Annotated in this window: 58 protein-coding genes and 2 riboswitches; of the genes, 33 read left to right on the forward strand and 25 right to left on the reverse strand. The window is 62.5% G+C overall.

All coding sequences use genetic code 11. The features are described 5' to 3' along the window. Positions 1-232 precede the first annotated feature (232 nt). The 5 genes from purC to ACN6KF_RS10905 all read left to right on the forward strand — a co-directional run bounded on the left by purC (position 233) and on the right by ACN6KF_RS10905 (position 3,070). Positions 233-997, forward strand: coding sequence for a phosphoribosylaminoimidazolesuccinocarboxamide synthase (purC, locus tag ACN6KF_RS10885; protein ID WP_434956862.1), 765 nt, complete (start codon positions 233-235; stop codon positions 995-997). Between the two features lie 17 nt (positions 998-1,014). Continuing rightward, positions 1,015-1,557, forward strand: a complete 543-nt coding sequence (locus tag ACN6KF_RS10890; protein ID WP_434956863.1) for a hypothetical protein — start codon at positions 1,015-1,017, stop codon at positions 1,555-1,557. An 85-nt stretch (positions 1,558-1,642) separates the two neighbouring features. Beyond that, positions 1,643-2,209, forward strand: a complete 567-nt coding sequence (locus ACN6KF_RS10895; protein ID WP_434956864.1) for an RNA 2'-phosphotransferase — start codon at positions 1,643-1,645, stop codon at positions 2,207-2,209. Positions 2,210-2,273: 64 nt separating this feature from the next. Beyond that, the gene (gene purS, locus ACN6KF_RS10900) at positions 2,274-2,513 is read left to right on the forward strand and encodes a phosphoribosylformylglycinamidine synthase subunit PurS (protein WP_149254815.1); all 240 of its coding nucleotides are present in this window, start codon (positions 2,274-2,276) and stop codon (positions 2,511-2,513) included. Beyond that, positions 2,513-3,070 carry a hypothetical protein gene (locus ACN6KF_RS10905; protein WP_434956865.1) on the forward strand — a complete coding sequence of 186 codons (558 nt, stop codon included), beginning with the start codon at positions 2,513-2,515 and terminating at the stop codon, positions 3,068-3,070. Before purS ends, ACN6KF_RS10905 begins: the two co-directional genes overlap by 1 nt. 34 nt (positions 3,071-3,104) lie before the next feature. Here ACN6KF_RS10905 and ACN6KF_RS10910 read toward each other — a convergent pair whose 3' ends face one another. Further along, on the reverse strand, positions 3,105-3,452 hold the full coding sequence (locus ACN6KF_RS10910; protein ID WP_434956866.1) for a DMT family transporter: 348 nt from the start codon (positions 3,450-3,452) through the stop codon (positions 3,105-3,107). A 197-nt stretch (positions 3,453-3,649) separates the two neighbouring features. Here ACN6KF_RS10910 and gcvA point away from each other — a divergent pair, with 197 nt between their 5' ends. The 3 genes from gcvA (at position 3,650) to ACN6KF_RS10925 (ending at position 6,446) form a co-directional block, all read left to right on the forward strand. Next, positions 3,650-4,600: a transcriptional regulator GcvA gene (gene gcvA, locus ACN6KF_RS10915; RefSeq protein ID WP_434956867.1), complete on the forward strand. Its 951-nt coding sequence runs from the start codon at positions 3,650-3,652 to the stop codon at positions 4,598-4,600. A 136-nt stretch (positions 4,601-4,736) separates the two neighbouring features. Then, positions 4,737-5,432 carry a phosphoribosylformylglycinamidine synthase subunit PurQ gene (gene purQ, locus ACN6KF_RS10920; protein ID WP_434956868.1) on the forward strand — a complete coding sequence of 232 codons (696 nt, stop codon included), beginning with the start codon at positions 4,737-4,739 and terminating at the stop codon, positions 5,430-5,432. Between the two features lie 30 nt (positions 5,433-5,462). Continuing rightward, complete coding sequence (locus tag ACN6KF_RS10925; RefSeq protein WP_434956869.1) at positions 5,463-6,446, forward strand: asparaginase; 984 nt, start codon at positions 5,463-5,465, stop codon at positions 6,444-6,446. Between the two features lie 168 nt (positions 6,447-6,614). On the opposite strand, the gene ACN6KF_RS10930 is transcribed toward ACN6KF_RS10925, so the two are convergent. Together ACN6KF_RS10930 and ACN6KF_RS10935 are read right to left on the reverse strand one after the other, a co-directional pair. Next, positions 6,615-6,905 carry a hypothetical protein gene (locus ACN6KF_RS10930; RefSeq protein WP_434956870.1) on the reverse strand — a complete coding sequence of 97 codons (291 nt, stop codon included), beginning with the start codon at positions 6,903-6,905 and terminating at the stop codon, positions 6,615-6,617. 244 nt (positions 6,906-7,149) lie between these two features. Then, complete coding sequence (locus ACN6KF_RS10935) at positions 7,150-7,392, reverse strand: hypothetical protein (protein WP_434956871.1); 243 nt, start codon at positions 7,390-7,392, stop codon at positions 7,150-7,152. 470 nt (positions 7,393-7,862) lie between these two features. Between ACN6KF_RS10935 and ACN6KF_RS10940 the strand changes: the two genes are divergently transcribed. After that, on the forward strand, positions 7,863-8,327 hold the full coding sequence (locus ACN6KF_RS10940; RefSeq protein WP_434956872.1) for a hypothetical protein: 465 nt from the start codon (positions 7,863-7,865) through the stop codon (positions 8,325-8,327). A 106-nt stretch (positions 8,328-8,433) separates the two neighbouring features. On the opposite strand, the gene ACN6KF_RS10945 is transcribed toward ACN6KF_RS10940, so the two are convergent. Then, positions 8,434-8,670, reverse strand: a complete 237-nt coding sequence (locus ACN6KF_RS10945) for an Lrp/AsnC ligand binding domain-containing protein (RefSeq protein ID WP_068294951.1) — start codon at positions 8,668-8,670, stop codon at positions 8,434-8,436. A 237-nt stretch (positions 8,671-8,907) separates the two neighbouring features. Between ACN6KF_RS10945 and purL the strand changes: the two genes are divergently transcribed. The 4 genes from purL to ACN6KF_RS10965 all read left to right on the forward strand — a co-directional run bounded on the left by purL (position 8,908) and on the right by ACN6KF_RS10965 (position 12,232). After that, entirely contained in the window at positions 8,908-11,130 is a 2,223-nt protein-coding gene (gene purL, locus ACN6KF_RS10950) for a phosphoribosylformylglycinamidine synthase subunit PurL (protein ID WP_434956873.1), read from the forward strand. Positions 11,131-11,158: 28 nt separating this feature from the next. Next, complete coding sequence (locus ACN6KF_RS10955) at positions 11,159-11,389, forward strand: BolA/IbaG family iron-sulfur metabolism protein (protein ID WP_105862715.1); 231 nt, start codon at positions 11,159-11,161, stop codon at positions 11,387-11,389. Between the two features lie 104 nt (positions 11,390-11,493). Continuing rightward, positions 11,494-11,835 (forward strand): Grx4 family monothiol glutaredoxin, encoded by a 342-nt coding sequence (gene grxD, locus ACN6KF_RS10960; RefSeq protein WP_434956874.1) that lies wholly within the window; start codon positions 11,494-11,496, stop codon positions 11,833-11,835. 91 nt (positions 11,836-11,926) lie between these two features. Then, positions 11,927-12,232, forward strand: coding sequence for a putative quinol monooxygenase (locus ACN6KF_RS10965; RefSeq protein WP_434956875.1), 306 nt, complete (start codon positions 11,927-11,929; stop codon positions 12,230-12,232). 39 nt (positions 12,233-12,271) lie between these two features. On the opposite strand, the gene ACN6KF_RS10970 is transcribed toward ACN6KF_RS10965, so the two are convergent. Continuing rightward, on the reverse strand, positions 12,272-13,180 hold the full coding sequence (locus tag ACN6KF_RS10970) for a DMT family transporter (RefSeq protein ID WP_434956876.1): 909 nt from the start codon (positions 13,178-13,180) through the stop codon (positions 12,272-12,274). 87 nt (positions 13,181-13,267) lie between these two features. Here ACN6KF_RS10970 and ACN6KF_RS10975 point away from each other — a divergent pair, with 87 nt between their 5' ends. Beyond that, on the forward strand, positions 13,268-14,194 hold the full coding sequence (locus tag ACN6KF_RS10975; protein ID WP_434956877.1) for a LysR family transcriptional regulator: 927 nt from the start codon (positions 13,268-13,270) through the stop codon (positions 14,192-14,194). Positions 14,195-14,208: 14 nt separating this feature from the next. On the opposite strand, the gene ACN6KF_RS10980 is transcribed toward ACN6KF_RS10975, so the two are convergent. Next, positions 14,209-14,847, reverse strand: coding sequence for a glutathione S-transferase family protein (locus ACN6KF_RS10980; protein WP_434956878.1), 639 nt, complete (start codon positions 14,845-14,847; stop codon positions 14,209-14,211). A 296-nt stretch (positions 14,848-15,143) separates the two neighbouring features. After that, entirely contained in the window at positions 15,144-15,761 is a 618-nt protein-coding gene (gene rpsD / locus ACN6KF_RS10985; protein WP_149254801.1) for a 30S ribosomal protein S4, read from the reverse strand. 264 nt (positions 15,762-16,025) lie between these two features. Here rpsD and ACN6KF_RS10990 point away from each other — a divergent pair, with 264 nt between their 5' ends. Genes ACN6KF_RS10990 through ACN6KF_RS11000 form a run of 3 tightly spaced genes read left to right on the forward strand, consistent with a single transcriptional unit; the run spans position 16,026 to position 18,122 of the window. Continuing rightward, complete coding sequence (locus tag ACN6KF_RS10990; protein WP_434956879.1) at positions 16,026-16,388, forward strand: hypothetical protein; 363 nt, start codon at positions 16,026-16,028, stop codon at positions 16,386-16,388. Between the two features lie 15 nt (positions 16,389-16,403). Then, positions 16,404-17,420 (forward strand): serine hydrolase domain-containing protein, encoded by a 1,017-nt coding sequence (locus ACN6KF_RS10995; RefSeq protein ID WP_434956880.1) that lies wholly within the window; start codon positions 16,404-16,406, stop codon positions 17,418-17,420. A gap of 36 nt (positions 17,421-17,456) precedes the next feature. Continuing rightward, positions 17,457-18,122 (forward strand): DUF930 domain-containing protein, encoded by a 666-nt coding sequence (locus tag ACN6KF_RS11000; RefSeq protein WP_434956881.1) that lies wholly within the window; start codon positions 17,457-17,459, stop codon positions 18,120-18,122. 28 nt (positions 18,123-18,150) lie between these two features. Here the strand turns inward: ACN6KF_RS11000 and ACN6KF_RS11005 are convergent, their stop codons facing one another. The 8 genes from ACN6KF_RS11005 to ACN6KF_RS11040 all read right to left on the reverse strand — a co-directional run bounded on the left by ACN6KF_RS11005 (position 18,151) and on the right by ACN6KF_RS11040 (position 23,253). Beyond that, positions 18,151-18,471 (reverse strand): hypothetical protein, encoded by a 321-nt coding sequence (locus tag ACN6KF_RS11005; RefSeq protein WP_434956882.1) that lies wholly within the window; start codon positions 18,469-18,471, stop codon positions 18,151-18,153. Between the two features lie 66 nt (positions 18,472-18,537). After that, positions 18,538-19,242, reverse strand: a complete 705-nt coding sequence (locus ACN6KF_RS11010; RefSeq protein WP_434956883.1) for a hypothetical protein — start codon at positions 19,240-19,242, stop codon at positions 18,538-18,540. Between the two features lie 43 nt (positions 19,243-19,285). Continuing rightward, on the reverse strand, positions 19,286-19,849 hold the full coding sequence (locus tag ACN6KF_RS11015; RefSeq protein WP_434956884.1) for a DUF4337 family protein: 564 nt from the start codon (positions 19,847-19,849) through the stop codon (positions 19,286-19,288). A 293-nt stretch (positions 19,850-20,142) separates the two neighbouring features. Next, positions 20,143-20,388: a GlsB/YeaQ/YmgE family stress response membrane protein gene (locus tag ACN6KF_RS11020; protein ID WP_434956885.1), complete on the reverse strand. Its 246-nt coding sequence runs from the start codon at positions 20,386-20,388 to the stop codon at positions 20,143-20,145. Positions 20,389-20,416: 28 nt separating this feature from the next. Beyond that, positions 20,417-20,671: a PsiF family protein gene (locus ACN6KF_RS11025; protein ID WP_434956886.1), complete on the reverse strand. Its 255-nt coding sequence runs from the start codon at positions 20,669-20,671 to the stop codon at positions 20,417-20,419. A gap of 184 nt (positions 20,672-20,855) precedes the next feature. Beyond that, positions 20,856-21,677 (reverse strand): glutamate racemase, encoded by an 822-nt coding sequence (gene murI, locus ACN6KF_RS11030; protein WP_434956887.1) that lies wholly within the window; start codon positions 21,675-21,677, stop codon positions 20,856-20,858. Positions 21,678-21,908: 231 nt separating this feature from the next. After that, positions 21,909-22,406 carry a CYTH domain-containing protein gene (locus ACN6KF_RS11035; RefSeq protein WP_434956888.1) on the reverse strand — a complete coding sequence of 166 codons (498 nt, stop codon included), beginning with the start codon at positions 22,404-22,406 and terminating at the stop codon, positions 21,909-21,911. 73 nt (positions 22,407-22,479) lie between these two features. After that, positions 22,480-23,253, reverse strand: a complete 774-nt coding sequence (locus tag ACN6KF_RS11040; RefSeq protein ID WP_434956889.1) for an RNA methyltransferase — start codon at positions 23,251-23,253, stop codon at positions 22,480-22,482. Positions 23,254-23,479: 226 nt separating this feature from the next. Here ACN6KF_RS11040 and ACN6KF_RS11045 point away from each other — a divergent pair, with 226 nt between their 5' ends. From ACN6KF_RS11045 to ACN6KF_RS11085, 9 genes are all read left to right on the forward strand, one after another. Beyond that, entirely contained in the window at positions 23,480-23,728 is a 249-nt protein-coding gene (locus ACN6KF_RS11045) for a hypothetical protein (RefSeq protein ID WP_434956890.1), read from the forward strand. Between the two features lie 440 nt (positions 23,729-24,168). After that, a complete protein-coding gene (locus tag ACN6KF_RS11050; protein WP_434956891.1) occupies positions 24,169-26,409 on the forward strand; it encodes an NADP-dependent isocitrate dehydrogenase in 2,241 nt (746 codons plus the stop codon). Positions 26,410-26,559: 150 nt separating this feature from the next. Next, on the forward strand, positions 26,560-27,204 hold the full coding sequence (locus ACN6KF_RS11055) for a glutathione S-transferase family protein (protein ID WP_434956892.1): 645 nt from the start codon (positions 26,560-26,562) through the stop codon (positions 27,202-27,204). Positions 27,205-27,414: 210 nt separating this feature from the next. Beyond that, complete coding sequence (locus tag ACN6KF_RS11060) at positions 27,415-28,626, forward strand: NADP-dependent isocitrate dehydrogenase (protein WP_434956893.1); 1,212 nt, start codon at positions 27,415-27,417, stop codon at positions 28,624-28,626. A gap of 96 nt (positions 28,627-28,722) precedes the next feature. Next, positions 28,723-29,190 (forward strand): RidA family protein, encoded by a 468-nt coding sequence (locus ACN6KF_RS11065; protein WP_434956894.1) that lies wholly within the window; start codon positions 28,723-28,725, stop codon positions 29,188-29,190. 201 nt (positions 29,191-29,391) lie between these two features. Beyond that, positions 29,392-30,630 (forward strand): GNAT family N-acetyltransferase, encoded by a 1,239-nt coding sequence (locus ACN6KF_RS11070; RefSeq protein WP_434956895.1) that lies wholly within the window; start codon positions 29,392-29,394, stop codon positions 30,628-30,630. 4 nt (positions 30,631-30,634) lie between these two features. Then, positions 30,635-31,048 (forward strand): HIT family protein, encoded by a 414-nt coding sequence (locus tag ACN6KF_RS11075; RefSeq protein WP_434956896.1) that lies wholly within the window; start codon positions 30,635-30,637, stop codon positions 31,046-31,048. Positions 31,049-31,291: 243 nt separating this feature from the next. After that, positions 31,292-31,855, forward strand: a complete 564-nt coding sequence (locus tag ACN6KF_RS11080) for a hypothetical protein (protein ID WP_434956897.1) — start codon at positions 31,292-31,294, stop codon at positions 31,853-31,855. Between the two features lie 365 nt (positions 31,856-32,220). Next, positions 32,221-33,687 carry a DEAD/DEAH box helicase gene (locus ACN6KF_RS11085; RefSeq protein WP_434956898.1) on the forward strand — a complete coding sequence of 489 codons (1,467 nt, stop codon included), beginning with the start codon at positions 32,221-32,223 and terminating at the stop codon, positions 33,685-33,687. 71 nt (positions 33,688-33,758) lie between these two features. Here ACN6KF_RS11085 and mce read toward each other — a convergent pair whose 3' ends face one another. Continuing rightward, positions 33,759-34,163, reverse strand: coding sequence for a methylmalonyl-CoA epimerase (mce, locus tag ACN6KF_RS11090; protein ID WP_434956899.1), 405 nt, complete (start codon positions 34,161-34,163; stop codon positions 33,759-33,761). After that, positions 34,160-35,287 (reverse strand): anhydro-N-acetylmuramic acid kinase, encoded by a 1,128-nt coding sequence (locus tag ACN6KF_RS11095; protein WP_434956900.1) that lies wholly within the window; start codon positions 35,285-35,287, stop codon positions 34,160-34,162. Before ACN6KF_RS11095 ends, mce begins: the two co-directional genes overlap by 4 nt. A gap of 99 nt (positions 35,288-35,386) precedes the next feature. Here ACN6KF_RS11095 and tyrS point away from each other — a divergent pair, with 99 nt between their 5' ends. Beyond that, entirely contained in the window at positions 35,387-36,628 is a 1,242-nt protein-coding gene (tyrS, locus tag ACN6KF_RS11100) for a tyrosine--tRNA ligase (protein WP_434956901.1), read from the forward strand. Positions 36,629-36,734: 106 nt separating this feature from the next. Here the strand turns inward: tyrS and pssA are convergent, their stop codons facing one another. Continuing rightward, positions 36,735-37,559: a CDP-diacylglycerol--serine O-phosphatidyltransferase gene (gene pssA, locus ACN6KF_RS11105; RefSeq protein WP_434956902.1), complete on the reverse strand. Its 825-nt coding sequence runs from the start codon at positions 37,557-37,559 to the stop codon at positions 36,735-36,737. A gap of 2 nt (positions 37,560-37,561) precedes the next feature. Beyond that, positions 37,562-38,260 carry a phosphatidylserine decarboxylase gene (locus tag ACN6KF_RS11110; protein ID WP_434956903.1) on the reverse strand — a complete coding sequence of 233 codons (699 nt, stop codon included), beginning with the start codon at positions 38,258-38,260 and terminating at the stop codon, positions 37,562-37,564. A 151-nt stretch (positions 38,261-38,411) separates the two neighbouring features. On the opposite strand from ACN6KF_RS11110, the gene ACN6KF_RS11115 reads away from it, so the two are divergent. The 4 genes from ACN6KF_RS11115 (at position 38,412) to ACN6KF_RS11130 (ending at position 41,651) form a co-directional block, all read left to right on the forward strand. Next, on the forward strand, positions 38,412-39,212 hold the full coding sequence (locus ACN6KF_RS11115; protein ID WP_434956904.1) for an ABC transporter ATP-binding protein: 801 nt from the start codon (positions 38,412-38,414) through the stop codon (positions 39,210-39,212). A 129-nt stretch (positions 39,213-39,341) separates the two neighbouring features. After that, positions 39,342-40,118 carry a transporter substrate-binding domain-containing protein gene (locus ACN6KF_RS11120; RefSeq protein WP_434956905.1) on the forward strand — a complete coding sequence of 259 codons (777 nt, stop codon included), beginning with the start codon at positions 39,342-39,344 and terminating at the stop codon, positions 40,116-40,118. Positions 40,119-40,239: 121 nt separating this feature from the next. Then, positions 40,240-40,920 carry an ABC transporter permease gene (locus tag ACN6KF_RS11125; protein ID WP_434959652.1) on the forward strand — a complete coding sequence of 227 codons (681 nt, stop codon included), beginning with the start codon at positions 40,240-40,242 and terminating at the stop codon, positions 40,918-40,920. 2 nt (positions 40,921-40,922) lie between these two features. Then, positions 40,923-41,651, forward strand: a complete 729-nt coding sequence (locus ACN6KF_RS11130; RefSeq protein WP_434956906.1) for an ABC transporter permease subunit — start codon at positions 40,923-40,925, stop codon at positions 41,649-41,651. Positions 41,652-41,742: 91 nt separating this feature from the next. Here the strand turns inward: ACN6KF_RS11130 and ACN6KF_RS11135 are convergent, their stop codons facing one another. The 4 genes from ACN6KF_RS11135 to recA form a co-directional block, all read right to left on the reverse strand. Further along, the gene (locus ACN6KF_RS11135; RefSeq protein WP_434956907.1) at positions 41,743-42,534 is read right to left on the reverse strand and encodes an arginine deiminase family protein; all 792 of its coding nucleotides are present in this window, start codon (positions 42,532-42,534) and stop codon (positions 41,743-41,745) included. A 37-nt stretch (positions 42,535-42,571) separates the two neighbouring features. After that, positions 42,572-42,760, reverse strand: a complete 189-nt coding sequence (locus ACN6KF_RS11140) for a hypothetical protein (protein ID WP_434956908.1) — start codon at positions 42,758-42,760, stop codon at positions 42,572-42,574. A gap of 4 nt (positions 42,761-42,764) precedes the next feature. After that, positions 42,765-45,416, reverse strand: coding sequence for an alanine--tRNA ligase (gene alaS, locus ACN6KF_RS11145; RefSeq protein WP_434956909.1), 2,652 nt, complete (start codon positions 45,414-45,416; stop codon positions 42,765-42,767). 214 nt (positions 45,417-45,630) lie between these two features. Beyond that, the gene (gene recA, locus ACN6KF_RS11150) at positions 45,631-46,704 is read right to left on the reverse strand and encodes a recombinase RecA (protein WP_434956910.1); all 1,074 of its coding nucleotides are present in this window, start codon (positions 46,702-46,704) and stop codon (positions 45,631-45,633) included. A 320-nt stretch (positions 46,705-47,024) separates the two neighbouring features. Between recA and ACN6KF_RS11155 the strand changes: the two genes are divergently transcribed. Beyond that, positions 47,025-47,942, forward strand: coding sequence for an NAD(P)-dependent oxidoreductase (locus ACN6KF_RS11155; RefSeq protein WP_434956911.1), 918 nt, complete (start codon positions 47,025-47,027; stop codon positions 47,940-47,942). Between the two features lie 67 nt (positions 47,943-48,009). Here ACN6KF_RS11155 and ACN6KF_RS11160 read toward each other — a convergent pair whose 3' ends face one another. Together ACN6KF_RS11160 and ACN6KF_RS11165 are read right to left on the reverse strand one after the other, a co-directional pair. After that, positions 48,010-49,293: a porin gene (locus tag ACN6KF_RS11160; RefSeq protein WP_434956912.1), complete on the reverse strand. Its 1,284-nt coding sequence runs from the start codon at positions 49,291-49,293 to the stop codon at positions 48,010-48,012. Between the two features lie 284 nt (positions 49,294-49,577). Continuing rightward, positions 49,578-51,218: a fumarate hydratase gene (locus ACN6KF_RS11165; RefSeq protein ID WP_434956913.1), complete on the reverse strand. Its 1,641-nt coding sequence runs from the start codon at positions 51,216-51,218 to the stop codon at positions 49,578-49,580. Positions 51,219-51,628: 410 nt separating this feature from the next. Further along, a riboswitch (cobalamin riboswitch) is annotated at positions 51,629-51,826 on the forward strand. 263 nt (positions 51,827-52,089) lie between these two features. Here ACN6KF_RS11165 and metE point away from each other — a divergent pair. Further along, positions 52,090-54,453: a 5-methyltetrahydropteroyltriglutamate--homocysteine S-methyltransferase gene (metE, locus tag ACN6KF_RS11170; protein ID WP_434956914.1), complete on the forward strand. Its 2,364-nt coding sequence runs from the start codon at positions 52,090-52,092 to the stop codon at positions 54,451-54,453. A 101-nt stretch (positions 54,454-54,554) separates the two neighbouring features. After that, positions 54,555-54,875: riboswitch (cobalamin riboswitch) on the forward strand. Positions 54,876-54,890: the final 15 nt, after the last annotated feature.

A 54,890-nucleotide genomic window follows, 5' to 3' on the forward strand; every position in this document is an offset into this window, starting at 1 on the left:
GAAACTACACTCACGCCGGGCACTAGAAAATGTGCTTTGGCTCGATTCGTGAAGCTTGGTTCTGATCGGGCGCCCTGCCTGCACGAAGATTGTGCGCGGGGGCATGATCGGGTAAGTTGGCCGTGTCTCCGGTTTGCGCTCGCAAATCGAATCGCCAATTGCGCCGGCCACGGATCGCATTTCCAGGAGCCCAGGCCCTTTGACGGATTTTCTCAAACCACGGTACATCCCGATGAACCGCCGCCGCCGCATTTACGAAGGCAAGGCGAAGGTCCTCTATGAGGGTCCCGAGCCCGGCACGCTGATCCAGCACTTCAAAGACGACGCCACCGCATTCAATGCCAAGAAGCACGAGGTCATCGACGGCAAGGGCGTGCTCAACAACCGCATTTCCGAATATCTGTTCCAGAACCTCAACGATATCGGTGTGCCCACCCATTTCATCCGCCGCCTCAACATGCGCGAGCAGTTGATCCGCGAGGTGGAGATCATTCCGCTGGAGATCGTGGTCCGCAACGTCGCCGCCGGTTCCATCGCCACGCGCCTTGGCATCGAGGAAGGCACCCAGCTTCCCCGCTCGATCGTCGAATTCTACTATAAGAACGATGCCCTCAACGACCCGATGGTATCGGAAGAGCACATCACCGCTTTCGGCTGGGCCAGCCCGCCTGAGCTCGACGACATCATGGCGCTGGCCATCCGCGTCAACGACTTCCTGTCCGGCCTGTTCCTCGGCGTCGGCATCCGCTTGGTCGATTTCAAGATCGAATGCGGACGCCTGTGGGAAAACGACATCATGCGCATCGTGCTGGCGGACGAGATCTCGCCGGACTCCTGCCGCCTGTGGGACACCAAGTCGAACGACAAGCTCGACAAGGATCGCTTCCGCCGTGACATGGGCGGGCTCGTCGAAGCCTATACCGAAGTCGCCCGCCGTCTCGGCATCATGAACGAGATGGATAATGTCGTCGTCAAGGGGCCCAAGCTGGTTCAGTGATCGCCTTGAGTACAACAATGCGTAAGGGGCTCGCGCGTTACGGCGTTCGAGCCCTTTTCGCTGGCGTGGGTCTCCTGACCCTTGCCGGCTGTAGCCTGTTCGACCTGTGGGCCGGCGATCCGGCCGTGTCACTGCCGGATTCCCGTTCCTGGGTGGTGCTGCCGATGCGGGCCTTCGTCTCGCGTGAGAATATCCGCGTCGACGGGCTGCAACTCTGCACCAGAATGCGCTGTGGCTATGATGCGGCGATCGAGCGCTTTACCGTCACCGGCCCGGATGCCCTGGCGATCGAGCGTTCCCTGGCCGAGCCCAAGCGGCTTGCCGCACTGCTTGCCCAACCCGACGCCAAGACCAAGATCCCGCCCCCCAAGGTGAGCGTCGACAGTTTCGGCTCCGGCGATTGGAAGGGCATTCAGCTCGCGATGACGGGCGGCAAGAAAGCCCACCACATCAACGCCTATGCCGTCGGGCTGCACAAGGCAGGCGAGACCAGCTTCATCGTCGTCATTGCCGGCGAACCGCGCATCGCCAGGAAGCTGATCGACGAGGCGACGCAGTAGCGCCCGTAGCGCCATGCCGAAAAGTGAATGCTGCTTTTCGGCATGATACGATAATAGCGACCTGCTACGGAATCGGATACCGTCCATGGACGACAAGAAACTCAGCAAATTCATGAGCCTCGTGCTTCGCCACGCGCCTGAGACGGCCGGCCTGGTGCTCGACGCGCAGGGCTGGGTCGAGATCGACGATCTCACCAAGGCCGCCGCCGAACAGGTGGGAGCCGGCCGGCAGGACATCGAACGGGTTGTCAGGGAAAGCGACAAGCAGCGCTTCGTCATCGCCGGTACGCGCATTCGCGCCAACCAAGGCCACAGCGTCGATATCGATCTCGGCCTTGCCGCCACCGTGCCGCCTGCCGAATTGTGGCACGGCACCGCAGCCTGCAACCAGGCCGGCATTTTCGCCGCCGGCCTCCAAAAACGCTCGCGCCAGCACGTGCATCTGTCCGATGACCACGATACCGCCCGCAAGGTCGCGATAAGGCGCGCCGGCCCCTGGATCATCCTGCAGGTGGATGCCCGGGCGATGCAGGCGGAGGGGCTGCGGTTCTATCACAGCGACAACGGTGTCTGGCTGACCGAGGCCGTACCATCCCGTTTCCTCAGCGTGTTCGAGACATTTTCCCGGCCCGATCGGCAAGGCAATGATTGAACCATCGCCCGGACTGCTTTAAGCGCAAGCCAAAGATTTCTCTTCGTTGGAAGGCAGGTGCTGCATGAAGGCCCGTGTGATCGTTACGCTCAAGAACGGCGTCCTCGACCCCCAGGGCAAGGCGATCGAAGGCGCTCTTGCTTCGCTTGGCATCAAGGATGTCGCTGGTGTGCGCCAGGGCAAGGTGTTCGACATCGAACTTGGCCAGGCTGATGCCGAGACGGCGCGTGAAACGCTGAAAGCCGCATGCGAAAAGCTCCTCGCCAACACGGTGATCGAGAATTACAGCATCGACATCGCCTGATGTCATTCCGGCTGCGGCCTTGCCTGGCCCGGCTGGTTGCAGCCGCGCTGTGCCTGGCCGGAGCCGACAATGCGTGTCTCGCGGAAGAACTTGTCGAGACCGGCGGCTTCAGCCTGCGCTATGATGACACCGTCTGGGTCAGGGAGACATCCGCGCCGCCGACCTTGCTCGCCTTGCGCTGCGCCGCCCCGGCCTGCCCCCCGCACGCGGTTGCGACCTTCCTGTCCGACGAACGCCCCCTGCCGCTCCCGGGCTTTGCCGCCTTCGGTCCCGGAGCCGCGACAGGGGCCATGATCGAGCTGCGGATCGAGAGTCTCACCCCCGGCTCGCGCATTCGCGCCCGCCAGCCAGTCGAACCGATCATGTTAGGTGGCGCGACGGGCTATCGCGGCCTCTATGACATCGAAGACCGGGCTTTGGCGAAGACTGCCGCCGCCGTCGCCTTGCTGCGGCTTGATAACACCACCCTGGAAATAAGAATGAAGGCCGACCGGCTGACGCCGGCCGACCTGATCCTGTTCGATCGCCTCTTGGAGAAAATCGAGCTCAAAGACTGAGAGCGCCGGCGTTGCCGGCCCGGCCTATCGAGCTCTACACGGTCGACGCCTTGAGGCCGGCGACACCCGCGACGATGGCGAAGGCGCTGACGATCTTCATGGCCGTCAGCGGCTCACGCAGGAAGATGTAGCCGAAGATCACCGTTCCGAGCGTACCGACGGCCGTCCAGATCGGATAGGCGACACTGACCGGCAGGCTCTTGAGCGCCAGGGTCAGCAGGCCGACCCCGCCGATCACGGCGATGACGGTTATGGCCGTCGGAAGCGGACGGGTGAACCCCTCCGCATATTTCATGCTCAGGGCGAAAATCACTTCGAAGACCGCTGCTGCGGCCAGATAGAGCCAAGCCATGATGGCTATCCTTTGCAAAATTGAATTCATCTCATGTGAAACACGAGCCTTCCCCGCCGTATTAAGTGATTGACTTTCAAAACAACAAATTCGAAGTTCTCACTCGATGGATGATTTCAATTCATGCATAATAATCCTGGGCCCGACCACAGCGTGATGCCGATGCGCGTGGGAAAGATGACGCGGCCACTGGATGAAGCCTGGCGCTTCGTGTCAGCTCGGAGCCGATGATGCGCCGCTTGCCGCCCCTCGCCTCCCTGCGCACCTTCGAGGCTGCTGCACGGCAGGAAAGCTTCAAGAAGGCAGCGGCTGAACTCGGCGTCACCGCGACCGCCGTCAGCCATCAGATTCGCCAGCTCGAAGCCTATCTCGACGTCTCCCTGTTCGAACGGCAGACCCGCAGGGTTCGCCTGACCGTTGAAGGCCGCAGCCTCTATCCGGCTTTGCGCGCCGCCCTGGACGCCATGGCCGACGCTGTCGAAACCGTCAGGAAACGCCCACGCCGGCGTATTGCGACCCTCTCGGCGACCGTCGCCTTCACGGCAAAACTGCTCGTGCCGCGCGTCGCCACGCTGCGCAGCCTGCATCCTGGCTGGGATCTGCGCCTGCACGCCTCCGACGACACCGTAGACCTCAACGCCGGCGATGCGGACGCCGCCATCCGCTATGGGCTCGGCCACTATGCCGGCATGACCGCCCTCCCCTTGCTGACGGACAAATTCGCACCGGTCTGCAGTCCCCGCCTGCCCGTGTATGAACCGATCGATCTCCCCAGCGCAGCGCTCCTGCATTTCGACTGGGGCCCGATCGCCTCGACGGTGGACGTTCCCAATTGGCGTAGTTGGGCCCGGCGCGCCGGCATCGAGCACCTCGATCCAGACAGCGGCATCAGCTTCAACGACGAAAGCAGCGCCATCCAGGCTGCCATCGCCGGCCAGGGCGTTGCTCTGCTGAGCCTGTCGCTGGTCGCCGACGAACTTGCCTCGGGCGTGCTGGTGCAGCCCTTCGGCCCGATCATGGAGGGGCTGAAGTTCAGCTTCGTCTATCCGGAAGGCGCGGAGAACCGGCCGGCGGTAGCCGTGCTGAAGGACTGGGTCCTGGCCGAGTTTGCCGAGGGTACTCCTCGCTCATCCGGGCAAGACGGCAAGACTGCCGCCACACCCGGGCATTCAGGGTAGTTTCGCCCAGTTTCCGGGCTCGGCTTCCACTCTTTGCTTGACCCCGCTGCCCCTCTGGAACCATATGCGCACGCATGGCAGAGGCTGGACGCCACAGTCTCCAGGCATCATTGCCGCAACGAACAAGCAGGATCCGATGAAAGCAGCTGTCGTCATTTTTCCCGGTTCCAACCGTGAAGGGGACGTCGCCAAGGCCCTCAGGCAGGCCGGCGCACATGTCGACATGATCTGGCATGCCGACACCGAGCTGCCGGCAGGAACCGATCTGGTCGTGCTCCCCGGCGGCTTCTCCTATGGCGACTATCTGCGTTGCGGCGCCATCGCCGCCCGTGCCGCCATCATGGATGCCATCCGCCACCACGCCGAACGTGGCGGCCTCGTGCTCGGCATCTGCAACGGCTTCCAGATCATCACCGATGGCGGCCTGCTGCCCGGCGTGCTGATGCGCAATGCCGATCTCAAATTCATCTGCAAGCGTGTTCATCTCAGGGTAGAGCGCACCGATACGGCCTATACCAACATCTATCGCCAGGGGCAGGCCATCGATGTCTGCGTCGCCCATGGCGAGGGCAACTACTTCTGCAGCTCCGAGACCTTGACGCAGCTCGAAGGCGACGGCCTGGTGGCTTTCCGTTATTGCGATGCCGCCGGCAAGGTCAGCGCCGCGACCAATCCCAACGGCTCGCTCAACAATATCGCCGGGATCTATTCGGCCAATCGGCGCGTTCTCGGCATGATGCCGCATCCCGAAAACCTGATCGATCCGCTGGCCGGCGGCACGGATGGCCGCGGCCTGTTCACCAGTGTCGTCAACGCCATGGCTTCGGCCTGATCGTCGACGACGATGCAGGATTGAAGGCCAATGACGCGCAAGGTTCACTTGATCACCACGGGCGGCACGATCGCCTCCCGGCGTGACGAAAGCACCGGCGACGTTGTCGCCGGCCTCGACGGACAGGCGCTGCGCGCCATGCTGCATGATCCGCTGCCCGGGATCGAGATCGAGGTCGAGGAGTTCTGCAACCTCAACAGCTTCGCCATCGACCTGCCCATGGCCTTCGCCTTGGCCACTCGCATCAACGAGCTTCTGGCGCTGGAAGATTGCGAGGGTGTGGTCGTCACCCACGGCACCGACACCATGGAGGAGAGCGCCTATCTCGCCGACCTCCTGCTCGCCTCGGACAAGCCTCTGGTTTTTACCGGCGCCCAGCGCGCAGCCGATGAGCCCGATGCCGACGGCCCGCGCAACATTGCCAATTCCATCCGCCTCGCTGCGGCGCCCGCCGCGCGCGGGCTTGGCGCGATGATCTGTTTCGAGCAGGAATTCCACGCCGCCCGAGACGTGAGCAAGACGCATACCTCGCGCACCGACACTTTCATGTCCTGGGAACACGGCAAGCTCGGCGAGATCGACGCAGGTGCGATCTGCCTGCATCGTCGCCCGGCCCTGCGGCGCGCCTATGCACCCAGCACCATCGAGCCCAATGTCACGCTGATCCGCCTCGCCATGGGCATGGATGGCGGTTATCTCAATTATGCCGCCGATCACGGCAGCAAGGCTATCGTGCTGGAAGGGTTCGGACGCGGCAACACTCCGCCAGCCGTGACCAAGGCCGTCGCTGATGTCATCAAGCGTGGCGTTCCGGTGATCATCTGCTCGCGCTGTCCGCGTGGTCGGGTGCTGCCCGTCTATGGCAATGGCGGGGCTACCGATCTCCAGCGCGCCGGAGCCATCTTCGCCGGAGACCTCAGCGGCCATAAGGCACGTCTTCTCGCCGCCGTCCTGCTTGGCCAGGGTCTCGACATGGAAGCGCTGCGGGCGGAAATCGAGTATCTGGGCGGTTGACCGCCCCGCGTCGGGTTACCCGGCTCGTCACCAGTGCCATCTGCACCAAGGGCCATGCCCGCCATCGACCCGGTTCGAAGCGTCTATTCAATCGTTTTCAGTCCGCGAGAAATCAGACCCGAGCAGTCATGGCGGCCCCTGTTGCGCCGCCATGACTGCCGGGATGGTTCAGGCGGCTTCGCTGAGAGTCACCATCGTTTCGGTGTTGATCGGGGGATGGGGCACCAGGCTGGCTTTGCTCTCATCCGCCCACCGCGCCAATCTTACGATGCGGACCTTGTCGAGGTCGGTATCCGCAGCCTCCACCGGCTCCACGGTACTGAGCCCGGCATTGGAAACGAAGAAAGTGTGGTCCCCGAAGATTGAGATGAGTTCCTGAACGATCGGATTGGATTCGGGAATGACCCGGCTATCCATCTGGGTCAGAGCGCGTTCGATTCGCACCGATGTCAGCTTCATGGCGTCGTCCTTTCGGGTTGAGTGGCTTGTCTGTCGACGGAGTGACGTCACGGCTGTCCTGCTCACCATCGGCATTAATCGCCTCCCGCCCCTCAGGCGGTTCGAGACGTGGAAGACACTCCGGCTGCCTCATTGTCAGCCCGGCATCCATGTCCCGGCGTCAGGAACTTCGCCGACGCCCATCCTTGTCGCGAAATCTGGCCATAGTCTGCCTCAAGCATGACCATTGCGTGAAAGAGCCGCCTCAGGCGGCCGCTTCCAGGGCCTCAAGCAATTCCTCTTCGCTGATCTGTCCCTCGGTGCGCGGCGCGACGACCACTTGCTTGCCCAGCAGATGCTTTACCTTGTGCGCCACCGGCAAACAGCGCCGATCATCGCGGTGGTAGACGTGGTAGCCGTCACCCGGGTTCACGCCGACATCCAGCGCGCAGCCCTTGCTGACGAAATGCCAGACACCGTTGCCGTCCACTATTCTGACCTTGTTCATCGAAATCTCCATATCTTCAAAAAACGGGCGGCCACCCGCAGGTAACAGATGGCCCCCGGCCGCAAGCGCCCGGAGCAAACTGCCGTTCTTTACAGGGTGATCACCGGAGCTGGCGGCGCCAAAACAGGCCCATCGTCCGGACGAGCCGGATTCCGCCCTTGGGATGGCACCCTCTATGCATGGTGAATGGGGCCATTGTCCGGCGCTGCCACGTCGACGGCTTGGCCATTCGTGCCAACTGCATGCCTCGGGCGCAGTCCAGCCATGCGAGATGCGCTCGCAAGCAAAATTCCATCTCGTCCGGCCGCGCTGTTAACGTTGTCGCAGAAGTTCTGCATGAATCTGCTATCGCGTGTGCGATTTGGCACATCCTGCGCCGGTGATTCATATCAGGTCGTGCGCAGGCACACAGCGGGTTGCCAGCCCGCCACGGTGATGCAATTCTGATTTCGGTCCACTGGAGCAGGCATATGAACCCTCATTCTTCCCGTCAGCGTCTTGCTTGGGGCTTGTCCGGAGCCGTTGCGCTCTCGCTGCTGCTGGCCGCCTGCGGTCCGCGCTCCGGCGAAGCCGGCCGGCCGGACGTTTCCAACCAGCAGCCGGTCGTCACGGCGGACGGCACCCAGCAGTTTCCCGTGCCGCAGGCCGGCCGGGCAACCCTTGCCCACAAGCTGACCCAACTCGTCTCGGGCCGCATCGCGGATGCCCGCATCTCCAACGGCTGGCGCACGCCTGCCGCGGCGAAAGCCCATCCAGACGAGTATGCCGCCTGCGTCAGCGCCGATTCCGGCAGCGGCCAGCAGGTCTTCCTGATCGTCACCAATGGCGCGCGAACCGGCGACGTCATCTCCGGCTCCAAGGCGGCCGAGCGTTGCGCCGACGGCAATCGCGTCACGCAATGGGCTACCTTGCCGGAGGCCATGGGCCAGAGCTGATCGGAGCTCCTGCGTTCATTCGACTTGATAAAAAATGGCGGCCCGTGGCCGCCATTTGCATTTGTAGCGCTTTGCGCTACTTGTCTGCCCTCTGCCGCCACGTCCCTCAGAAGGCGCGATAGGTCAGGACCGTGCGCGTATTCGCGATGCCGGGGATGGACTGCACCTTCTCGCCGACGAAATGACCGATATCGACATCGTCATTCACGTAGAATTTGGCGAGCACGTCGAAGTCGCCGGCAATCGAATAGATTTCCGAGGCGATTTCAGCTTCGGCCAAGGCGCTGGCGACCTCATAGGTGCGGCCGAGCTGGCATTTGATCTCCACGAAAAAGGTCCGCATTGCCGATACTCCGAGACTGGAAACGATGATCTGCCCACAGGAAGGCCAACAAATTTGCGGTGTCAATGCGGATCGCGACGCCTGCATGCGATCAATGGTTTACATTCGGCTCGGATACCCCTATCGCCTGCCGTGAACAGAAGCGCTGGAGCGCTGCGCTGGGGCTTGCCGGCCGGAGCCATAGGCCGTCCGCCTGATCCCTGCCGAAGCGCTGCATTGACAGGAGACTGATCCGGCATGTCCGTCCACTCGGAACCCGCCATCACAGCCGAACTCATCGCCCAGCACGGGTTGAAGCCGGATGAGTATCAGCGGATCCTGGATCTGATCGGACGCGAGCCGACCTTCACCGAGCTTGGCATCTTCTCGGCGATGTGGAACGAGCACTGCTCCTACAAGTCCTCGCGCCTCCATCTCAAGAAGCTGCCCGTCACCGGCAAATGCGTGATCCAGGGCCCGGGCGAGAATGCCGGCGTGATCGACATCGGCGATGGGCTCGCCGCTGTCTTCAAGATGGAGAGCCACAACCACCCCTCCTATATCGAGCCCTATCAGGGCGCGACGACGGGCGTCGGCGGTATCCTGCGCGACGTCTTCACCATGGGCGCGCGCCCGATCGCCTGCATGAACGCTCTGTCCTTCGGTGCGCCCGATCATCCCAAGACCCAGCACCTCGTTTCCGGCGTGGTCGCGGGGGTCGGCGGCTACGGCAATTCCTTCGGCGTGCCGACGGTCGGCGGCCAGGTTCGCTTCCACACCCGCTATGACGGCAACATCCTGGTCAACGCCTTCGCGCTCGGCCTCGCCGAGCAGGACAAGATCTTCTACGCCAAGGCCACCGGCGTCGGGAACCCGATCGTTTATCTGGGCTCCAAGACCGGCCGCGACGGCATCCACGGCGCCACCATGGCCTCGGCGGAGTTCGACGACAAATCCGAGGAAAAGCGTCCCACCGTGCAGGTCGGCGATCCCTTTGCCGAGAAGCTGTTGCTCGAAGCCTGCCTGGAACTGATGGCGACCGATGCCATCATCGCAATCCAGGACATGGGCGCGGCCGGCCTCACCTGCTCGGCCGTGGAAATGGGCGCCAAGGGCGATCTCGGCATCGAGCTCCACCTCGAAAAGGTGCCGGTGCGCGAAGCCGGCATGACCGCCTATGAAATGATGCTGTCCGAGAGCCAGGAGCGCATGCTCATGGTGCTCAAGCCCGGCAAGGAAGCTCAGGCCGAGGCAATCTTCCGCAAATGGGGCCTCGATTTCGCCGTGGTTGGCAAGACGACGGACGATCTGCGCTTTCGCATCTTCCACAATGGCGATCTGAAGGCGGATTTGCCGATCAAGGAACTGGGCGACGAAGCGCCCCTCTATGACCGCCCCCACGTCCCCTCGCCCAAGCAACCGGTGCTCGAGGCCGGATCGCTCAAGACGAACCTGTCGATCGGCGAGGCGCTGCTCAGCCTGATCGGCTCTCCGGAACTGGCATCCAAGCGCTGGGTCTACGAGCAATATGACACGCTGATCCTCGGCAACTCGATCCAGACGCCTGGCGGCGATGCTGCCGTGGTGCGGGTGCTCGACGGCCCCAAGGGACTGGCGATGACTTCCGACGTGACACCGCGCTATTGCGAAGCCGATCCGGTCGAGGGCGGCAAGCAGGCCGTCGCCGAAGCCTGGCGCAACATCTCGGCCGTGGGCGGCCTGCCGCTCGCCGTGACCGACAATCTCAATTTCGGCAATCCCGAGCGCCCCGACATCATGGGCCAGTTCGTCGGCTGCCTCGACGGCATCGGACAAGCCTGCCGTGCCCTCGATTTCCCTATCGTTTCCGGCAATGTCTCGCTCTACAACGAGACCAACGGCCGCGGCATCCTGCCGACCCCGACGATCGGCGGTGTCGGCCTCGTCGACGACGTTGCCGTGACGGCCTCGATCGCCTTCAAGGCTGAGGGCGAGACCGTCATGCTGGTCGGTGTTTCAGGCACCTGGCTCGGACAGTCGATCTGGCTCGCCGAGGTTCTCAAGCGTGAGGAAGGCGCCCCGCCGCCGGTCGACCTTGCCGTCGAAAAGCGTCATGGCGACTTCATCCGGGGCCAGATCCGCGCCGGCAACCTCAAGACCTGCCATGATATTTCGGATGGCGGCCTTGCCGTCGCCGTCGCCGAGATGGCGCTGGGACGTGGCATCGGTGCGGACCTGTCGCAGGCCCCGCAGGGCAGCGAGCCGCATGCCTTCTGGTATGGCGAAGACCAGGCCCGTTATGTCGTCGCGCTTGCGAGCGAAAAGGCCGAGGCCTTCGCCAAGGCGGCAGCCGATGCCGGGGTCCCCGTCACCACGCTGGGCACAACCGGCGGCAATGCCTTGATCCTGCCCGAAGGCCGGCCCATCCTGGTTTCGGCGCTGAGCGAGCGTCACGAATCGTTCCTGCCGACGCTGATGGGCTCTACGCGCCAAGCTGCCTGACAAGTCGCCTGAAGAGGATCTATTTCCAATGCCGATGCCGGCCGCCGACATTGAAGCGATGATCAAGGAAAGTTTCCCCGATGCGAAGATCGAAATTCGCGATCTCGCCGGGGATGGCGATCACTACGCCGCGACGGTGATTTCCGAAGCATTCCGGGGCAAGTCCCGCGTCCAGCAGCACCAGATGGTCTATGCGGCGCTCAAGGGCAAGATGGGCGGCGTGCTGCACGCGCTTGCGCTCTCCACGAGCGCCCCCTGATCGATAAATTATGTTAGGTTGAGCCCTGACATTGCGCGCGAGTGTGCTTACATACTCGGCATTATCCGCGTCAGATCCAGCATTACCAAGATCGAGATTGAGCCATGAGCGATATCGCCACCTTCATCGAAAACGAGATCAAGTCCAACGACGTCGTGCTCTTCATGAAGGGCAACAAGGCGTTCCCGATGTGCGGGTTCTCCGGACAGGTCGTGCAGATCCTCGATTATCTCGGGGTCGACTACAAGGACCATGACGTGTTGCAGAATCCAGACCTGCGCAGCGGCATCAAGGACTTCTCGAATTGGCCGACGGTACCGCAGATCTACGTCAAGGGCGAATTCCTGGGCGGCTGCGACATCGCTCGCGAAATGTTCCAGTCTGGCGAGTTGGTAACCTTCCTGCAGGAAAAGAATATCCCGGTAAAGGCTCCGGCCAAGGCCTGATCGCCACTGCAAACCAGTAAGCTTGTCGCAGATACCAAGCCAGGCTGACAGCCTGGCTTTTTCGTTGGCAGGACCTGAGCCGGAGAGACCCATGAGCAAATTGCTGATCGTCGGGACGGTGCGCCTGCCGGCCGCCAATCTGTCCGCAGCGCGCCCGGCCATGAAGCGCATGGTGGAGAGCAGCCGCGCCGAAGAGGGCTGCGAAGAATATTCCTACGCCGAGGACGTCTTCGATGCCGGTCTCATCCATGTGAAGGAGATCTGGCGCGACCACGCCGCCCTGGACCGCCATTTCGCCTCACGGCACATCGCCGAATGGCGGGCGAGTTGGCCCGGCCTCGGCATCGGCGAGCGAAATCTGCGCTGCTATGAGATCGGGGCGCCCCGCGCGACGTGAGGCTCGGGCATTGGCGGTGCTCCCTTGGAGCAATACGCTCTAGCGGCCCTTCATCACGTTGACGATCACCACGCCGAGGATCGCCAGTGCGCCGCCCAGCATGCCGACGGGCGTGGGTACCTCGCCGAGCCAGAGGAAGCCGATCAGCGTGGCCGTCGGCGGCACGCCATAGAGGAAGTTGGACGCCCGCGCCGCCGAAAGGCGCTTGAGGGCAATGGCCCAGGTGACGTAGCCGATCGCGGTGGGAAAGATCACGAGATAGGCGACGGCCCAGTTCACCTCGGCCGGGGCAACCGCCATGGCCCGGATCGTGGCCGGCACCGCCGGCAGCAACGGCAGGGCGCCGATGAACAGGATCCAGGCGGTGATTGCCAGAGCAGGAAACCGTCCGAGCAAGGGCTTTTGCAACACGCTGGCAATGGCAGCGCAGACGGCGGCGCCGAAGATCATCAGCGCGTTGGGATCAAGCCTGAAGCCCGTATCCGTCGCTACGGCGATCAGGGCGACACCGGCGAAGGAGGTGGCGGTGCCGACCCAACCCCAGCGCCCGAAGCGTTCGCCGAGCGCGAAGATCGCGATCAGAGCGGTAAGCACCGGCATGGTGTTGATGATGAAGCTGGCCGGGCCGGCCGGCACGGTCTGCTCGCCGGTGTTGAGCAGCACGGCATAGACGGCAATGAACAGCACGGCCGCAATGGAGAGGCGCAGGAAATCCCGCGGCAGCGGCATGGGCGGACGCAAAGCCACCAGATAGGCCAGACCGATGGCCCCGGCCGCGACGTAGCGTGCTGCGGCAAGTTCCATCGGCGTCAAGGCGGTCAGGCAGACACGGATCAGCGCGAAGGACGAGGCCCAGGAGAGAATGGTCACCAGAATGGCACCGAAGGCGACCGCGTCGAATCCGCTCTTCTTGTTGGCTACCTCAGCCTCACAGGCCACGCTGCTCATTTTCGTCTCCCAACTCTCAATTGTATTCCTGACCTAGCCTCCTTCGACGTGCTTGAAAAGCACCTCAATCAATGATCTTGTGTGCCTATGGTTCACAGCTCACCTAACCTTCCGCCCCTCGACACGCTCGAAACCTTCGCGCGGGCGGCGCGCCTCGGCTCCTTCTCGGCCGCAGCCGAGGAGAGTGGCGTCACCCATGGCGCCGTCTCCCGCCAGGTGTCGCGCCTGGAGCGCTGGATGGGCTTACGCCTGTTCGAGCGCAAAGCCCGTGGCGTCAACCTGACGCCGGAGGGCATGCGATTCTTTGCTCGGACGGAAGAAGCCCTGGCCCTGCTCGGCAATAGCGGCGAGCGCTGGTCGCCGCGCCGCGCCAAGGCCGTTGTACGCCTGTCGGTGACGCCCTCGGTCGCTTCGCTCTGGCTGTTTCCCCGGCTTACGCGCCTGGAAGGCAGCGACATCCACCTCGAACTGGTCCTCGAACACCGGCTGGCGGATCTGGGCGAAGGCAGCGATCTGGCTGTTCGTTGCGGCAAGGGGCCCTGGGCCGGCGTGCGCGGCGTGCAGCTCTGGCAGGAAAAGGCCTTTCCGATCGCCTCCCCTGCTCTTGCCAAACGCCTGCGGCACGGCAATGACGCGCACGCCTTGCTCGAACTGCCGATCCTGCACGATTCCAACATCGAAGGATGGCGACGCTGGCTGTCGCCCGAGGGCGTGGATTATGTGCCGCGCGGCCAGGACCGCCGCTTTGAAGACTACAACCTGGTCATCGATGCCTGTTGCCAGGGGCTCGGCATCGCCCTCGCGCGGCCTCCCCTCTCCGCGGCCGCCCTGGAGGACGGGCGCCTGGTGCAGGTTTCAGACCGAACGATCGATTACCACGTGGCCTTTCATCTCATCCGGTCGGACGAGGCGCTGCGTGGCCCCGCGGCGGAACTGGCCCGGCGCTTTTTGCGTGAAGCCGGCCATGACGAGGCCGATATCGCTGCCTTTACCGCTCCGGGCCGGAAGGGCTGAGCAAGCCCTCCCGATCAATTTTCCTGTTCGCCGAAATGTCGCCGCCAGATCGGCGCAATGGCAGGCCGCTGCGCCACGGTCTCGGCGATCCGGGTCAGCTTCGGGCATTCCCTGGCGCGCCATTCATTGCCGATCGCCCAATTGCTAATGGCGGCGATGGCGAGGTCGATGGCCGAAAACCCCGACAACAGGAAGCTGCCTTCGGCACTGGCGGCCTGCTCCACAAATTGCCAGCGCTCCCGAATGCGCTGGCGCACGCGCGAACGCATCGCGGTCTCGTGCGTTTCGGGCGGAGCGAAACGCAGGGGATAATCGTAGAGTTCGATGAGAGGATAGATCTCGGCCGCCACATGAATCAGCCAACGCAGTGCATGGCGCCGGTCCGGGGCATCCCGAGCCGGCATCAACCGCGCTTCGGGGTGTTCTTCGCTCAGAGCCAGCAGAATGGCGGCCGATTGCACGATCGTGGTTCCGTCGTTGAAGCGTAGCGCCGGAATCTTCCCCAAGGGATTGATCGCCAGATATTGAGCGGTGTGCTGCTCGTCCTTGGTCAGATCGATATCGATCAGGTGAACATCCTGCCCTGCCTCGGCCAAGGCGGCCTCGACCATGAAAGAGCCGGAATCCGGTTCGCCCCAAAGCGTGTAACCCATACAGACCTCTTAGCATCGACCGGCTGCAGAGCCGGTCACCTCCCGACATTATACGGCGATGGGGGAAGACCGCCCCAATCTCTTACTTGTTGGTTCTGTGCAAACCCCTGCCGCTGTTCTTGCTTGTTTCGCCGGCTCGTCGGATCCGACCATAAGCGACTGAGCGGGCGTGTCGCATGATCTTTTTGCAATACGGCCATCCCGATTTGCGGGCCTTCCAGAGTGCACAGCCTGATCAACCAATAAAAAGGGCCGCCAAAATGGCGGCCCTTATAGAAGATCTCAGTTCGTTTCGCTTAGCGCGAATAGAATTCGACGACCAGATTCGGTTCCATCTGGACCGGATAGGGCACATCCTGCAGCGTGGGAACGCGGACATACTTCGCGGTCAGCTTGCCGTGATCGGCCTCGATGTAATCGGGAACGTCACGCTCGCCGGAAGCAACGGCCTCGAGCACCAGCACGAGCTGCTTGGAGGCTTCCTTGACCTCGACGACATCACCCGGCTTGACCTTGTAGGAGGGGATGTTGACGCGGCGGCCATTGACCTTGACGTGGCCATGGCTGACGAACTGACGGGAAGCGAACACCGTCGGCACGAACTTGGCGCGATACACCACCGCATCCAGGCGCTGCTCGAGCAGGCCGATCAGGTTGGCGGAGCTGTCGCCCTTCAAACGGCGGGCTTCTTCATAGATCTTGCGGAACTGCTTTTCCGAGATCGAGCCATAATAGCCCTTCAGCTTCTGCTTGGCGCGGAGCTGGGTGCCGAAATCGGACATCTTGCCCTTACGGCGCTGACCGTGCTGGCCAGGACCATATTCGCGGCGGTTGACGGGGCTCTTCGGGCGACCCCAGATATTTTCGCCAAGGCGGCGATCGATCTTGTACTTAGCGTTATGGCGCTTCGACATTCGCGTCCTCTATGGTTTGCGAAGTTTATGAGGAACGCGCCCTCCTCTCCCGGAAACCGGGCGACAGACAACCGGAGACCGGCCATCACGGGAGCGTAAAACATCACGCGGGACCAAAAGGCCCCGCGTGTGGCGTTCGCTTAGTCGAAAGATTGCTGCATGTCAATTCCAAGACAGGATCCAATAGCCTGTACCCTGGGCAACTCGACAGTAGCATGGCGGATGTCTAGGTTGGGCGCGCTCGGCCCATGTGAGTCTTCATTGATGAAAATCCTTTCCCTCTCCGTCGCCTTTCTGGCGGCCTCCGTAAGCTTTGCCAGTGCAGCGCCGCTTGAAACCTACACGGCCCGCCTCTCCAGCGCGGATCACTTCAACACGAACGGCGAAAGGCTCACCTCCGTCGCCGCGATCATCCGGCAGGATCGTGCCAACTTCTATCTGGGCTACCATCGCGATCGGGAAGACGAATCCGACCGTTTCTTCTCCAGCAAGGAGAACCGCGCCCGCCTGGAGAACATGCTCAATCGCGGCCGCATCAGTGCCTCCGCGGCGGATGCCGTCGTGAACGGGTCACCGCTGATCAATGTCGAGATCTACGAAGATTTCATCGTCGTGACGGTCGACTAGATCGAGCGCGGGCGGATGAGGCGTCTCCCCATCCTTGCTGCCCTCATCGCCTGCATCGTCGGTCCGTCCGCCCCGGTACAGGCCGAGCCCGGCCGGCACTGGCAGGCCGTTCCCAACGAAAGCGGCTGGACCGCTGACACGGCCAAGGCCGTTACGGCCTATGCCGGCACCTACCGCCCGACAGCGCTTGCCGTAATCCGGGACGACCGTATCGTGGCCAGCGCCGGCGATCCCAGCCGGCGCGTCAACGTTGCCTCGGTCCGCAAGAGCCTGCTGAGTGCGCTCTACGGCATTGCCATCGGCGAGAACAGGATCGCTCTCGGCGACAGCCTGGAGAAGCTCGGCATCGATGATATCCCGCCCGCTTTGACCGCCGACGAAAAGCAGGCCGATGTCCGCGACCTCTTGATGGCCCGCTCCGGCGTCTATCATCCCGCCGCCTATGAAACCGCCGATATCCGCAACAAGCGTCCGGCGCGCGGGAGCCACCCCCACGGCACGTTCTGGTTCTACAACAATTGGGATTTCAACGTCCTCGGCACGATCTATCGCCAGGCGAGCGGAGAGGACATCTTCACAAGCTTCGAAAAGCGCATCGCCCATCCGATCGGCATGGAGGATTTCTCGGCAAGGGACGGGCGATACGTCTTGTCTCCCCTCTCGCGCCATCCGGCCTATCCCTTCCGCATGAGCGCGAGGGATCTAGCCCGCTTCGGGCTGCTCTTCCTCAATCAGGGGCGCTGGAACGGCCGCCAGATCGTCCCCGCCACCTGGGTTCACCAGTCCACCGCCGCCTATTCCCCCGTCCCCAAGCGCAAGAGCGCCTATGGCTATCTATGGTGGTCTCTGCCGAGGGAGAATTGGGGCGAAGGCGCAGCCATGGCTGCAGGCTATGGCGGGCAATTCCTCGCCTATATTCCGACAAAACGCCTCGTCATGGTGCAGACCGTCGATCCGGCACAGAACCCGGCCGGCATCCATATGAGGGATTTCATGGCGCTGATGCAGCAGATCGCCACGGCCGCTCCCTGAGCGATGGCCGTCATCAGCCTTCCGCAAAATCGCGACATGTCCTTCGGCCTGCCGGCGGCGCTGCTTCTGCACGCCATTGCCTTGGCCGTGCTGTTCCTTGCTCCCCGCCCCGCACCGCTGATACCGCCCCCCGAAAACAGCATCGAGGTAGAGTTCGTCGAGGAAATCCCGAAACCGGCCCCGCCGGCGCCAGCGGCCCTCCCGCTGCCAGCCAAACCGCAGGCGCCGGCACCCTCCCTTGATGTCACTCCGCCGGGAGGGGCGACAGCTCCCAGGCCAAGCGAGGCGCCGGTGCCGCCTCCGGCGATGATCCAGGCCAGGAGAATTCTTTCCGATCTTGCTTTGGCGGATCCACGCAGCCGGCAAGCCAGGAAGATGCTGCCTCTCCTGGGCCGCAACGAGCGCATGGAGCAATTGTGCAACATCGAGGCCATGGCCCAGTTGCGGGCCTGGAATCACGATCTCGAGCCCGATCTCACGATCGCCTATGCGCTGGCTGAAACAAGGATTGCAGATGCAAGCGTAACGGCCGATGGGGCGGCATTCCGGAGCCGGAAGCAGTGGTTCGTCCTGAAATATCGCTGCACCCTCACCGCCGGCCTCACCAGGGTTTCAGCTTTCGAATTCCAGGCCGGCATAACCATACCCAGGAAAGACTGGAGCCGTTTCAACCTGCCCGAGGGCGACAAGCCGCAGGATTGAGGCCGATACGAAACGGCCTGCGATAAGCCTATGTCTCGCCACGCCGCAATTCATCGGCCAATTCATAGGTCTGCGCCGATATCGGCGCCAGTCCGGGTCCATCCAGCATCGCGTTGATGACCGCATGGGCATGATCGAGCGCACTGCCGGCGACATAGTCTCCATCGAGCCAGTCGGGCAATTCATTGAGCACATTGGTGAGGCAGGCCAGAAGCAGGGCCTCGCTGTCCGTCAGATTACTTCTGATGCGCTTGAATTCGGCGGCCACGATCGTCGGATGTTCATCGCGAGGCAGAGGCTGGAAGGTCATGGCATTCTTTCCGACATCGTCGACGTCCAGCCCACCCATGGGCATCCTGCCGCGATGGGTCTTAGCTGGAGATTAGACAGGAAGTGGCTCCGGAGCGGCGCGGCCTCAGGCCAGTATGTTGACCGCCCGGGCAGCGACCAGGGCAACCGTCAAAAGAGAGATCATCGCCTCGGCGAGCATCAAAAGCTTGGCCCTCGGGGTCAGCGGCATCGTATCCGTCGGCGAAAATGCCGTGGCATTGGTGAAAGCCACAAACAGATAGTCGACGAAGCCGGGCAGCCAGTCACGCAGATGCGGATCGTTCAGGGTCATCTGCGGAAATAGGAAGTCGGAGCGGGCTCGCTCGACCAGGCCGCAGGTCGGCGGGCCGCCGCGGTCCGTGCTCCAGAACCACAGGGCGAACACGATGATGTTGGTGACCCAGATGTTGAGCGCATCGATCAGCAGCGTCGTGCCGTTTCCGGCATGGCCTGCGATCAGCGTTTGAACCAGCAGGAACAACGCCCCGCAATTCATGATGCTGATGACCGCCGTCAAAATGAGAGCCGTCCGGCGGATCATGACGCGGAAACGATTGACCGCCTGCCAATGGTGATCGGCCACTGCGTTGCGGATACCGGCCTGCGTCCACGCCGTCGCGATAGACAGGGGAATCAGCAATATCAGTTCGACAGTCGGGGCCAGCCAGCGAGGCCCGAAGGAAAGCTGATTGATCACCAGCAATTGCAGGCACACGATGATCAGCACGGCGCCGCGCGCCAGCCAGAAATCGAGAGCCCTATGCCGGAAGACAATATGGCGTTCACGCATGGGAACCTCGGAGGGGGGAACGAGCCCGGATGGGGAAAGAACATCAGACATAGGCAAACACGGTGGCCACCATGCCCAACGCGCCAAGGGCCAGGGAGCAGAGCCAGGGCCAGCGCCGGCCGCGGGTGATGATCGACAGGGTCGCCACCGCGATGGAGACATGCAGCAGCGTGACCGCCAGGGTCAGGATATGGTGGCGACGGGCACGCCTGTCGCTGTCGCGCAGTCTTGCGTCGACATGTCCTTCGATTTCGACGGCCTGCGCCTGAATCGCCTTGGCATCGTCGTCATTGTGCTTGGCCTTGGCGAGAAAGTCGTCCTTGGTCGGCCCACCGCCCGCGGCCGCGATTTCATAGGCATTCTTCTTGATGCTCTTGGCTTGGTAGAAGGCCCATTGATCGCTCGCCTTGTTCTGCAGATAGGCCGCCTCGCTCTTGTCGTTGATGGCTTCGGCGGTCTCCAGCGACTCGAAACTGCCGATCGTGGCGGCCAGGACGGCGAGAACGGCAATCGTAACCGACACCGTGATCAGGAAGGGATTGCCGTCATGGGCCGCGCGCTCGGCATGCTCGGCGTGCTCGAGATGTTCCTGCGTTTCGTCTTCCATCGGCATATCCATCGCCATTCAACGGTCGCTCGAGCATTTACTGGCAAGGAGCGTGCCATGCCCTTGATTGGCGACGGTGGCTGCGGCCTCAGGCCTCCGCGGGCAGACAATTCGAGTAGGAGGCCTGCACGCCGTGGAGGAAACTACAAAACGCGTAAGGCAGGCGTCTCCGCTGCGCCGGGCATATCGCCAGGGACAAGCGCCCTCACCGCAAGGAAAAGGGCATACGACCCTTCGAGGATCGCATGCCCTTTCTACGGCGCCGTTCCCGGCACGATGTCCTTGGATCGGCGTCAGGCCCGCTTCAGCAGGCGCAGCACAAGAAGCAAGATGACCGCTCCGACGACCGCGAAGACGATCTCATTGACGATCGCACTGCCAATATGGATGGGAATGTAGGGCTGCACGAAGCCGCCGATGAACGAGCCGACCACGCCGACGATGAGATCGCCGATGAGGCCGAAGCCGCCACCACTGACGAGCAGGCCGGCGAGCCAGCCGGCCACGATACCCACGATCAGGAAAGTGAGCAGATGCATGGCAAACCTCCAACGATGAGGTTAAGCCTCAACCGGCTTTGCCGCCGCTCTTGATGCAGGTTTGGCGGAACTTCTTGCGATCCTTGCCGTGAAGTCCCTTGGCATCGGCCTGGGCGGAGCAGGCCTGTGACGCCGCCGACTGCGGCGCCTTCGTCTTCGCCTTTGCAGGAGCTGTCGTGGCGGCGGGCGGCGTGGCAGGCGCCGGTGTTGCGGTCTGCGCGAAAGCGCCGGTCGTAACAAATCCAGCGACGACGACGGAGGCCAACAGCGTGCTGATCTTCATGATGAGCGTTTCCAGGTTGAGCCCCCAGCCCAACCGCAGGTTGCCACCGTTCCCGCACCAACACAATGACGCTGCGGTACATCCCAAAGTATAGGGTATGGCGGCAACAGACCGCATCAGTCCAGGAAACGCCTTACAGTATCGGCTCCGCCGAAAACCAGCGTCCCCTCTTCGGCTCTATGCTCTAATGCCAACCAGGCGGCAGGGTTTCCACCGCAACCGCAGGAAGGCCACGGGCCGCAAGAACGCTCCGAAGTTCATCGGTCAGGCCGGCGCCACCGGTGAACAGGGCCAGACCGTCCTCCACCACCGTGCGCGGAGGAATTGGGCCCGCGAGATCGGCGGCGCGGCGGGCGATGGCCGGGGCGGGATCGAGCCAGGTGACCGGCCAGGGGGCGACCCGCTTCATCGCGTCCAGCACCAGCGGATAATGCGTGCAGGCCAGCACCACCACATCGGTGCGCTTGCCGTCACGATCGACGAAACAGGGGGCGATTTCACGAGCAATCGCCGCATCCTCGACGGGCTGGCCGCGCAATACGGCCTCCGCCAGGCTGGCCAGCCCCACCGCGCCGACGAGTTCCACCTCGATGGCGGCGGCGAAGGAACGGATCAGCTCGCGCGTATAGTCACGCTTGACGGTACCAGGCGTCGCGAGAATCGCCACCCGCCCCGTCTTCGTCAGCGCGGCGGCCGGCTTGATCGCGGGCACGGTGCCGACGAAGGGCACGGAGAAGCGCCGGCGGAGAATGGGCAGGACGATTGTCGAGATCGTGTTGCAGGCAATGACGACCAAAGACGGCTGATAACGCGGGATCAGCCGCTCCATTACCTCGACGACGCGTTCGACCACGACGTCCTCGGCCAGGCGTCCATAAGGGAAAACGGCATCATCGGCGACATAGACGAAGCGCGCGCCGGAAAGCGTCACTCGCAATTCGGAAAATACGGTGAGGCCACCGAGGCCGGAATCAAAGACAAGGACAGTTGGAGCGCGGTCAGACATGACCGCAGCTCCATAAACCGTGCCAGCCAGAAGGTCGACCCTCTCCAGAAGACTAACCTTCCTGGGACGCTCTTCGGAATGATCGATACCATCCGGAATCAATCGCTGCATGTCGTGTTGCCCGTACGCACTACCCAACCGGGCGCACGCCTATTCAAACCCAGATGAGTGAATGAAGCGTTTCAATCGTGATCTTTTTTTGATCCCAAAGCGGCACGTCCGGGAATTTCCTCAAAAGACATCGGCAGGCAGCGCCTCTTCACTCCAGCTCGTGAAGGGAAAACGCGCCAGATTCGAATTGCCGTAACGCCGATCCCCCGTCACTTCCTCGCCGACCCAGCCCGGCAATGAAACCGGCTGATCCTCATGCTCGAGCTCCACTTCGGCCAGCACCAAGCCGTCATTGGCTCCGGTGAACACGTCGACGGCCCAGCCCAATCCACCATGGTGGACATCGTGACGCGTCTTGGAAACGAGAGGCTCGATCGAGAAGCGCCTGATGATCTCGACGGCATCGGCCTGGGGGATCTCATACTCGAACTCGTGGCGGGTCCTCGTGCCCGGTTCGCTCTTGAGCGTGATGAAGCCCTTGTCGCCATAGATGCGGATGCGCGCCCGCAGCAGCGGCGTGCGGCAGAAATAACCCTGCCGGATGATGGCGGAACCCCGAACCTGCTGGCGCCAGTCGTCGTTGCGGACGAGAAATTTGCGTTCGATCTCGACAGCCATGAAACACCCATTCCAATGGAAATGGGCGCAGCCTAGCGCCCCCTTATGACAGGGGTTTCGCGTTCGGATTCGCTCAGTCGCGCTTGATACGCGTGCCCTGCCGGCCGCCGATGAGCGAGGCGACCGCTCCGCGCAAGGTCTGGACATCCTGTTCGGTCATCGCCAGCCGATGCCAGATGTTGCGGAAATTGCGCACCATGATTTCGCGCTTTTCAGGCGGATAGAAGAAGGAAACAGCGTCGAGTTCCTTCTCCAGATAGTCGAAGAAGGCAAGCATATGCTCGCGCGTTGCCGGCGGAGAGGTTCGGCTAGGCGCGATCGGCGCCTTGCCGCCAGAGACCAGCTTCCACCACTCATAGCCAACCAGCAGCACTGCCTGGGCGAGATTGATCGAGGTGAAGGCGGGACTGACGGGAAAGGAAATGATGGCATCGGCGAGCACCACGTCGTCGTTGGAAAGCCCCATGCGCTCCGGGCCGAACAGGATGCCACTACGCGCACCCTCCCCTGCCAAGGCCTGCATCTTCGTAGCCCCTTCGTCGGCAGCGAACACGTCCTTCATCTGGCCGCGCTCGCGCGCGGTGGTGGCGAAGACGTAATTGAGATCAGCGATCGCCTCTTCGGTGGTCTCGAACAGCCTGGCGTTGTCCAGCACGGCAGAAGCGCCGGATGACGCCTGGCGTGCGCCCTTTTTCGGCCAGCCGTCGCGCGGGGAAACCAGGCGCATCTCGCTAAGGCCGAAATTCATCATGGCTCGCGCGCACATGCCGATGTTCTCTGCAAGCTGGGGGCGAACCAGGATCACGGCGGGAGGCGTCACGGTATTGCTCGCATTCGACTGGGACATCACGACAGGGGCCTGGAAACAGGAAAAGTCCGGGCTGCATAGACCATTCGGCGGATAATGACAGCTTCTTTGCGCCGTCAGAACTAGGACGGTCCTTGTTCCCACGGATACAGGGCGGCAGCCGGCGTCCGGGTCAATGTGCCCGAACGCACCGCCGGGCCGGATCTGCGTCGCTAGGATGCCTTCATCAACAAGGGCACGAACCCGGCTTTAAAGGACCACGATTATGCGCAAGACCTTTCTCACCCTCGCCTTCGCTGCCACGGCCTTCACCGCCGCCACCGCCGCGTCCTTCGCCGATGACTGCGACAATGGCTATGCGAGCGCCTCCAATTACCCCACTTATTCCAATTCCTACCGCGTGACGCAGACCTATAGCCGCACCACCTATTACGACTGTCGGACGGTGAGCTATCGCGTCTGGGATGATTATGCGCAGAGCTACATCTATCGCACCCGCGAAGTGTGCAACTGACCTCGATAAGCCTGCCCCATCAGCCATAGACATGTTGCCGACACTCCCGTGAGCCCCGCTCCGGGAGTGTTTTGCCGTGCCGGTTCCTCAGTACTCCCGCATCCATGACATGGCGGAAGCCTGCAGGCACAAATCAGTTGCCGAAGCCCGAAGCAGGTGGCAGTTTCGACCGACAGGTTCCTTTTGATCGTGACATCGGCATGATCGGGAGGAACCTGCAAAGTCTCAAACATTTGCGGCCGGTGCGATCCATCCGCGGGTCTTTCCGGGAAACGCTGCTGAGGTCATCGAGCGGCAAGTCATCGAGGTCATCCCGTTGCTGGAAAGACACGCCCCCTGACCACCCCATTCTGCAATTCACGGAGCACTCAGCGCCGATCCATGCGTCGGCGTGAGCGCTTTTTCTTGCCCTGACTCCGACCCGCCAAGGAAGCCAGCGTATGAGCGCCACACCTCCCACCATCATCTACACGCTGACCGATGAAGCCCCGGCCCTGGCAACGGCCGCTTTCCTGCCCATCGTCCGCACCTTTGCCGCGCCCGCCGGCATCGACGTCACCACCAGCGATATTTCGGTCGCCGGCCGCATCCTGGGCGAGTTCCCGGAATTCCTGACCGACGAGCAGCGTGTTCCCGACAATCTGGCGGAACTCGGCCGGCTGACGCTGCTGCCCGACACCAACATCATCAAGCTGCCCAATATCAGCGCCTCAGTGGCGCAATTGGCGGCCGCCATTCGGGAATTGCAGGCCAAGGGCTACAAGATCCCCGACTATCCAGAGAACCCCAAATCGGACGAGGAAAAGGCGATCCGCGCCCGCTACGCCAAATGTATCGGCAGCGCGGTGAACCCGGTGCTGCGCGAGGGCAATTCGGATCGCCGCGCACCGCTGGCGGTGAAGAACTATGCGCGCAAGAACCCACACAGCATGGCTGACTGGAGCCAGGCCTCACGCACGCATGTCTCGCACATGCATGATGGGGACTTCTATCATGGTGAGAAGTCGCTGACGCTCAACAAGGCGCGCGAGGTCAAGATGGAGCTGATCACCAACAGCGGCAAGACCATCGTCCTCAAGCCCGAGATCTCGCTGCAGGATGGCGAGATCATCGATTCGATGTTCATGAGCAAGAAGGCGCTGCTGGATTTCTACGAACAACAGATCGAGGATGCGCACAAGACCGGCGTGATGTTCTCGCTCCACGTGAAGGCGACCATGATGAAGGTGTCGCACCCCATCGTATTCGGTCACTGCGTGAAGATCTTCTACCGCGACGCCTTCGCCAAGCATGGCAAGCTGTTCGACGAGCTCGGTGTCAACGTCAACAACGGCATGGTCGACCTTTACAACAAGATCGCCACCCTGCCGCAAAGCAAGCAGGACGAGATCAAGCGCGATCTGCATGCCTGCCACGAGCATCGGCCCGAACTGGCGATGGTCGACTCGGCCAGGGGCATCACCAATTTCCACTCGCCCAACGACATCATCGTGGACGCCTCCATGCCCGCCATGATCCGCAATGGCGGCAAGATGTGGGGCGCGGACGGCCGCCTGAAGGACGTCAAGGCCGTGATGCCGGAAAGCACCTTCGCCCGCATCTATCAGGAGATGATCAACTTCTGTAAATGGCACGGCGCTTTCGATCCCCGCACCATGGGCACTGTGCCGAATGTCGGCCTGATGGCGCAGCAGGCCGAGGAATATGGCTCGCACGACAAGACTTTCGAAGTCCCGGAGGACGGTGTGGCCAACATCACCGACCTTGCGACCGGCGAGGTGCTGCTGAGCGAGACTGTCGAGCAAGGCGACATCTGGCGCATGTGCCAGGTCAAGGACATGGCCATTCGCGACTGGGTCAAGCTCGCGGTCACCCGCGCCCGCAATTCGGGCATGCCGGCTTTGTTCTGGCTGGACCCGTATCGCCCGCACGAGGCGCAGTTGATCGCCAAGGTGAAGACCTATTTGCGCGACCACGACACCACCGGTCTCGACATCCAGATCATGAGCCAGGTGCGCGCCATGCGCTACACGCTGGAGCGGGTGATCCGTGGCCTGGACACGATTTCGGTCACCGGCAACATCCTGCGCGATTACCTCACCGACCTGTTCCCCATCATGGAGCTCGGCACCTCGGCCAAGATGCTGTCGATCGTACCCTTGATGGCCGGCGGCGGCATGTATGAAACGGGCGCCGGCGGCTCGGCTCCCAAGCATGTGCAGCAATTGGTGGAGGAAAACCATCTGCGTTGGGATTCGCTGGGCGAATTCCTGGCGCTGGCCGTCTCGCTGGAGGATCTCGGCATCAAGACGGGCAATGCCAAGGCCAAGCTGCTCGCCAAGACGCTGGACGCTGCGACCGGCAGGCTCCTGGACAACAGGAAGTCCCCCTCGCCTCGCACCGGCGAGTTGGACAACCGGGGCAGCCAATTCTATCTGGCGCTGTATTGGGCGCAGGAGCTCGCCGGCCAGACGGACGACCCCGCGTTGCAGGCGCAGTTCAAGCCGCTGGCCGAGACGCTGGCGCGCGACGAAACCAAGATCCTGGCCGAACTCGCGGCCGTGCAAGGCAAGCCCGCGGATATTGGTGGCTATTATCTGCCCGACCGGCAGAAATGCGAAGCCGTGATGCGTCCGAGTGCCACCCTCAACGCCGCGCTGGCGCACGTGAAACGCGCCTAGAGAGAGCAGAATCAATCGCGACCAGCTTTCTCCACAAGGCGGGGGAAGGCTGGTCGCGCCCTATCGTCCAAGAATGATGCGAAGGCGCACCCCTGGCCAAATCCGGCCGCATGGCTATGCTCCCGCCACCACCTCCAGGAGGGCAATCCCATGAGCGATGAACTCGTCTTCTACACCAATCCAATGTCGCGCGGCCGCATTGCCCGCTGGATGCTCGAGGAAACCGGCCAGCCCTATCGCACCGAGATCCTCGACTTCGGCACCAGCATGAAGTCCGTCGACTATCTCGCCCTCAACCCGATGGGCAAGGTGCCGGCCATTTCGCATCGGGGCGTGGTCGTCACCGAGGGCGGCGCCGTCTGCGCCTATCTCGCCGATGCCTTTCCGCAGGCCGAACTGGCGCCTCCATCCGGCTCGCCGCAGCGGGGCCTTTATTATCGCTGGATGTTCTTCGCGGCCGGCCCGGTCGAGGCCGCCGTGACCAACAAGGCGCTCAATATCGAGATCCCCGACGAGCGCAAGCGCATGGTCGGCTATGGCTGCTATGCCGACGTGATCGATGCGCTCGACTATGCGGTCTCCCAGAACGAGTTCATCGCAGGAGACCGCTTTTCGGCGGCGGATGTCTATTTCGGTTCGCAGATCGGCTGGGGCCTGATGTTCAAGACGATCGAACCGCGCCCGGCTCTCGCCGCCTATTGGCAGCGAATCGCCAACCGTCCCGCCGCCATCCGGGCCCGCGAAATCGACGACAGGCTGGTCGCCGAGGCCAAGCAGGCCCAGGCCTCGCCATGAAGACCGGGTTTCGCCCGGCAAACAGCCATTGTCCCTGCCTCAAGCTTTTTTGATTTGAATGAGACGCCTCAAATCGCAAAGACGCGTTGAACCGGGGAGTTAGGCCAAAGTGCGTTTTCCCCCAAACGCACTTTGCTCCGGCGAACTTCCCCCGGCCGAAAGGCGGTGCTATAGCGCCGCCGATATTTCCCAATGAATGAGGCTTGTACGATGGCGAAGATCAAGGTGGCCAATCCGGTCGTCGATATGGATGGCGACGAGATGACCCGCATCATCTGGCAGCAGATCAAGGACAAGCTGATCTTCCCCTATCTCGACCTCCAGCTTGACTATTACGACCTCAGCATCGAGAACCGGGACAAGACCCGCGACAAGGTTACCGTCGAGGCGGCCGAGGCCACCAAGCGCCACGGCGTGGCAGTGAAATGCGCCACCATCACGCCGGACGAAGCCCGTGTGAAAGAGTTCAATCTCCAGGAAATGTGGAAGTCGCCCAACGGCACCATCCGCAACATCCTCGGCGGTGTGATCTTCCGCGAGCCCATCATCTGTCGCAACGTACCGCGCCTGGTACCGGGCTGGACCCAGCCGATCGTCGTCGGCCGCCATGCCTTCGGCGACCAGTATCGCGCCACCGATTTCCGCTTCCCCGGCAAGGGTACGCTGACGATCAAGTTCGTCGGCGAGGACGGCACGGTGATCGAGAAGGAAGTGTTCAAGTCGCCGGGCGATGGCGTGGCGCTGGCCATGTACAATCTCGACGAGTCCATCCGGGAGTTTGCGCGCGCCTCTTTCAATTACGGTCTGGCCCGCAATTTCCCGGTCTACCTGTCGACCAAGAACACCATCCTCAAGATCTATGACGGGCGCTTCAAGGACATCTTCGCCGAAGTCTTCGCGAGTGAATTCAAGGCCGAATTCGACAAGCGCAAGCTCACCTATGAGCATCGCCTGATCGACGACATGGTCGCTTCGGCGCTGAAATGGTCCGGCGGCTATGTCTGGGCCTGCAAGAACTATGATGGCGACGTGCAGTCCGACATCGTGGCCCAGGGCTTCGGCTCGCTCGGCCTGATGACCTCCGTGCTGCTCAGCCCCGACGGCAAGACGGTGGAAGCCGAAGCCGCCCACGGTACGGTGACGCGCCATTACCGTGAGCACCAGAAGGGCAAGGAGACCTCGACCAACTCCATCGCCTCGATCTTCGCCTGGACGCGCGGCCTTGCCCATCGCGCCAAGCTCGACGACAATGCCGAACTCGCCAAATTCGCCGCCACGCTGGAGAAGGTCTGCGTTTCCACGGTCGAGACCGGCTTCATGACCAAGGATCTGGCCCTGCTGGTCGGCCCCGATCAGAGTTGGCTGTCGACCACCGGCTTCCTCGACAAGATCGACGAGAACCTCAAGAAGGCCATGGCCTGATTTCTGGAGCGCGGGCTTCCAGCCCGCTCTTCCTTTCATAGTCGCACTGCGTCCAAGAGCGGACGAGATGTCCGCCCTTCCCAATGAGGTCCCTCCATGTCCGCCATCGACGCCCGCCTTGCCGAACTCGGCATCACCCTGCCCACCCCGGCCGCTCCTGTCGCCAATTATGTCGGCACGGTGCGCACCGGCAATCACCTCGTGATCTCGGGCCAACTCTGCTTCAACCATGAGGGTAAGCTGGCCGCGACCGGCAAGCTCGGCACCGGCACGGTCACGGTCGAGGACGCCCGCGTCGCGGCCCGTTACTGCGCCATCAACATTCTGGCGCAGATCAAGGCCGCCGTCGGCTCCCTCGACAATGTGGTGCGCGTGGTCCGCCTCGGCGGCTTCATCGCCGCTGCTCCGGAATTCACCACCCATCCGATGGTGATGAACGGTGCCTCCGACCTGATGGTCGAGGTGTTCGGCGACAAGGGACGCCATGCCCGCTCCACCGTGGGCGTGCCCTCGCTTCCTCTCGACGCCACTGTCGAGGTGGAAGCCCTGATCGAAGTCGCCTAGAGCAAAGCGCATTCAAGCCGAACGCTTCTTTGCTTTAGTTCTTTGTTTCGGCGCGTCCTTGCATTTCCTGGCGTCTCCGCCGAATCGCAAAACGCCCTGAGGTCGAGCTTTGGCAGGGGCATGAGTTTGAACCATGCCCCTTGCATCCGGGACGATTGTGCCCAAATTCCTCTGGCAGGCGTCAGTAGAGGGAATGCGAGCTTGAGCGAACACGGCTTTACGATCAAGGCAGCTTCCTCGATCGAAGCCATTGGACGCCAGGCCTGGGATCGCTGTGCCAATCCCCTCGCCGCAACGCCCCAGCCTTGTTCTTCTAGCCGACGGCTGGGCGCCGAGGACGAAGTGGCGGCTCCAGATCCCTCGGCCGAGCATTTCAATCCCTTCATTTCCTACGATTTCCTGCACGCTCTCGAAGCAAGCGGCTGTGTCGGCGGGCGCTCGGGCTGGACGCCTCTTCATCTCTTCGTCACCCATGAAGACGGTCGCGTCGCCGGCGTCACGCCCGCTTACGGCAAGAACCACAGCCAGGGCGAATATGTCTTCGACTGGGGCTGGGCCGATGCCTATGAGCGCGCCGGCGGGCAGTATTACCCCAAACTCCAGGTCAGCATCCCCTTCACGCCGGCCACGGGCCGCCGCTTCCTCGTCGCCCCGAACGAGGATCCCGAGCTCGTCTCATCCGCCCTGGTGAGAGGCGCCAAGGCAGCCCTGTCTTCCATCGGCGGCTCCTCGATCCACGCCACCTTCATCGGCCATGGCGACTGGCAATGGCTTGGCGGCCAGGGGTTCCTGCAGCGCACCGACCAGCAGTTCCATTGGCTCAATGAGGGCTATGACGATTTCGAGGCCTTTCTGACCTCTCTTGCTTCACGCAAGCGCAAGACCATCAAGCGCGAGCGGCGCGATGCGCTCGCCAACGGCATCACCATCGAAAGGCTGACCGGAACGGCTATTACGAAGGAGGCCTGGGACGCCTTCTATGGCTTCTATATGGATACAGGCTCCCGCAAATGGGGGCGCCCCTATCTCAACCGCAAATTCTATGCCTTGATCGGCGAGACCATGGCCGAGCATGTCCTGCTGGTGATGGCCAGGCGCGAGGGACGTTACATCGCCGGAGCCATCAACTTCATCGGTTCTGACACGCTTTACGGCCGGAATTGGGGCTGTATCGAGGACCATCCCTTCCTGCATTTCGAGGTGTGCTACCATCAGGCCATCGAGTTCGCCATCGAACGCCGTCTGCGGCGCGTGGAAGCCGGGGCCCAGGGCGAGCACAAGCTCGCTCGTGGCTATCGGCCCGTGACAACCTATTCCGCCCATTATATTGCCGATCCCGGTTTCCGTCGGGCGGTCGACGACTATCTCGCGCATGAACGCGCTGAGATTGCCGCCCATCACGAAGCTCTCGACGAGGCAACGCCCTTCAGGAAAGGATAGCGGCATGACCGCTTATGATCCCGACAACATCTTCGCCAAGCTGCTGCGTGGGGAAATTCCCAACCACACGCTCTACGAGGATGATCGCACCCTCGCCTTTCTCGACATCATGCCTATCGTCGACGGCCACGCCCTGGTGATCCCCAAGAAGCCCGCCCGCAACATCTTCGATGTAGCGCCGGAGGAACTCGGCTATCTCGTTCAGGTCGCCCAGAAGGTCTCCCTGGCCGCTTGTAAAGCGTTCGGCGCGGACGGCCACACGCTGCGCCTGCATTCGGAAGTCTCGGGCGGGCAGGAAGTGCCGCATATCCATTTCCACGTCTTGCCAATGAAGACGGGTGTTCCCGTCCGTCCCCGCGCCATGGCCGATCACGCCGTCCTCGCCCAGCATGCCGCGAAGATCCGGGCTTTGCTGTAGGTCTGGAGTGCGGACTTCCAGTCCGCTCCTGGAAACATCGCGCCAACAGAGGGAGAAGAGCGGACATCGCCCCGTGAATTCACGGGGCTGAGAAGTCCGCGCTCCCAGGAAAACCCCTTCACACCACCTGACAAAACTTACCCCGGCAAAATTTCTTGCGTCTTGATTCGCCTTGGCAAGTTTTTCTTCACCATCCCGCGCAATAGTGATTCTCACTGAGGTCGCGTTGAGTTGGAGTTCGTCATGTTGGTCGCAAGTGCTGTCGATATCACTGTCGGCTGGCTTTGGCACACTGCCTATCGGGCCCGCCATCACTGGAAACTGAACCGAGAAGGTGCCTTGGTCGCCGCTGGTTTTGTGGCTTTCGTCGGCGCCATCGACGCCGCCCGCTCAATCCACGCAACACCGGCCGTATCAGCCGCCGCCGCGGCGGTGACTGTGCCAGCCCCTGTGACGGCACCGGTCATTGCCAACCTCGCTCCGGCGCCGGCTGCACCTCTGCCTGCGGCCAATGCCAATTCGATACAGGCTGCTGCCGATCCCACCGTCGCGCCGCAATTTCCGATCATTCAGGATCAGACCGGTTCGATCGACCAAGCCGATCCGATCGAGACGATTCTGCCGATGGATCCGGAAGCCCAACGTGATGATCCCATCGCACGCAAGATCAACGAGCGTTTCGGCGACGCCACCGAAGCGCCTGTGGTCAAGAAGCCCAAGCCGCGCCCGGTGAAGACCGCCGAAGCCAAGCCGGCCAAGCCCCCGGTCAAACCCGCCAAGAAGAAGCCTGAAACCGCGGCTCAGTAAGGCCCATTCAAACCCATGCAGAAGAAGGCGGGCCAATGCCCGCCTTCTTGCTTTTGTACCCTTCATCAGGCTCGTTGCGACCAAAACTGACGTAACGGAAGGATCGTCATCCCGGCTGTTTGGGCGTGCCCCCTTGCCGCGTCATCATCGTGGCCATCGCCGACCAAGCTGCAAATCTGCAGAAAAGGCCTGAGAAACAAGCGGAAATCGTGGCTTTAGCTGGCAAAACCATTGACATTTCCTGTCCTAACCCTATGGTCGCGCCGTCCGGGCCCACCCGATAGGGCCCTGTTCGTCCGTGCGGCGATGCGAGCCGCCCTCTGCCGTCCGATCGGGGCGGCCTCTGTAGGTTCGACATTTCCGCAATGAGCTTCGCTGAACTCGGTCTCTCGTCAAAGGTCCTCGCTGCTGTGGAAGCGGCCGGATACACTACCCCCACGCCCATCCAGGCCCAGGCCATTCCGCACGTGCTGCAGCGTCGCGACGTACTCGGCATCGCCCAGACGGGCACCGGCAAGACGGCGGCCTTCACCCTGCCGATGCTGACGCTGCTGGAGAAGGGCCGCGCCCGCGCCCGCATGCCGCGCACGCTGATCCTGGAGCCGACCCGCGAATTGGCGGCACAGGTCCAGGAGAATTTCGACCGCTATGGCAACAAGAGCGGCCTGTCGGTCGCCCTCTTGATCGGCGGCGTTTCCTTCGGTGACCAGGACGCCAAGATCACCCGTGGCGTCGACGTGCTGATCGCCACGCCCGGCCGCCTGCTCGATCATGTCGAGCGTGGCAAGCTGCTGCTCACCGGCGTGGAGCTTCTCGTCATCGATGAAGCCGACCGTATGCTCGACATGGGCTTCATCCCCGACATCGAACGCGTCTGCAAACTGGTGCCCTTCACCCGGCAGACCCTGTTCTTCACCGCGACGATGCCGGCCGAGATCAAGCGCATCACCGACCAGTTCCTGCACAATCCGGTACAGGTAGAGGTCGCCCGCCCCGCCACCGCTGCCGCCACGATCACCCAGGCGCTGGTGCACACCAAGTCGACGCCCGCCGAAAAGCGCGTGACCCTGCGTCGGCTGATCCGCTCGGCGGAGAACCTCCAGAACGCCATCGTCTTCTGCAACCGCAAGTCGGAAGTCGCCATCCTGCACCGGTCGCTGGTGCGCCACGGCTTCGGTGCCGTCGCGCTGCATGGCGACATGGATCAGCGCTCCCGGATGGCCGCGCTGGAAAGTTTCCGCAATGGCGAGATGCCGATCCTGGTGGCTTCGGACGTCGCCGCGCGCGGCCTCGATATTCCCGAAGTCAGCCATGTCTTCAATTTCGACGTGCCTGTCCATGCCGACGATTACATTCATCGCATCGGGCGCACCGGCCGCGCGGGCCGCTCCGGCTGGGCCTTCTCGCTGGTTTCCTCGGCTGACGGCAAGCATGTCGCGGCCATCGAGACGTTGACGGGCATCAAGATTCCCTTCACCGGCGATCCGCCTCCGATCGAGGGGGACGACGAGGAAGAGATCCACGCCAAGCCGCGGCGCGGACGTCGCGAGCGCGGCGGCAAAAGCGAGGAGCCTCGGCAGCAGGGCAAGTCTCGCGAGGCCAAATCCCGCGAGGTGGAGCCCCCGCGCGAACGCGAGGCGAAACCAGCGCGCGAACGCGACGAGACGCCCAAAGTGCCGCGCCACGAGCCGCAGCAAACGACTGAACAGCGCCGCCCGCAATCCTCCAGGCCCCATCGGCGCGACGAGGATGACGGTCCGGTTGTGATCGGCATGGGCGACCACGTGCCGTCTTTCCTGCTCACGCCGATCCGGCGCAAGAGCAACGGCTGAGTCGATACCTCTCACTCAAGACGAATGAAGCGCATTTGCCTTCTCCCGCAAGGGGAGAAGGCAGTCGCGCCTCAAACCTGTTCCAATTCCACCAGCGTTCCCGAGAAATCCTTGGGATGCAGGAACAGGACCGGCTTGCCGTGCGCGCCGATCTTCGGTTCGCCATCGCCGAGAATGCGCGCTCCAGCCTGTTTCAACTGGTCCCGGGTGGTCAGGATGTCGTCGACTTCGTAGCAGATATGGTGCATGCCGCCGTCGGGATTCTTGTCGAGGAAACGGGTGATCGGCGAGTTCTCGCCCAGTGGTTCCAGGAGCTCGATCTTGGTGTTGGGCAATTCGATGAAGACCACGGTGACGCCGTGCTCCGGCAGGGCCTGGGGCTGCGACACATGCGCGCCTAGCGTATCGCGATAGACGGATGTCGCAGCATCGAGGTTGCGCACGGCTATGGCGACGTGATTGAGGCGACCGATCATGCGCCCACCCGCTTCTGGCCCGGCACAGCAAGAATGCCGCCGGTGAGCGCCTTGCCGACGCCGGTGCTGGATGGAAAGGTCAAGGGTAGCTCCTTCAGGGATCGAGCAGCCAGATAGGCAAAAGCCTGCGCTTCCATCATGGCAGCCGACCAGCCGAACTCGTCAGCCGTACGCACCGGCACGCCGGTCTCGGCGCGCAGGAAATTGAGAATTGCCGGATTGCGGGCACCGCCACCGCAGACGATCCATAATTTCGGCTCGGCAGGCAGCCATTGCCGCGCCGCCGCCGCGCTGCGAGCGGTGAAGGCGGCCAGGGTCGCCACCGCATCCGGCGTGGGCAGATCCGCAACCGCCTCGCGGGAAAAAGCGTTGCGGTCGAGCGATTTGGGTGGTGCCTCACCGAAATAGGGATGCGCCATCAATTGGCCGAGTATGTTCTCGTCGACCTTGCCGGCCAGAGCCTGCCGGCCGTCCTGGTCCAGGGCGACTCCGGTGCGCTCCATCATCAGATCGTCGATCAGCGCATTGGCGGGTCCGGTGTCGAAGGCAATCGGATCGCGCCCCTTGGCGACGTAGCTGACATTGCCGACACCGCCGAGATTGAGTACGGCGACGGGACCGGCCAGTTTGGCGGCTTGCACCAGCGCCTGGTGATAGACAGGCACCAGTGGCGCGCCCTGCCCCCCTTCGGCGACATCGGCGGCCCGCATGTCATAGACGGTCCGGATACCGAGACTGTCGGCCAGCGCCTGACCATCGCCGAGTTGCACCGTCAGCCGTTCCTGCGGGCGATGCAGCACCGTCTGGCCATGAAAGCCAATGACATCGATATCGTCAGGACTGAGATCATGCGCCTTCAGGAAATCCGAAACGACGTCGGCATGTTTGCGGGTGATCAGCCGCTCGGCCGCGACCAGAGCGCCGGGGCGCTCGTTACGACTCTTCACCGCCACCGCATCGGCGAGAGCCCGCCGCAGTAAAGTGCGCTCTTCCTCACTATAGGCGAGTTCGACCGTCGGTCCCATCTCGACCGTATCAAGACCATCCGTCTCGATCAGGGCGGCGTCGATACCGTCCATCGAGGTCCCGGACATCAGCCCGAGTGCCGTCATCATCGTCTTCATGCGCAAATCACCCGATTTCTCGGCACCCCTGTACCAAAGCGCCGCCAAACCTGTTAGACGGCGCCTAGAGAAGTTATATGCCGTTTGAGAGCGTTTGCCATGACCGCGTTAAAATCCGATTTCCTGCGCACCCTGACCGAGCGCGGCTATATCCACCAGGTATCGGATCTCGAGGGCCTCGACGAAAAGGCGGCCGCCGGGCGTATCACCGCCTATGTCGGTGTCGATCTCACGGCAAGCTCGCTGCATATCGGCCATCTCGTACCAATCATGATGATGCACTGGCTGCAGCGGACCGGCCATCGCCCGATCACCCTGATGGGCGGCGGCACGACGCGCGTGGGCGATCCGTCGGGACGTGACGAGACCCGCCGTATTCTGCCGCTCGAACAGATCGAGGAAAACAAGCGCAGCATCCAGCGCGTCTTCTCCAAATTCATCAGCTACGAGAACGACAAGGCCATCATGGCCGACAATGCGGAGTGGCTGACCAAGCTCAATTATATCGAGATGCTGCGCGACATCGGTCGCCACTTCTCGGTCAACCGCATGATGTCCTTCGATTCGGTGAAGCTGCGGCTCGACCGCGAGCAGGAGCTCTCCTTCATCGAGTTCAATTACATGATCCTGCAAGCCTATGATTTTGTAGAACTTTCCAGGCGCCATGACTGCGTGTTGCAAATGGGTGGTTCGGATCAGTGGGGCAATATCATCAACGGCATTGATCTCGGCCGCCGCATGGGCACGCCGCAGCTCTACGCCCTTACCTGCCCGCTGCTGACCACCGCTTCGGGCGCCAAGATGGGCAAGACCGCCGCCGGCGCCGTCTGGCTCAACGACGACATGCTCTCGGCCTATGACTACTGGCAGTATTGGCGCAACACCGAGGACGCCGACGTCGAACGCTTCCTCAAGCTGTTCACCACTTTGCCGCTTGACGAGATTTCCCGCCTCGCCGCCCTTGGTGGTTCGGAAATCAACGAAGCCAAGAAGCGCCTGGCCACCGAGGCGACCGCGCTCGTCCATGGCCGCGACAAGGCCGAGGCTGCCGAGGAAACCGCCCGCAAGACCTTCGAGGAAGGCACGCTGGCCGGCGACCTGCCGAGCTTCGAGCTGCCGGGCCTCAGCGAGGGTGTCGGCCTCCTCAATGCCTTCGTGCAGGCAGGCCTGGTGCCGTCCACCAGCGAGGCCCGCCGCCAGGTCGCCAACGGCGGCCTCAGGGTCAACGACGTCGTGGTCAGCGATCCCAAGGCTATGCTGACCAAGGCCGACGTCACCGCCGACGGCGTGATCAAGCTGTCGATGGGCAAGAAGAAGCACGTGCTGGCCAAGCCGGTGTAATTCGGTGTGCCGGTCTTCGGACCGGCATTGATATGTCTTGCTCCCGGAGGGGAGCTGCCGGTCACGCTCCATCTCTTGGTGGAGCTGAGAAGACCGGCTCACCGGCTTACTCGCTCTTCTGCTCCGCCTGTAGCGAGGCCTGATGGGCCTGCGCCTGCTTGCGATAATAGATGACGCCGAATGGAATGGTCGCCAGATAGCCGACGGTTAGCGAAGTCAGCGACTCCCACGGATAGAGCGCCAGCAGCATCACCACCACCACGGCGACGACGAAGATCGGCAGCACCCATTCGCGCGGAATGCGGTTGCCCAGCTTCTTGCCCGAGAAGGTTGGGATGGTGGAGATCATCAGGAAGGCGATGAGCAGCACATAGGCGAGCTCATATTTGGCATGGCTCGGCTCATGCGTGAGGCCGAGGAAATCCAGATAGATCGGCAGCAGCACCGTGCAGGCCCCGGCCGGTGCGGGCATGCCGGTGAAGAAGTTCGCCTGGAAGGCCGGCCGGTTGGGATCGCTGCTCGTCACGTTGAAGCGGGCAAGGCGCAGCACCATGCAGATGGCGAAAACCAGCGAGCCGATCCACCCAATGGATCGCAGATCGTGCAATCCCCAAAAATAGAGGACGATGCCGGGAACCACGCCGAAATTCACGAAATCGGCAAGCGAATCGAGTTCCGCACCGAATTTCGAGGTGCCCTTGAGATAACGCGCCACACGCCCGTCGATACCGTCCAGCAGCGCCGCGACCACAATACAGCCGATGGCGAGGTCGAGCTTGTTCTCGATGGCCAGGCGAATGGCCGTCATGCCCGCACAGAGCGCGAGGAGCGTGATCATGTTGGGAATCAGCACGCGCAGCGGAATGGCACGCCGCTTCGTTCCCTCGGGATCCGGACTTCCAGGCTGAAAAGGCGGGAAGAGCGGGTCCATGATCAGCCGACGCGATGGGTCAAATTCGGCATCGCGGCATTGGCATCCGCCAGGATCGTCTCGCCGGCCACCATCTTCTGGCCGATACCGACCAGGGGGCGCACCCCTTCGGGCAGATAGACGTCGACGCGCGAGCCGAAGCGGATCATGCCCAGGCGCTGGCCGACGGCGACGTGCTCGTTCTCGTTGGTCCAGCAGACGATGCGCCGCGCCACCAGGCCGGCTATCTGCACCACACCGTAGCGGCTGGTTCCCGTGTCGATGATGAAGCTGTTGCGTTCATTGTCCTCGCTGGCCTTGTCGAGATCGGCGTTGAGGAACTTGCCGGGCTTGTAGGCGATCTTGGTGATCGTCCCCGTCACTGGGCTGCGATTCACGTGGCAGTCGAAGACGTTCATGAAAACCGAGACGCGCAACAGTGACTGGTTGGCCAGTCCCAGCTCCGGTGGCGGCAGCACATTGGCGATCTGGCTGACCACGCCATCGGCCGGCGAGACCACCAGGCCCTCGCGCACCGGCGTCACCCGCTGGGGGTCGCGGAAGAAATAGGCGACCCAGGCCGTGATGATCAGCAGCGGCCAGAACAGAACCTTGATCCATACCAGCGCAATCAGCGTGGCCACGCCGGCGATCCCGAGGAAGGGATAGCCCTCGCGATTGATCGGCACCAGGACTTTGCGAATGGAGGCGGCTAGCGACATAGGCAGGGTTCCAGTTTCGCGACCTGCCTATCTCATGCAGCGGATAAAGACCAGAGCATGTCGTTATCGACAAGAGTGGCTGCCCGCACCTTGTGCAAACTGAAATGGCTGATACAGTTCTGGGCAACCGAACGTCAGATGAGGTCGCTTTATGCCAGAGGACGCCCCACAAGCGGGAGCGAGCCGGACACCCGTTGTTCAACTCGACAATATTCACAAGAGTTTCGGCCTCCTGGAAGTCCTCAAAGGCGTTTCCCTTACGGCCCATGAAGGTGATGTCATCGCCCTGATCGGAGCGTCAGGCTCGGGCAAGAGCACGATGCTGCGCTGCACGAATCTGCTGGAGGTTCCCAATTCCGGCCGCATCCTGATCGGGAACGAAGAGATTCGCCTGAAGCCGGACGGCCATGGCGCCATGTCGGTGGCTGACCACAAGCAGCTCCAGCGCATCCGCAGCCGTTTGGGCATGGTGTTCCAGAGTTTCAATCTGTGGGCGCACCGCACCGTGCTCGAAAACGTCATCGAGGCGCCGGTGCATGTCCTTGGCGAAAGCAAGGCCGAGGCTACAGCCCATGCCGAGCAATTGCTGCACAAGGTCGGCCTCTACGCCAAGAAGGACGTCTATCCCGCCTTCCTCTCCGGCGGCCAGCAGCAGCGCGCGGCGATCGCACGCGCCCTTGCCATCCGGCCCAAGGTGATGCTGTTCGACGAGCCGACCTCGGCGCTCGATCCGGAACTGGTTGGCGAGGTGCTCAAGGTCATCCGCGATCTCGCCGCCGAGGGCCGCACCATGTTGCTGGTGACTCACGAAATGGCCTTCGCCCGCGATGTCGCCAACCATGTGATGTATCTCTACAACGGCAATGTCGAGGAGGAAGGTCCGCCACGGAAGGTGTTCGGCAATCCCAACAGCGAGCGTTGCCGTCAATTCGTCACGCCGCGCCAGCACTAGCACGACCTGCATGGCAGTCAGGTTCGCTTGACGAAAAAGTTCGGGGGGCAGGAGGGCACCAGAACTCACGCATCAAGTACGAAAACCCAAGAAAACGTTGAAAAAACAGACATCCATCAGGGGACCAAAATGAAACACTTCAACGCCAAGTTCCTCGTGGCGAGCGCCTTCTTTTGGGGTGTGGCCTTCGCCTCAGCCCAGGCCGACACCATCAAGGTCAGCGTCGCGGCCGAACCCTATCCACCCTTCGCTTCGAAGGACGCCTCCGGCCAGTGGGTCGGCTTCGAAGTCGATCTGGCCAAGGCTGTCTGCAAGGCCGCCAAGCTCGACTGCGAGGTCGTCGCCACCGCCTGGGACGGCATCATCCCCGCCCTGATCGCCAAGAAGATCGACGTGATCTGGGCCTCGATGACGATCACGCCGGAACGCTCGGCCCAGATCGGCTTCACCATCCGCTATTACAACACGCCGCCGGAATTCATCGGCAACAAGGCCGACAAGTTCGACTTCACGCCGGAGGGCATGAAAGGCAAGTCGATCGGCGTGCAGACCAGCACCATTCACGCCCAATATGTCCAGAAGACCTATCCCGATGCCGACATCAAGAGCTACGGTACCCAGGATCAGGCCAATGCCGATCTGGCGGCGGGCCGTCTCGACTTGGTGATGGCCGATGCCGCCGCGCTCGACGACTTCCTGGCCGGCAAGGACGGCCAATGCTGCGAGATGAAGCTTTTCCCCAAGGATCCGGTGTTCGAAGCCGGCGTCGGCGGAGGCCTGCGCAAGGAGGACACCGACCTGAAGGCAAAGCTCGATGCCGGCATCAAGGCCGTCTATGCCGATGGCGAGTTCGATGCGATCCAGAAGAAATACTTCAAGTACGACGTCGGTACGCCGCCGAAATGAGGCAGGCCGCTGGGTTCGCTCCTATTGAGCTGAACCGAGCTTTCTCCAGCCGGCCTGAGAGTTCAGGCCGGCTCCTCTTCTTTCTGCGGGGTCGGGCGTGGAAGCTTTCTGGAATCTGCTGATGACCGGCTGGGGCGTATCGCTGCTCCAGGGCCTGGTCATCACCATCGAAATCTCGGTCGGTGGCTATCTGACCGGCCTGTTGATCGGCGGCCTCGTCGCCTGGGCCAAATTGCGTGGGCCGCGCTGGCTGGTCGCGCTCGCCAATGGCTACTCCACCATCTGCCGCGCCGTGCCCGAGGTGCTGCTGATCCTGATCCTCTATTATGCCGGCCAGCAGGGCCTCAATGCCCTGATGGCCTGGCTGGGTTACGGCACGCTGGGAATCGGCGGTTTCTTCGCCGCCATCACCGTGCTCGGCGTGGTCAACGGTGCCTATACCTCGGAGATTCTGCGCGGTGCCGTGCTCGCCTTGCCGAAAGGCCAGGTCGAGGCGGCCCGCGCCTATGGCATGCATGGCTTCGGCCTGTTCCGGCGCGTCGTCCTGCCCTTGATGATTCCCTTCGCCTTTGCCGGCCTGACCAATCTCTGGATGACCATGCTGAAGGACTCGGCGCTGATTTTCGTGGTCGGCTATAACGAGCTCACCTTCACGGCCGTGCAGGCTGCCGCGTCGACGCGCATGTATTTTCCCTTCCTGCTGCTCTGCGGCGCGATCTATTACGCGCTGACGCAATTCTCCAACATCTTCATCAAAATGTTCGAGCGTCACATCCGGCGCTGGACTCCCAAGCTGGGGTGACCATGGCCGCGGATCTGGCAAGCTGGTTTTTCGACAATTTCGGCTGGATCGGCAAATATTGGCCGGCCATCCTCAGCGGCTTCTTCACCACATTGAAGCTGCTGTTCTTCTCACTGCTCTTCGGTTTTCCCCTGGCCGTTCTGGTCGGCTTCGGCCGGGTTTCCAAGAACAAGCTGGTCTACGCCATCGCCTCCAGCTTCGTGTCCGTCATTCGCGGCACGCCCTTGCTGGTGCAGATGTTCGTCTATTACCAGGGCCTGGGCTCGCTCTTTCCTTCCATCCCCGGCATCCGGCAATCCTTCATCTGGCCGATCCTGAAGGATGGCTATTACTACGTCATCTTCGCCCTGGTGCTGAGTGTCGGCGCCTATGTCGGCGAAGTCGTGCGCGGGGCCCTGCTGTCGGTGCCCCGTGGCGAGCTGGAAGCGGCTCGCGCCTACGGCTTTCGCGGCTTCGCGCTGGTGCGCCGCATCTGGCTGCCCCGCGCCATGCAGGCGATGATGCCGACCTTTGCCGGTGAGACGGTGCTCTGCCTGAAATCGACCGCTCTGGCCTATCTGGTCAGCGTCCAGGACCTTCTGGGCCAGATCAACATCATCCGCTCACGCGAGGCGATCACCTATACGCCGCTCCTGGTGGTGGCGGTCGGCTATCTCATCACCACGCTGGTGATCGAAGCTGTCTACAGGCGCCTGGAGGCTGGTTTCGCCAAGACGATGAAACCGCACTGAGAAACGACCGAACCCGAGACGCCGGTCGAGAATCGGTTCCCCGGGCTCAGTCTTCACGAAAGTCTACGGATATTGGTGGCGGAACGCCGCCTCAGGCGTGCCAGCGCAGCGACATGCAGGACAGGCCTGCATCGATCTTGGCGATCTGAGATGTCGGCAGCCGGACGACACTATAGCCTTCAGCTTCGAGCAAGGTTCCCGTGCGGGGATAGTCGATGCCGATGAAAACCCGGTCGTTCACCCGCAGCGCGTTGGCACCCGCCTCCTCGCCTTCCGGCGTCAGCAGTACCCGCATGCCCTCGAACACGCCCGAAGCGGCGAGTCGGTCCGTCGACAGCATGGTGGTATCGTCGAGCAACGAACAATCGGACTTGAAATGCAGCACACCCGGCGGCGTGGTGACGACGACGCCCTTGCGGCCGAGTTCAGCCAACAGGCGGATCAGTTCCTCCGCACCTTCCCGCGTGGTGCGGTCGGAGAGGCCGATCATCACCGCCTGGGGCGTCACCAGCACATCACCGCCATCGACAAAACCCGGCCCCTGCAACGCCAGGACCTTGTCGAAGCGGCCGCGCAGCACGGGCGCAATCTCGGCCGTCTCGCCGAAACGGCTCTTGGCGCCGACCCGCAGCAGGATCGCGCCTTCCGGGAACACCAGGGCCGGATCTTCCACGAACAGCGAATCCGGGAAAGTCTCCAGGGCAGGCAGTACCTCGACGGCAACCCCCGCAGCCTGCAAGGCCTCGATATAGAGGCGGTGCTCGGTCGAAACCCCTTCATGGGTCGGCGCACCCCGATCCTCGGCCCGCAGGCCCTGGATCACGCTCGCCGGCGGCAGGCGCACGATGGCATTGTCGAATGCATAGACGGGATAGGCGCTCATACCGGCTCCGTTCGAAGGGGATTGAAGCCCGCCAGCTTCACTCTTCCGGCGGACGATATTGAATGACCTGGGTCCACAGCCCATAGGCGGCGACAGCCGCGAACATCAGGCCCCAGAACTGGTTGCCATTGTAGAGTTCGACCCCGGCCCAGACCGCCGGCAGCACGCAAAGCAGCACGCGAACCCAGAGCGGCCTCATCCAGTCCGGCGTGTTGGGCTGGGCCATCGGCTCAGGCCTCTGCCAGCGCTGCGGCGATGGCGTCGAGGGCAATCTGGGCCTTGGCACCGTCGGGGCCACCGGCCTGGGCCATGTCGGGCCGTCCACCACCACCCTTGCCGCCGAGAGCTTCCGACCCCTTGCGCACGAGATCGACGGCATTGAAGCTGCCGGCGAGGTCCGCCGTCACACCGACGACAAGGCCGGCACGGCCATCCTCGGAGGTCGCCACGATGGCCACGACACCGGAACCGACCTGCTTCTTGCCTTCGTCCGCCAGCGCCTTGAGATCCTTCAACTCGATGCCGGTAACCGCCTTGGCCAGCAGCCGGGTCTTGCCGACCATGCGGATTTCGCTGTCGCCCCCGCCGCCGCCCATGGCGAGCTTCTTGCGCGCCTCGGTCAGTTCACGTTCGAGCTTGCGGTTCTCCTCAACCAGATTGGCAAGGCGGTCCCCGGCTTCGGGCACGGGCGTGCGCAGCACATCGGCCAATCCCTGGAGCAGACGGCTCTCATTGACCAGATGCTTACGGGCTCCGTCCGCCGTCATCGCCTCGATGCGCCGCACGCCGGCTGCGACCGCGCCGTTGGAGACGATCCGGATCAGGCCGATGTCGCCGGTACGCCGCACATGGGTGCCGCCGCACAATTCCACTGACCAGGCCTTGTTCGAGCCGGGCTGGCGCTGCCCCATCGAGACGACCCGGACCTCGTCGCCATATTTCTCGCCGAACAGCGCCCGCGCACCGGAAGCGATCGCATCGTCCACGCTCATGAGATGCGTGGTCACCTCGCTGTTGTCGAGCACGACGGCATTGGCGAGATCCTCGATCTCCTTGAGTTCCTCATCCGAAATGGGCTTGGGATGCGAGAAGTCGAAACGCAGACGGTCCGGCGCCACCAAGGAGCCCTTCTGGGCAACGTGATCGCCCAGCGTCAGGCGCAAGGCCTCATGCAGAAGATGCGTGGCCGAGTGATTGGCACGGATCGCGGAGCGGCGCGCATGATCGACCACGAGTTCGAGCGGCTCCTGCACCTTGAGCGTGCCCTCCTCGACGGTGACGGCATGCACGAAGAGATCGCCGAGCTTCTTCTGGGTATCGGTAACGGTGACCTTCAGGCCACCGGCCTGCACCGTGCCCGCATCGCCCTGCTGGCCGCCAGACTCGCCGTAGAACGGCGTCTGGTTGAGGATCAGGAAGCCCTTCTCGCCCTTGCCGAGGTGATCGACCGGCTTGCCGTCCTTGACCAGGGCCAGGGCAACGCCCTCGGCGGTCTCCGTCTCGTAGCCGAGGAATTCGGTGGCGCCGACCTGCTCGCGCAGGCCGAACCAGACTGTCTCGGTGGCCGCATCGCCGGATCCTGCCCAGGCGGCCCGCGCCTTGGCCTTTTGCTGCTGCATGGCAGCCTGGTAGCCTTCGAGATCGACCGAGATGTTGCGCGCGCGCAGCGCATCCTGTGTCAGGTCGAGCGGGAAGCCATAGGTGTCGTAGAGGGTGAAGGCGACATCACCCGAAAAGACCTGGCCGTCGCCGAGCTTCACGGTCTCGGCGTCGAGCAGGGCAAGGCCGCGCTCCAGCGTGCGTCGGAAGCTGGTTTCTTCCAGGCGCAGGGTCTCGCTGATCAGGGCCTCGGCCCGCACGAGTTCGGGGTAGGCGGCGCCCATCTCGCGCACCAGCGCGGGCACCAGCTTCCACATGACGGGATCCTTGGCGCCGAGCAGGGAGATGTGACGCATGGCGCGGCGCATGATGCGGCGCAACACATAGCCCCTGCCCTCGTTCGACGGCAGCACGCCGTCGGCGACCAGGAAGGAGGAAGCCCGCAAATGGTCGGCGATGACGCGATGGCTGGCGAGCGCCGGCCCTTCGGCTGGTACGCCGATCGCCTCCACCGACGCGCGGATCAAGGCCTGGAAGAGGTCGATGTCGTAATTGTTGTGCTTGTGCTGCAGCACGGTGGCGATGCGCTCGAGGCCCATGCCGGTGTCGATCGAGGGGCGCGGCAGGTTGACGCGCTCGCCACCGACCAATTCCTCGAACTGCATGAAGACGAGGTTCCAGATCTCGATGAAGCGGTCGCCATCCTCATCCGGCGAACCGGGCGGGCCACCCCAGATATGCTCGCCATGATCGTAGAAGATCTCCGAGCAGGGGCCGCAGGGCCCGGTATCGCCCATGCGCCAGAAATTGTCCGAGGTCGGAATGCGGATGATGCGATCGTCCGACAGGCCGGCGATCTTCTTCCACAGCCGATGCGCCTCATCGTCCTCGGAGTAGACGGTCACCAAGAGCTTGGAGGCCGGCAGGCCGAAATCCTTGGTGATCAGGTTCCAGGCGAGTTCGATCGCGCGATCCTTGAAATAATCGCCGAAAGAAAAGTTGCCGAGCATCTCGAAGAAGGTGTGATGCCGCGCCGTGTAGCCGACATTGTCGAGGTCATTGTGCTTGCCGCCGGCGCGCACGCATTTCTGCGAGGTCGCGGCACGCGAATAGGAGCGCTTCTCGATGCCGGTGAAGACGTTCTTGAACTGCACCATGCCGGCATTGGTAAACATCAAGGTCGGATCGTTGCGTGGCACCAGCGGCGAAGACGCCACGGCTTCATGGCCGTTCCGCACGAAATAGTCGAGGAAGGTGGATCGGATCTCGTTGACGCCGCTCATGTCCAATTTGCCTATTTGGCCTAAATGCCTGTTTTGGCTGGTCCCTTCCTTTCGGCATGGCCAGCAACATGGTGGTGGGGCGTTGTAGCGGGGCTGTTTCGGCCTGTCGAGGCGCGCATACATGAAAAACCCGACTGCCGGGAGCGACAGACGGGTTATTCGGTGTGAATTGGCTCTGCTTAGGCCAGACGTGAGAAGCCGGTCGAGGCCGACCTCATTCGCCCTCGGCTTCGGACGGGTCGATATTGTCGAGGATACGCTCGGCAATCAGGCCGGCATTCTGGCGAATCTGGCCCTCGATCTTATCCGCCACATCCGGATTGTCCTTGAGGAACTGCTTGGCGTTCTCACGGCCCTGGCCGAGACGCTGGCTCTCATAGCTGAACCAGGCGCCGGATTTTTCGACCACGCCGGCCTTGACGCCGAGGTCGACCAATTCGCCCACCTTCGAGATGCCTTCGCCATACATGATGTCGAATTCGATCTGCTTGAAGGGCGGCGCCACCTTGTTCTTGACGACCTTCACGCGGGTCTGGTTGCCGACCACCTCTTCCCTGTCCTTGATCGCGCCGATTCGGCGAATGTCGAGGCGGACCGAGGCATAGAATTTCAGGGCGTTGCCGCCCGTAGTGGTTTCCGGGCTGCCATACATCACGCCGATCTTCATGCGGATCTGGTTGATGAAGATGACCATCGAGTTGGAACGCCCGATCGAGGCCGTCAGCTTGCGCAGCGCCTGGCTCATCAGGCGGGCCTGCAGGCCGGGCTGCACATCGCCCATTTCGCCTTCGATTTCGGCCTTGGGCGTCAGCGCCGCCACGGAATCGATGACGATGACGTCGATCGCCCCCGAGCGCACCAGCGTGTCGCAGATTTCAAGGGCCTGTTCGCCGGTATCGGGCTGCGAGATCAGCAATTCGTCGAGATTGACGCCCAGCTTGCGGGCATAGACCGGATCGAGCGCGTGTTCGGCGTCGATGAAGGCGCAAACGCCGCCTCTCCTCTGGGCCTCGGCGACGCTGTGCAGCGCCAGCGTGGTCTTGCCCGAGGATTCCGGCCCGTAGATCTCGATGACGCGCCCCTTGGGCAGGCCGCCGACACCGAGCGCAATATCGAGACCAAGGGAGCCGGTGGAGATCGCCTCCACCTCCATCGTCTTGGAACCCTTGCCGAGCCGCATGATCGAGCCCTTGCCGAAAGCGCGTTCGATCTGTGATAGGGCGGCGTCGAGCGCCTTCGTCTTGTCCATGGAGCTTCCTTCGACCAAGCGCAGCTGCGTCTGACTCATATGCCCGTTTCCCTATCAAGCACGAACGGATTCGTCATCCGAACCAATCGTTTTCAACACTGGGCTTGCATCTTGTCGCAATTCAAAGCCCCGTGGCGGTATGTACCCATTTTGTTCTCATTCATGCAAGTTCTATTTTTGTTCTCATCGTTCTTATTTAACAGAAGCTGACTGCTCGGGGCAGGCCGACCTTCGATAAATCATCATACCATTGCACCATCGGGCTTGCGCCCGTAGCCCCTCCCCGTCCACACTCACCGTCGGCAGGATGCGCCGGCAACCCGCGTCGGAAATGCGGGACAGGAAACGGGACGATTGCAATGACGAATGCGCAGGAAAGCGTCGGCTTCATCGGGGTCGGCTATATGGGCCATGGCATGGCCAAGAACATCGTGGAGAAGGGCTACGCCCTGACGGTGATGGGCCACCGCAACCGGGCGCCGGTGGAGGATCTCGTGGCCCGCGGCGCCAAGGAGGCCAAGACCCCGCGCGAGGTGGGCGCCGCTTCCAGCATCGTCTTCCTCTGCGTCACCGGTTCGCGACAGGTGGAAGCGCTGGTACACGGTCCCGATGGGCTGAAGGCCGGCCTGAAGCCGGGATCCGTCGTCGTCGACTGCTCGACCTCCGATCCCAATTCCACCCTCGCCCTCGCGGCCGAACTCGCCGAAGCCGGCATCGATTACGCCGATGCGCCGCTCGGCCGCACGCCGAAGGAAGCCTGGGAAGGCACGCTCGATACCATGGTCGGCGCAAGCGACGCCCTGTTCGAGCGCCTCAAGCCGGTGATATCAACCTGGGCCGGACGCATCGTGCATATCGGTGGCACGGGCGACGGTCACCGCATGAAGCTGCTCAATAATTTCCTGTCGTTGGGCTATGCCGCCCTCTATGCCGAGGCCCTCGCTTTGTCGCAGAAGGTCGGCATCACACCCAAGCGCTTCGACAGCGTCATCCGCGGCGGCCGCATGGATTGCGGTTTCTACCAGACCTTTTCGCGCTGGGTCCTGGAGGGCGACAAGGATGCCCACAAATTCACCATCGCCAACGCCTACAAGGATCTAAGCTATCTGGAGGCGATGGCCAGTGCGGCAGGATTGGTCAATCCGATCGGCAATGCCGTGAAGAACTCGTTCGGCGTGGCGATGGCCGCCGGTGGCGCGCAGCGCTACGTGCCGATGCTAACCGACTATATCGGCAGCCTGAACGGCACCGATCTTACCCCGGCCAATCAGAACTGAGGGCGAGTTCATAACGCAAAAACGCTGCGCCGAGGGCGCAGCGTTTTCAGATATTTTGGCGCGAAATTTAGAAGGTGCGGCGCAGACGCACGCCAGCGCCGACGCTGTCATATTTCGGCACGTCGCCGTCGCGATCCTTGTTCTGGTACCAGACTTCGGCACCGGCAATGAAGCCCTTCACCACGGTGTAGTTCAGCTGGCCGCCGACGACATAATATTTGAAGTTGTCGGCAGTGTTGGTGGCAATATTCGGAGCATCATAGCTCAGGTAGCCCCCGAACAGCACGGCCTGCAACTGCTGCGTAAACTTGAGGCCCGCTTCGGCCTGGATGGCCCAACCCTTCGCACGGTCGAGATCGTAGGGAGCCGCCGTAGAAACATAGGCATCCGCCCCGCCGAAGCCGAGAACGCTACTGCCACCGAAGGCTCCATTTGGCTGGGAACCGCCCACACCAAGATACTTCACCGCACCATCGGAGTAGCTGCCTTCGGCTGCGATATAGGCCCCTTCAAGCACCGGGAAGTTGACGTTGCCCGCAGCACCGATCGAGTACCCCCATGTATCGCCATAGCGGGCCAGTGCGGAGCGGTTCTGATGCAGAGCACCCATCACCTGGAAGCGGCCCCAGCCGGTCTTATTGTCGTCGTAGCCCACCACGCCAACGATATCGGGGACCTGAGAACCGCCGGTCGTGTTGATGTTGATACCGTTGACGAGCACGGCAGAGTTGTTGCCGAAAGTGTTGCCGGCGCGATGGTCGCGGTTGTCTTCGATCGACAGCGTGGCGAAGGCCTTATCGAATTGTGCCGTGTAGCTGATCAGATTACGGCGGCCCTGCTCACCGAAATAGGGCGCAAAAAACTCGGCTTGATATTTAGGATCGTAGAATGCGTAGGGCGACCAGGCGAAACCGGCGGTCAGGCCGCCGAACTGCAGATAGGCTTGGCGAACCTGGAAGGTGTCATGCACACCCGAGCTCGAACCATAGGGCGGAGCTGCGCCAGCATTCGACTCGGCCTGCAGTTCGAAGAAGGAGCGCAACAAACCGTAATCCGTCTGGGTACGCGCATCGAAGCGGATACGCGCATTGGTGCGGAACTGGGTCTGATTGAGGTTACGCTTGTTGGCCACGTCCGGGTTCGACATGTACCAGTAGTCAGCGCGGATCTGGCCGCTGATCTGCAGGCAGGTATCAGTACCTGGAATGTAGAAGAAGCCCGGACCGAATGCCGTACAGACCTTCACATATTCAACGGCTTCGCCCTTGCTCATGGGCAAGTCCGCAGCAGAAGCTGCGACGATGCTGAGAAATCCAGCGCCAGCGCCGAGTAAAATTGCACGAATAGACATGGAAATACCCCGATCTTATAAGATAGCCCTCAATCAGGGCCGCTCTCTTCGAAAAGCTGGCAAACCAATATTCAGCCAATCGAAGAGGCGCGGTCGTTGTGCACCGCGATATCGAAGCTTTCCTCCCAGGCGAGACATTACACAATGTTAAGGTAAGTCATCGTTCTGACACAAAAGGGCTTTGTCCATGACAGTTGCGATTTTGCAACAACACGCAGAACGTGCATGAAAAAGGCCCCTCCCTTTTCAGGAAGAGGCCTCGCCGAAAAGCAGGGTGAGCGAACTCAACCCAGATTGAGTTCCTTGAAGAAATCATTGCCCTTGTCGTCGATGACGATAAAGGCCGGGAAGTCCTCGACCTCGATGCGCCAGACCGCTTCCATGCCGAGCTCGGGATATTCGAGCACCTCGACCTTCTTGATGCAGTCCTGGGCGAGGCGCGCGGCGGGGCCACCGATCGAACCGAGATAGAAGCCGCCATGCTTGGCGCAGGCCTCGCGGACCTGGGCGGAACGGTTGCCCTTGGCCAGCATCACCATCGAGCCGCCGGCCGCTTGGAACTGGTCGACATAGGCGTCCATCCGGCCCGCCGTGGTGGGGCCGAAGGAGCCCGAGGCATAGCCGGCGGGTGTCTTGGCCGGGCCGGCATAGTAGACAGGATGGTTCTTGAGATAATCGGGCATCCCCCCACCCGCTTCCAGGCGCTCGCGCAGCTTGGCATGGGCAAGGTCGCGGGCCACGATGATGGTGCCGGTCAGCGACACGCGCGTCTTTACCGGATGGCGCGACAGGGTTTCCAGGATGTCAGACATCGGCTGGTTGAGGTCGATCTTCACCACCGCCCCGCCAAGCTTGCTCTCATCGATCTCCGGCAGGAAGCGCGCCGGATTGTGCTCGAGCTCCTCGAGGAAGACACCCTCGCGGGTGATCTTGCCCATGGCCTGGCGATCGGCCGAGCAGGAAACGCCAAGGCCGATCGGCAGGCTGGCGCCATGGCGCGGCAGGCGGATGACACGGACGTCGTGGCAGAAATACTTGCCGCCGAACTGGGCGCCGACCCCGAGCGACTGGGTGAGCTTGTGCACTTCTTTCTCGAGCTCGAGGTCGCGGAAGGCATGGCCGAGTTCGGAGCCCTCGGTGGGCAGGCTGTCGAGATAGCGCGCCGAAGCGAGTTTCACGGCCTTCAACGTGATTTCGGCAGAGGTACCGCCGATCACCACGGCCAAATGATAGGGCGGGCAGGCTGCCGTACCGAGCGTGAGGATCTTCTCCTTCAGGAAGGCGATCAGGCGGTCCTTGGACAGGATGGAGGGTGTGGCCTGATAGAGGAAGGTCTTGTTGGCCGAGCCGCCGCCCTTGGCGACGAAGAGGAATTTATAGGCCTCCTCCCCTTCCGCCGAGATGTCGATCTGCGCCGGCAGATTGGTCTTGGTGTTCTTCTCCTCGAACATCGACAGCGGCGCGAGCTGCGAATAGCGCAGATTCTTCTTCTCATAGGCATCGCGGATGCCCTGGGCGATGGCACCCTCGTCCTCACCTTCCGTCCAGACCTTGCGGCCTTTCTTGGCCATCACGATGGCCGTGCCGGTGTCCTGGCACATCGGCAGCACGCCACCGGCGGCGATGTTAGCGTTCTTGAGGAGGTCATAGGCGACGAAGCGGTCATTGTCCGTCGCCTCGGGATCTTCCAGAATGTTGCGCAATTGCTGGAGATGGCCGGGGCGCAAGAGATGATTGATGTCCATGAAGGCCTGCTCGGCCAGAAGCCGCAGCGCCTCGCCATCGACCTGCAGAATCTCGCTGCCTCCGAGCTTTTCGACCCGCACGCCCTCGCTGGTCAGCTTGCGGTAGGGCGTCTCGTCCGCTCCCAGGGGGAACAGGGGAACGTGGGGATAGCGGGAATTGGCAGCGGAATCGGCAGGCATGGAGAGGATCTCCGAACAGAGCGTTTTGCGATTTGACGGCTTCGGCAAGAATCGCAAAGACGCGTCAAAACAAGGAGCTAGAGCAAACAAGCGTTTCCGTCTAAACGCACTTTGCTCCAGGACTGGCAGAGGCGGCGCAGGGGCGCCACCGGTTTGGGCCTGATTTAGTCGCTTTTCTCGCCGCTGCCTATGATCAATTGGAATCGTTCCATGCTGAAGGCTCCTCGGCCTTTCGTGCACTGCCAGACGAGGCACTCAGGCAGGCGCCGCCATCGACACCGGGCTTGTGGTTGCGATTGAAGCCGAGCAAAGGCCGCCGCGAGGTCGCGATCCAGGGGTAACCTATGATCGCACGGCATGCCTATATAAACATGTCTTTATGTCGACCTTGACTTTCACGACGTCTTGTCGTTTGCTTGCCCAGTCGAGGTTCTTCCATTCTCGCAATGGAAGCTAAGAGGGAAGCCGGTGCGATGCCGGCGCTGCCCCCGCAACTGTAGACGGCGAGAACTTGCCTCATCATGCCACTGCCTGCCCTGCGCAGGTGGGAAGGCAGGCAAGCTCGGTGAGCCGTGAGCCAGGAGACCTGCCCCGACGAATGTAAACGTCCTCGGGCGGGGTGTCCCGGTGGTTGCTTGACCAAGTCAATGTCCTTGGCCGCGTCAGGCGCTCCCGTACGGCCTTTGCCCCCAGTTCTTCGTGGGGTCTGCCGATGTTCAAGCTTCAAACTGCCATCATGCGTGAAGGTGCAGTCGATCCGACTGCTCGACGACGAATGCGTTGCGGCGTGCCCTGACGGTACGCCGCTCCCTCCTCGATCCGATCCATTCACCACGAACCGGGACCTATCGGTCACCGGCCGGAGACGCGCATGTCCATTCCCATTTCGACGCTCGGCACGCCACGCATCGGCCCACGTCGCGAACTCAAGACGGCCCTCGAAGCCCACTGGGCCGGAAGGCAGAACGAGACCGCCTTGCTCGCAACGGCAGCCCAGTTGCGCGCCAGCAACTGGGCTCGACAGAGCCTGCTCGGCGTTACCCATATCCCGTCCAATGACTTTTCGCTCTACGATCAGGTTCTCGATATGAGCGCCGTGGTCGGTGCCATCCCCTCTCAATATGGCTGGGAGGGTGGCTCCGTCCCGCTTTCGACCTATTTCGCCATGGCGCGCGGCAGGCGGGGCCATGACGATCGTGGCCATGACGATCGTGGCCATGAGGGCTGCAGCCATGGCGGCGGCGGTGTCCCCGCTCTCGAGATGACCAAATGGTTCGACACCAACTATCACTACATGGTTCCCGAATTTCGCCGCGGCCAGGCCTTCGAACTCGCTTCGGCCAAGCCCATTGACGAATTCAGGGAGGCCGCAGCGCTCGGCTTCCACACGCACCCCGTGCTCATCGGCCCGGTGACCTATCTGCTGCTCGGCAAGAGCAAGGACGAGGGCCTGGATCCGCTCACCCTGCTGCCAGGCCTCTTGCCCGTCTATGCCGAGATCCTGCGCAGGTTGGCCGCGGCCGGCGCGGACTGGGTGCAGTTCGACGAACCCTGTCTCGTGCTCGATCTCGACGAGAACGCGCGGGCCGCCCTGCGCCATGCCTATGGCGTCCTTTCCAGCACGGTCTCCGATCTGAAGATCATGATCGCGACCTATTTCGGCGGCCTCGGCGACAATCTCGACCTGGCACTCGACCTGCCCAGCGCCGGCCTGCATCTCGACCTGGCGCGGGCGCCAAGCCAGCTCGGGCAGGCGGTCGCACGAGCCAGCGCCGACAAGGTGCTATCGCTGGGCGTGATCGACGGGCGCAATGTCTGGCGGAGCGACCTGACTGCCCTTCTTGATCGGATCGAGCCGGCGGTTGCAGCCCTCGGCCCCCACCGCGTCGTCCTCGCTCCGAGCTGTTCCCTGTTCCACGTTCCCTACGATGTCGAGGCCGAGAGCGCGTTCGATCCTGAACTCCGCAGCTGGCTGGCCTTCGCCGTCCAGAAGATCGGAGAGCTGAAGACCCTGTCGACAGCCCTGGTCGACGGGCGGCGGGCCGTCGCAGATGAACTCGCCCAATCGGACGCAGCAGCTGCGGCCCGCCGTATATCCGCTCGTATACATGATGCCGGCGTCGCCGCCCGCATGGACGGGCTCACGCCGGCCATGAGCGAGCGCCGGCATCCCTACACGCTGCGCCGCCGGGCCCAGGAATGGCTCGGCCTGCCGCAATTTCCCACCACGACCATCGGTTCCTTCCCTCAGACCGACGCCGTGCGCAAAGCACGCGCTGACCACGCAAAGGGCTGGATCGACGACGCCGACTATCAGCGTTTTCTGCGACAGGAAACCACCCAGGCGATCACTTGGCAGGAAGAGATCGGCCTCGACGTTCTCGTGCATGGCGAATTCGAGCGCAACGACATGGTGCAGTATTTCGGCGAGCAACTGGCCGGCTATGCCTTTACCCAGCATGGCTGGGTCCAGAGCTACGGCTCGCGCTGCGTGCGCCCGCCGATCATCTATGGCGATGTCTCGCGTCCCCGGGCCATGACGGTGGAATGGGCACGCTTCGCACAATCCCTGACCAAGCGTCCTGTCAAGGGCATGCTGACCGGACCGGTCACCATGCTGCAATGGTCCTTCGTGCGGGACGACCTCGAGCGCGAGCAGGTCTGCCGGCAGATCGCCCTCGCCTTGCGCGACGAGGTCGGCGATCTGGAACGGGCCGGCATCCGCATCATCCAGATCGACGAGCCGGCCATTCGCGAAGGCCTGCCGCTCAGACACGCCGAAAAGGAGGCCTATCTGACCTGGGCGGTCGCCTGTTTCCGCCTCGCCGCCTCAGGCGTCGACGATGCCACGCAGATCCACACCCATATGTGCTACTCGGAGTTCAACGACATCATCCATGCCGTTGGAGGCCTGGATGCAGACGTGATCTCAATCGAGACTGCCCGGTCCAAAATGGAACTTCTCGATGCGTTCCGGGCCTATCGCTACCCCAACGAGATCGGGCCGGGCGTCTATGACATCCACTCTCCCCGCTGCCCCACCGTGGCGGAGATGCGCGACTTCCTTGCCAAGGCACGCGAGCGGATCGCCGGCGATCAGCTCTGGGTCAACCCCGATTGCGGCCTGAAAACCCGCAGCTGGGACGAGGTCCGCCCGGCCCTCGTCAACATGGTTGCCGCCGCCCGCAAACTTCGTGAAGAGACCGCTCCAGCGAGAGTGGCGGCGTCCGCGTGAAAAACCTGCCGGGGGACAAATTTCGTCCTCCGGCACGCCTTGTCCCCGTTGAAAAAAAGGGCATCATACACCATGTATTGACATAGAGACACCCAGGCATACTAGATGCTGTATCCACAGGTCCTCGGATTCGCTGTCCGAGGCTAAGAGGGAATCCGGTGAGCCCGAGAGCAAAGCGCGTTTGGTGAAAACGCACTTTTCCTCGAACTTTTTGTTCGACGCGTCTTTGCGATTTGAAGCGACGCTTTCAAAACACAAGACGCTCTAGGGCAAAGCCGGGGCTGCCCCCGCAACTGTAAGCGGAGAGCGGGCTGTCGCTGTGCCACTGGCCGGAAGGCGGGTTCAACCCGCCCTTCGCCGGGAAGGCAGACAGTTCGCAACGACCCGCGAGCCAGGAGACCTGCCTGTGGCTGGTTATCGTTTCCTCGGGCGGGGTG

The organism is Labrys methylaminiphilus subsp. lupini (genome assembly GCF_051161885.1).
GTDB lineage: Bacteria > Pseudomonadota > Alphaproteobacteria > Rhizobiales > Labraceae > Labrys.

Coding starts and splice junctions, on each gene's coding strand:
- purS (WP_149254815.1), top strand. CDS start 2,274: ATGAAGGCCCGTGTGATCGTTACGCTCAAGAACGGCGTCCTCGACCCC.
- ACN6KF_RS11130 (WP_434956906.1), top strand. CDS start 40,923: ATGGCCGCGGATCTGGCAAGCTGGTTTTTCGACAATTTCGGCTGGATC.
- ACN6KF_RS11060 (WP_434956893.1), top strand. CDS start 27,415: ATGGCGAAGATCAAGGTGGCCAATCCGGTCGTCGATATGGATGGCGAC.
- ACN6KF_RS10980 (WP_434956878.1), bottom strand. CDS start 14,847: ATGGGTTACACGCTTTGGGGCGAACCGGATTCCGGCTCTTTCATGGTC.
- murI (WP_434956887.1), bottom strand. CDS start 21,677: ATGTCTGACCGCGCTCCAACTGTCCTTGTCTTTGATTCCGGCCTCGGT.
- rpsD (WP_149254801.1), bottom strand. CDS start 15,761: ATGTCGAAGCGCCATAACGCTAAGTACAAGATCGATCGCCGCCTTGGC.
- ACN6KF_RS11045 (WP_434956890.1), top strand. CDS start 23,480: ATGCGCAAGACCTTTCTCACCCTCGCCTTCGCTGCCACGGCCTTCACC.
- ACN6KF_RS11125 (WP_434959652.1), top strand. CDS start 40,240: ATGACCGGCTGGGGCGTATCGCTGCTCCAGGGCCTGGTCATCACCATC.
- ACN6KF_RS11080 (WP_434956897.1), top strand. CDS start 31,292: ATGTTGGTCGCAAGTGCTGTCGATATCACTGTCGGCTGGCTTTGGCAC.
- ACN6KF_RS11005 (WP_434956882.1), bottom strand. CDS start 18,471: ATGGGTGGGCTGGACGTCGACGATGTCGGAAAGAATGCCATGACCTTC.
- ACN6KF_RS10990 (WP_434956879.1), top strand. CDS start 16,026: ATGAAAATCCTTTCCCTCTCCGTCGCCTTTCTGGCGGCCTCCGTAAGC.
- purL (WP_434956873.1), top strand. CDS start 8,908: ATGTCCGTCCACTCGGAACCCGCCATCACAGCCGAACTCATCGCCCAG.
- ACN6KF_RS11135 (WP_434956907.1), bottom strand. CDS start 42,534: ATGAGCGCCTATCCCGTCTATGCATTCGACAATGCCATCGTGCGCCTG.
- purQ (WP_434956868.1), top strand. CDS start 4,737: ATGAAAGCAGCTGTCGTCATTTTTCCCGGTTCCAACCGTGAAGGGGAC.
- ACN6KF_RS11115 (WP_434956904.1), top strand. CDS start 38,412: ATGCCAGAGGACGCCCCACAAGCGGGAGCGAGCCGGACACCCGTTGTT.
- ACN6KF_RS11040 (WP_434956889.1), bottom strand. CDS start 23,253: ATGTCCCAGTCGAATGCGAGCAATACCGTGACGCCTCCCGCCGTGATC.
- ACN6KF_RS11075 (WP_434956896.1), top strand. CDS start 30,635: ATGACCGCTTATGATCCCGACAACATCTTCGCCAAGCTGCTGCGTGGG.
- recA (WP_434956910.1), bottom strand. CDS start 46,704: ATGAGTCAGACGCAGCTGCGCTTGGTCGAAGGAAGCTCCATGGACAAG.
- ACN6KF_RS11000 (WP_434956881.1), top strand. CDS start 17,457: ATGTCCTTCGGCCTGCCGGCGGCGCTGCTTCTGCACGCCATTGCCTTG.
- ACN6KF_RS11120 (WP_434956905.1), top strand. CDS start 39,342: ATGAAACACTTCAACGCCAAGTTCCTCGTGGCGAGCGCCTTCTTTTGG.
- ACN6KF_RS10890 (WP_434956863.1), top strand. CDS start 1,015: ATGCGTAAGGGGCTCGCGCGTTACGGCGTTCGAGCCCTTTTCGCTGGC.
- ACN6KF_RS11085 (WP_434956898.1), top strand. CDS start 32,221: ATGAGCTTCGCTGAACTCGGTCTCTCGTCAAAGGTCCTCGCTGCTGTG.
- gcvA (WP_434956867.1), top strand. CDS start 3,650: ATGATGCGCCGCTTGCCGCCCCTCGCCTCCCTGCGCACCTTCGAGGCT.
- ACN6KF_RS11065 (WP_434956894.1), top strand. CDS start 28,723: ATGTCCGCCATCGACGCCCGCCTTGCCGAACTCGGCATCACCCTGCCC.
- purC (WP_434956862.1), top strand. CDS start 233: ATGAACCGCCGCCGCCGCATTTACGAAGGCAAGGCGAAGGTCCTCTAT.
- ACN6KF_RS10905 (WP_434956865.1), top strand. CDS start 2,513: ATGTCATTCCGGCTGCGGCCTTGCCTGGCCCGGCTGGTTGCAGCCGCG.
- ACN6KF_RS11110 (WP_434956903.1), bottom strand. CDS start 38,260: ATGTCGCTAGCCGCCTCCATTCGCAAAGTCCTGGTGCCGATCAATCGC.
- tyrS (WP_434956901.1), top strand. CDS start 35,387: ATGACCGCGTTAAAATCCGATTTCCTGCGCACCCTGACCGAGCGCGGC.
- ACN6KF_RS11025 (WP_434956886.1), bottom strand. CDS start 20,671: ATGAAGATCAGCACGCTGTTGGCCTCCGTCGTCGTCGCTGGATTTGTT.
- ACN6KF_RS11055 (WP_434956892.1), top strand. CDS start 26,560: ATGAGCGATGAACTCGTCTTCTACACCAATCCAATGTCGCGCGGCCGC.
- ACN6KF_RS10975 (WP_434956877.1), top strand. CDS start 13,268: ATGGTTCACAGCTCACCTAACCTTCCGCCCCTCGACACGCTCGAAACC.
- ACN6KF_RS10945 (WP_068294951.1), bottom strand. CDS start 8,670: ATGCGGACCTTTTTCGTGGAGATCAAATGCCAGCTCGGCCGCACCTAT.
- ACN6KF_RS10995 (WP_434956880.1), top strand. CDS start 16,404: ATGAGGCGTCTCCCCATCCTTGCTGCCCTCATCGCCTGCATCGTCGGT.
- pssA (WP_434956902.1), bottom strand. CDS start 37,559: ATGGACCCGCTCTTCCCGCCTTTTCAGCCTGGAAGTCCGGATCCCGAG.
- ACN6KF_RS10895 (WP_434956864.1), top strand. CDS start 1,643: ATGGACGACAAGAAACTCAGCAAATTCATGAGCCTCGTGCTTCGCCAC.
- ACN6KF_RS10910 (WP_434956866.1), bottom strand. CDS start 3,452: ATGAATTCAATTTTGCAAAGGATAGCCATCATGGCTTGGCTCTATCTG.
- ACN6KF_RS10965 (WP_434956875.1), top strand. CDS start 11,927: ATGAGCAAATTGCTGATCGTCGGGACGGTGCGCCTGCCGGCCGCCAAT.
- ACN6KF_RS11035 (WP_434956888.1), bottom strand. CDS start 22,406: ATGGCTGTCGAGATCGAACGCAAATTTCTCGTCCGCAACGACGACTGG.
- ACN6KF_RS11160 (WP_434956912.1), bottom strand. CDS start 49,293: ATGTCTATTCGTGCAATTTTACTCGGCGCTGGCGCTGGATTTCTCAGC.
- ACN6KF_RS10970 (WP_434956876.1), bottom strand. CDS start 13,180: ATGAGCAGCGTGGCCTGTGAGGCTGAGGTAGCCAACAAGAAGAGCGGA.
- metE (WP_434956914.1), top strand. CDS start 52,090: ATGTCCATTCCCATTTCGACGCTCGGCACGCCACGCATCGGCCCACGT.
- ACN6KF_RS11140 (WP_434956908.1), bottom strand. CDS start 42,760: ATGGCCCAGCCCAACACGCCGGACTGGATGAGGCCGCTCTGGGTTCGC.
- ACN6KF_RS10930 (WP_434956870.1), bottom strand. CDS start 6,905: ATGAAGCTGACATCGGTGCGAATCGAACGCGCTCTGACCCAGATGGAT.
- ACN6KF_RS11095 (WP_434956900.1), bottom strand. CDS start 35,287: ATGAAGACGATGATGACGGCACTCGGGCTGATGTCCGGGACCTCGATG.
- mce (WP_434956899.1), bottom strand. CDS start 34,163: ATGATCGGTCGCCTCAATCACGTCGCCATAGCCGTGCGCAACCTCGAT.
- ACN6KF_RS11015 (WP_434956884.1), bottom strand. CDS start 19,849: ATGGAAGACGAAACGCAGGAACATCTCGAGCACGCCGAGCATGCCGAG.
- ACN6KF_RS11010 (WP_434956883.1), bottom strand. CDS start 19,242: ATGCGTGAACGCCATATTGTCTTCCGGCATAGGGCTCTCGATTTCTGG.
- ACN6KF_RS11165 (WP_434956913.1), bottom strand. CDS start 51,218: ATGCCTGCCGATTCCGCTGCCAATTCCCGCTATCCCCACGTTCCCCTG.
- ACN6KF_RS11155 (WP_434956911.1), top strand. CDS start 47,025: ATGACGAATGCGCAGGAAAGCGTCGGCTTCATCGGGGTCGGCTATATG.
- alaS (WP_434956909.1), bottom strand. CDS start 45,416: ATGAGCGGCGTCAACGAGATCCGATCCACCTTCCTCGACTATTTCGTG.
- ACN6KF_RS11050 (WP_434956891.1), top strand. CDS start 24,169: ATGAGCGCCACACCTCCCACCATCATCTACACGCTGACCGATGAAGCC.
- ACN6KF_RS10925 (WP_434956869.1), top strand. CDS start 5,463: ATGACGCGCAAGGTTCACTTGATCACCACGGGCGGCACGATCGCCTCC.
- grxD (WP_434956874.1), top strand. CDS start 11,494: ATGAGCGATATCGCCACCTTCATCGAAAACGAGATCAAGTCCAACGAC.
- ACN6KF_RS10940 (WP_434956872.1), top strand. CDS start 7,863: ATGAACCCTCATTCTTCCCGTCAGCGTCTTGCTTGGGGCTTGTCCGGA.
- ACN6KF_RS10955 (WP_105862715.1), top strand. CDS start 11,159: ATGCCGATGCCGGCCGCCGACATTGAAGCGATGATCAAGGAAAGTTTC.
- ACN6KF_RS11020 (WP_434956885.1), bottom strand. CDS start 20,388: ATGCATCTGCTCACTTTCCTGATCGTGGGTATCGTGGCCGGCTGGCTC.
- ACN6KF_RS10935 (WP_434956871.1), bottom strand. CDS start 7,392: ATGAACAAGGTCAGAATAGTGGACGGCAACGGTGTCTGGCATTTCGTC.